The sequence below is a fragment of the Klebsiella sp. K5-45 genome (genome assembly GCF_030128605.1).
In the GTDB taxonomy this organism is placed as follows: Bacteria; Pseudomonadota; Gammaproteobacteria; order Enterobacterales; family Enterobacteriaceae; genus Klebsiella; species Klebsiella quasipneumoniae.
Map to the genome: position 1 here is coordinate 1 of NZ_JAKUZW010000012.1, position 56,466 is coordinate 56,466.

General features: G+C 57.0%; 58 protein-coding genes, 1 pseudogene and 1 other annotated feature (1 of these 60 only partly in view). Of the genes and pseudogenes, 26 read left to right on the plus strand and 33 right to left on the minus strand.

What is annotated here, in order from left to right; all coding sequences use genetic code 11:
* Positions 1-680, plus strand: a 680-nt coding sequence (locus MKS11_RS22335) for a carbohydrate porin (RefSeq protein WP_284109699.1), incomplete at its 5' end; no start/stop codon positions are given.
* A gap of 450 nt (positions 681-1,130) precedes the next feature.
* On the opposite strand, the gene phnV is transcribed toward MKS11_RS22335, so the two are convergent.
* The 5 genes from phnV to phnR form a co-directional block, all read right to left on the minus strand.
* Positions 1,131-1,928, minus strand: coding sequence for a 2-aminoethylphosphonate ABC transport system, membrane component PhnV (gene phnV, locus MKS11_RS22340; RefSeq protein WP_064178482.1), 798 nt, complete (start codon positions 1,926-1,928; stop codon positions 1,131-1,133).
* Positions 1,929-1,930: 2 nt separating this feature from the next.
* Positions 1,931-2,791, minus strand: a complete 861-nt coding sequence (gene phnU, locus MKS11_RS22345; RefSeq protein ID WP_114268039.1) for a 2-aminoethylphosphonate ABC transporter permease subunit — start codon at positions 2,789-2,791, stop codon at positions 1,931-1,933.
* A complete protein-coding gene (phnT, locus tag MKS11_RS22350) occupies positions 2,791-3,903 on the minus strand; it encodes a 2-aminoethylphosphonate ABC transport system ATP-binding subunit PhnT (RefSeq protein ID WP_101865679.1) in 1,113 nt (370 codons plus the stop codon). Before phnT ends, phnU begins: the two co-directional genes overlap by 1 nt.
* A gap of 5 nt (positions 3,904-3,908) precedes the next feature.
* The gene (gene phnS / locus MKS11_RS22355; protein WP_004202233.1) at positions 3,909-4,922 is read right to left on the minus strand and encodes a 2-aminoethylphosphonate ABC transporter substrate-binding protein; all 1,014 of its coding nucleotides are present in this window, start codon (positions 4,920-4,922) and stop codon (positions 3,909-3,911) included.
* Positions 4,923-5,100: 178 nt separating this feature from the next.
* Positions 5,101-5,820, minus strand: coding sequence for a phosphonate utilization transcriptional regulator PhnR (gene phnR, locus MKS11_RS22360; RefSeq protein WP_004202235.1), 720 nt, complete (start codon positions 5,818-5,820; stop codon positions 5,101-5,103).
* Between the two features lie 141 nt (positions 5,821-5,961).
* On the opposite strand from phnR, the gene phnW reads away from it, so the two are divergent.
* Complete coding sequence (gene phnW, locus MKS11_RS22365) at positions 5,962-7,065, plus strand: 2-aminoethylphosphonate--pyruvate transaminase (RefSeq protein WP_087771375.1); 1,104 nt, start codon at positions 5,962-5,964, stop codon at positions 7,063-7,065.
* A 9-nt stretch (positions 7,066-7,074) separates the two neighbouring features.
* Positions 7,075-7,884 (plus strand): phosphonoacetaldehyde hydrolase, encoded by an 810-nt coding sequence (phnX, locus tag MKS11_RS22370; protein ID WP_087771376.1) that lies wholly within the window; start codon positions 7,075-7,077, stop codon positions 7,882-7,884.
* Here the strand turns inward: phnX and nepI are convergent.
* Entirely contained in the window at positions 7,881-9,074 is a 1,194-nt protein-coding gene (gene nepI, locus MKS11_RS22375) for a purine ribonucleoside efflux pump NepI (protein WP_114260536.1), read from the minus strand. The two genes, phnX and nepI, sit on opposite strands and share 4 nt — an antisense overlap.
* Positions 9,075-9,285: 211 nt before the next feature.
* Here nepI and MKS11_RS22380 point away from each other — a divergent pair, with 211 nt between their 5' ends.
* Both MKS11_RS22380 and MKS11_RS22385 read left to right on the plus strand, forming a co-directional pair.
* Positions 9,286-9,645: a type II toxin-antitoxin system RelE/ParE family toxin gene (locus tag MKS11_RS22380; protein ID WP_004173863.1), complete on the plus strand. Its 360-nt coding sequence runs from the start codon at positions 9,286-9,288 to the stop codon at positions 9,643-9,645.
* Positions 9,629-9,952 carry a DNA-binding transcriptional regulator gene (locus tag MKS11_RS22385; protein WP_004173862.1) on the plus strand — a complete coding sequence of 108 codons (324 nt, stop codon included), beginning with the start codon at positions 9,629-9,631 and terminating at the stop codon, positions 9,950-9,952. The genes MKS11_RS22380 and MKS11_RS22385 overlap by 17 nt, the downstream gene beginning before the upstream one ends.
* A 128-nt stretch (positions 9,953-10,080) precedes the next feature.
* On the opposite strand, the gene MKS11_RS22390 is transcribed toward MKS11_RS22385, so the two are convergent.
* From MKS11_RS22390 to ivbL, 8 genes are all read right to left on the minus strand, one after another.
* Entirely contained in the window at positions 10,081-10,533 is a 453-nt protein-coding gene (locus tag MKS11_RS22390) for a DUF1198 domain-containing protein (protein WP_049116803.1), read from the minus strand.
* Between the two features lie 136 nt (positions 10,534-10,669).
* Positions 10,670-12,061, minus strand: a complete 1,392-nt coding sequence (gene uhpT, locus MKS11_RS22395) for a hexose-6-phosphate:phosphate antiporter (protein WP_087771378.1) — start codon at positions 12,059-12,061, stop codon at positions 10,670-10,672.
* A gap of 145 nt (positions 12,062-12,206) precedes the next feature.
* On the minus strand, positions 12,207-13,535 hold the full coding sequence (locus tag MKS11_RS22400; protein ID WP_017899678.1) for an MFS transporter: 1,329 nt from the start codon (positions 13,533-13,535) through the stop codon (positions 12,207-12,209).
* A gap of 11 nt (positions 13,536-13,546) precedes the next feature.
* Positions 13,547-15,028, minus strand: coding sequence for a signal transduction histidine-protein kinase/phosphatase UhpB (gene uhpB, locus MKS11_RS22405; RefSeq protein ID WP_025999189.1), 1,482 nt, complete (start codon positions 15,026-15,028; stop codon positions 13,547-13,549).
* A 17-nt stretch (positions 15,029-15,045) separates the two neighbouring features.
* On the minus strand, positions 15,046-15,639 hold the full coding sequence (gene uhpA, locus MKS11_RS22410) for a transcriptional regulator UhpA (RefSeq protein WP_023319382.1): 594 nt from the start codon (positions 15,637-15,639) through the stop codon (positions 15,046-15,048).
* A 121-nt stretch (positions 15,640-15,760) separates the two neighbouring features.
* The gene (ilvN, locus tag MKS11_RS22415) at positions 15,761-16,048 is read right to left on the minus strand and encodes an acetolactate synthase small subunit (RefSeq protein WP_023319383.1); all 288 of its coding nucleotides are present in this window, start codon (positions 16,046-16,048) and stop codon (positions 15,761-15,763) included.
* 3 nt (positions 16,049-16,051) lie between these two features.
* The gene (ilvB, locus tag MKS11_RS22420; protein WP_032425823.1) at positions 16,052-17,740 is read right to left on the minus strand and encodes an acetolactate synthase large subunit; all 1,689 of its coding nucleotides are present in this window, start codon (positions 17,738-17,740) and stop codon (positions 16,052-16,054) included.
* Between the two features lie 104 nt (positions 17,741-17,844).
* Positions 17,845-17,940, minus strand: a complete 96-nt coding sequence (gene ivbL, locus MKS11_RS22425; RefSeq protein ID WP_002923286.1) for an ilvB operon leader peptide IvbL — start codon at positions 17,938-17,940, stop codon at positions 17,845-17,847.
* 12 nt (positions 17,941-17,952) lie between these two features.
* Here ivbL and MKS11_RS22430 point away from each other — a divergent pair, with 12 nt between their 5' ends.
* The 5 genes from MKS11_RS22430 to emrD all read left to right on the plus strand — a co-directional run bounded on the left by MKS11_RS22430 (position 17,953) and on the right by emrD (position 21,488).
* On the plus strand, positions 17,953-18,120 hold the full coding sequence (locus MKS11_RS22430) for a hypothetical protein (protein ID WP_072096580.1): 168 nt from the start codon (positions 17,953-17,955) through the stop codon (positions 18,118-18,120).
* 450 nt (positions 18,121-18,570) lie between these two features.
* A complete protein-coding gene (tisB, locus tag MKS11_RS22435; RefSeq protein ID WP_004145059.1) occupies positions 18,571-18,690 on the plus strand; it encodes a type I toxin-antitoxin system toxin TisB in 120 nt (39 codons plus the stop codon).
* A gap of 90 nt (positions 18,691-18,780) precedes the next feature.
* Complete coding sequence (locus MKS11_RS22440; protein ID WP_004202251.1) at positions 18,781-19,227, plus strand: GNAT family N-acetyltransferase; 447 nt, start codon at positions 18,781-18,783, stop codon at positions 19,225-19,227.
* Positions 19,228-19,294: 67 nt separating this feature from the next.
* The gene (locus tag MKS11_RS22445; RefSeq protein WP_049092136.1) at positions 19,295-20,128 is read left to right on the plus strand and encodes a DMT family transporter; all 834 of its coding nucleotides are present in this window, start codon (positions 19,295-19,297) and stop codon (positions 20,126-20,128) included.
* Positions 20,129-20,303: 175 nt separating this feature from the next.
* On the plus strand, positions 20,304-21,488 hold the full coding sequence (emrD, locus tag MKS11_RS22450) for a multidrug efflux MFS transporter EmrD (protein ID WP_004202254.1): 1,185 nt from the start codon (positions 20,304-20,306) through the stop codon (positions 21,486-21,488).
* 69 nt (positions 21,489-21,557) lie between these two features.
* Here the strand turns inward: emrD and dsdC are convergent, their stop codons facing one another.
* Both dsdC and MKS11_RS22460 read right to left on the minus strand, forming a co-directional pair.
* The gene (gene dsdC, locus MKS11_RS22455; protein WP_087771380.1) at positions 21,558-22,481 is read right to left on the minus strand and encodes a DNA-binding transcriptional regulator DsdC; all 924 of its coding nucleotides are present in this window, start codon (positions 22,479-22,481) and stop codon (positions 21,558-21,560) included.
* Positions 22,481-22,606, minus strand: a complete 126-nt coding sequence (locus tag MKS11_RS22460; RefSeq protein ID WP_369710193.1) for a hypothetical protein — start codon at positions 22,604-22,606, stop codon at positions 22,481-22,483. The genes dsdC and MKS11_RS22460 overlap by 1 nt, the downstream gene beginning before the upstream one ends.
* A 101-nt stretch (positions 22,607-22,707) precedes the next feature.
* On the opposite strand from MKS11_RS22460, the gene dsdX reads away from it, so the two are divergent.
* The gene (dsdX, locus tag MKS11_RS22465; RefSeq protein ID WP_004202257.1) at positions 22,708-24,045 is read left to right on the plus strand and encodes a D-serine transporter DsdX; all 1,338 of its coding nucleotides are present in this window, start codon (positions 22,708-22,710) and stop codon (positions 24,043-24,045) included.
* 17 nt (positions 24,046-24,062) lie between these two features.
* On the plus strand, positions 24,063-25,391 hold the full coding sequence (gene dsdA / locus MKS11_RS22470; RefSeq protein WP_049092143.1) for a D-serine ammonia-lyase: 1,329 nt from the start codon (positions 24,063-24,065) through the stop codon (positions 25,389-25,391).
* Positions 25,392-25,394: 3 nt separating this feature from the next.
* On the opposite strand, the gene MKS11_RS22475 is transcribed toward dsdA, so the two are convergent.
* The 5 genes from MKS11_RS22475 to MKS11_RS22495 form a co-directional block, all read right to left on the minus strand.
* Positions 25,395-25,817, minus strand: coding sequence for a hypothetical protein (locus tag MKS11_RS22475; protein WP_060656544.1), 423 nt, complete (start codon positions 25,815-25,817; stop codon positions 25,395-25,397).
* 74 nt (positions 25,818-25,891) lie between these two features.
* Positions 25,892-26,254, minus strand: coding sequence for a DUF202 domain-containing protein (locus MKS11_RS22480; RefSeq protein WP_017899669.1), 363 nt, complete (start codon positions 26,252-26,254; stop codon positions 25,892-25,894).
* On the minus strand, positions 26,244-26,591 hold the full coding sequence (locus MKS11_RS22485) for a YidH family protein (RefSeq protein WP_284109701.1): 348 nt from the start codon (positions 26,589-26,591) through the stop codon (positions 26,244-26,246). The genes MKS11_RS22480 and MKS11_RS22485 overlap by 11 nt, the downstream gene beginning before the upstream one ends.
* A 100-nt stretch (positions 26,592-26,691) precedes the next feature.
* A complete protein-coding gene (locus tag MKS11_RS22490; protein WP_017899668.1) occupies positions 26,692-28,014 on the minus strand; it encodes a 6-phospho-alpha-glucosidase in 1,323 nt (440 codons plus the stop codon).
* Positions 28,011-29,633 carry an alpha-glucoside-specific PTS transporter subunit IIBC gene (locus tag MKS11_RS22495; RefSeq protein WP_087771381.1) on the minus strand — a complete coding sequence of 541 codons (1,623 nt, stop codon included), beginning with the start codon at positions 29,631-29,633 and terminating at the stop codon, positions 28,011-28,013. Before MKS11_RS22495 ends, MKS11_RS22490 begins: the two co-directional genes overlap by 4 nt.
* A 298-nt stretch (positions 29,634-29,931) precedes the next feature.
* Between MKS11_RS22495 and MKS11_RS22500 the strand changes: the two genes are divergently transcribed.
* On the plus strand, positions 29,932-30,678 hold the full coding sequence (locus MKS11_RS22500; protein ID WP_284109702.1) for a GntR family transcriptional regulator: 747 nt from the start codon (positions 29,932-29,934) through the stop codon (positions 30,676-30,678).
* Here the strand turns inward: MKS11_RS22500 and MKS11_RS22505 are convergent.
* The 3 genes from MKS11_RS22505 to ibpA form a co-directional block, all read right to left on the minus strand.
* Positions 30,646-32,307, minus strand: a complete 1,662-nt coding sequence (locus tag MKS11_RS22505; RefSeq protein WP_004202271.1) for a putative transporter — start codon at positions 32,305-32,307, stop codon at positions 30,646-30,648. The genes MKS11_RS22500 and MKS11_RS22505 overlap by 33 nt on opposite strands.
* 145 nt (positions 32,308-32,452) lie before the next feature.
* Entirely contained in the window at positions 32,453-32,881 is a 429-nt protein-coding gene (gene ibpB, locus MKS11_RS22510) for a small heat shock chaperone IbpB (protein ID WP_004145074.1), read from the minus strand.
* 116 nt (positions 32,882-32,997) lie between these two features.
* Positions 32,998-33,411, minus strand: a complete 414-nt coding sequence (ibpA, locus tag MKS11_RS22515) for a small heat shock chaperone IbpA (protein ID WP_004151523.1) — start codon at positions 33,409-33,411, stop codon at positions 32,998-33,000.
* Positions 33,405-33,480, minus strand: a sequence feature (ROSE (Repression Of Heat Shock gene Expression) occurs in the 5'-region of heat shock genes and acts as an RNA thermometer to modulate expression.). (Overlaps the previous gene by 7 nt.)
* A gap of 244 nt (positions 33,481-33,724) precedes the next feature.
* Between ibpA and MKS11_RS22520 the strand changes: the two genes are divergently transcribed.
* Positions 33,725-34,057, plus strand: a complete 333-nt coding sequence (locus tag MKS11_RS22520) for a YceK/YidQ family lipoprotein (protein ID WP_004202272.1) — start codon at positions 33,725-33,727, stop codon at positions 34,055-34,057.
* Position 34,058: 1 nt separating this feature from the next.
* On the opposite strand, the gene MKS11_RS22525 is transcribed toward MKS11_RS22520, so the two are convergent.
* From MKS11_RS22525 to dnaA, 8 genes are all read right to left on the minus strand, one after another.
* The gene (locus MKS11_RS22525) at positions 34,059-35,285 is read right to left on the minus strand and encodes a DUF3748 domain-containing protein (protein WP_064187994.1); all 1,227 of its coding nucleotides are present in this window, start codon (positions 35,283-35,285) and stop codon (positions 34,059-34,061) included.
* Between the two features lie 77 nt (positions 35,286-35,362).
* Entirely contained in the window at positions 35,363-36,478 is a 1,116-nt protein-coding gene (locus MKS11_RS22530; protein ID WP_162869295.1) for a BamA/TamA family outer membrane protein, read from the minus strand.
* A 20-nt stretch (positions 36,479-36,498) separates the two neighbouring features.
* Positions 36,499-37,581 (minus strand): hypothetical protein, encoded by a 1,083-nt coding sequence (locus MKS11_RS22535; RefSeq protein ID WP_074194613.1) that lies wholly within the window; start codon positions 37,579-37,581, stop codon positions 36,499-36,501.
* A gap of 150 nt (positions 37,582-37,731) precedes the next feature.
* Entirely contained in the window at positions 37,732-38,544 is an 813-nt protein-coding gene (yidA, locus tag MKS11_RS22540) for a sugar-phosphatase (protein ID WP_004202280.1), read from the minus strand.
* A gap of 186 nt (positions 38,545-38,730) precedes the next feature.
* Positions 38,731-41,145, minus strand: a complete 2,415-nt coding sequence (gene gyrB, locus MKS11_RS22545) for a DNA topoisomerase (ATP-hydrolyzing) subunit B (protein ID WP_060656538.1) — start codon at positions 41,143-41,145, stop codon at positions 38,731-38,733.
* A gap of 28 nt (positions 41,146-41,173) precedes the next feature.
* A complete protein-coding gene (recF, locus tag MKS11_RS22550; RefSeq protein ID WP_004202283.1) occupies positions 41,174-42,247 on the minus strand; it encodes a DNA replication/repair protein RecF in 1,074 nt (357 codons plus the stop codon).
* A 148-nt stretch (positions 42,248-42,395) separates the two neighbouring features.
* Entirely contained in the window at positions 42,396-43,496 is a 1,101-nt protein-coding gene (dnaN, locus tag MKS11_RS22555) for a DNA polymerase III subunit beta (RefSeq protein ID WP_004145090.1), read from the minus strand.
* Positions 43,497-43,500: 4 nt separating this feature from the next.
* Positions 43,501-44,904 (minus strand): chromosomal replication initiator protein DnaA, encoded by a 1,404-nt coding sequence (gene dnaA, locus MKS11_RS22560; RefSeq protein WP_004202285.1) that lies wholly within the window; start codon positions 44,902-44,904, stop codon positions 43,501-43,503.
* Positions 44,905-45,525: 621 nt separating this feature from the next.
* Here dnaA and rpmH point away from each other — a divergent pair.
* The 12 genes and pseudogenes from rpmH to MKS11_RS22620 all read left to right on the plus strand — a co-directional run bounded on the left by rpmH (position 45,526) and on the right by MKS11_RS22620 (position 55,835).
* Positions 45,526-45,666, plus strand: a complete 141-nt coding sequence (rpmH, locus tag MKS11_RS22565) for a 50S ribosomal protein L34 (RefSeq protein ID WP_000831330.1) — start codon at positions 45,526-45,528, stop codon at positions 45,664-45,666.
* A 15-nt stretch (positions 45,667-45,681) separates the two neighbouring features.
* Positions 45,682-46,041, plus strand: coding sequence for a ribonuclease P protein component (rnpA, locus tag MKS11_RS22570; protein ID WP_004151535.1), 360 nt, complete (start codon positions 45,682-45,684; stop codon positions 46,039-46,041).
* Positions 46,005-46,262 carry a membrane protein insertion efficiency factor YidD gene (yidD, locus tag MKS11_RS22575; protein ID WP_004151536.1) on the plus strand — a complete coding sequence of 86 codons (258 nt, stop codon included), beginning with the start codon at positions 46,005-46,007 and terminating at the stop codon, positions 46,260-46,262. The genes rnpA and yidD overlap by 37 nt, the downstream gene beginning before the upstream one ends.
* Positions 46,263-46,264: 2 nt before the next feature.
* Positions 46,265-47,911, plus strand: a complete 1,647-nt coding sequence (gene yidC / locus MKS11_RS22580; protein ID WP_087771382.1) for a membrane protein insertase YidC — start codon at positions 46,265-46,267, stop codon at positions 47,909-47,911.
* Positions 47,912-48,033: 122 nt separating this feature from the next.
* A complete protein-coding gene (gene mnmE, locus MKS11_RS22585; RefSeq protein WP_021313053.1) occupies positions 48,034-49,398 on the plus strand; it encodes a tRNA uridine-5-carboxymethylaminomethyl(34) synthesis GTPase MnmE in 1,365 nt (454 codons plus the stop codon).
* Between the two features lie 320 nt (positions 49,399-49,718).
* Positions 49,719-50,945, plus strand: coding sequence for an integrase arm-type DNA-binding domain-containing protein (locus tag MKS11_RS22590; protein ID WP_071557795.1), 1,227 nt, complete (start codon positions 49,719-49,721; stop codon positions 50,943-50,945).
* Positions 50,946-51,286: 341 nt separating this feature from the next.
* Positions 51,287-51,592: a hypothetical protein gene (locus tag MKS11_RS22595; RefSeq protein ID WP_032433711.1), complete on the plus strand. Its 306-nt coding sequence runs from the start codon at positions 51,287-51,289 to the stop codon at positions 51,590-51,592.
* 183 nt (positions 51,593-51,775) lie between these two features.
* The gene (locus MKS11_RS22600) at positions 51,776-52,687 is read left to right on the plus strand and encodes a hypothetical protein (protein WP_284109704.1); all 912 of its coding nucleotides are present in this window, start codon (positions 51,776-51,778) and stop codon (positions 52,685-52,687) included.
* Positions 52,684-53,316, plus strand: a complete 633-nt coding sequence (gene dcd / locus MKS11_RS22605; protein ID WP_077255460.1) for a dCTP deaminase — start codon at positions 52,684-52,686, stop codon at positions 53,314-53,316. The genes MKS11_RS22600 and dcd overlap by 4 nt, the downstream gene beginning before the upstream one ends.
* 896 nt (positions 53,317-54,212) lie before the next feature.
* A pseudogene (locus MKS11_RS22610) lies at positions 54,213-54,365 on the plus strand (phage integrase N-terminal domain-containing protein); the annotation flags it as partial.
* Between the two features lie 79 nt (positions 54,366-54,444).
* Positions 54,445-54,780, plus strand: coding sequence for a toprim domain-containing protein (locus tag MKS11_RS22615; RefSeq protein ID WP_227523480.1), 336 nt, complete (start codon positions 54,445-54,447; stop codon positions 54,778-54,780).
* 2 nt (positions 54,781-54,782) lie between these two features.
* Positions 54,783-55,835: a helicase RepA family protein gene (locus MKS11_RS22620; protein WP_101865671.1), complete on the plus strand. Its 1,053-nt coding sequence runs from the start codon at positions 54,783-54,785 to the stop codon at positions 55,833-55,835.
* Positions 55,836-55,967: 132 nt separating this feature from the next.
* Here MKS11_RS22620 and MKS11_RS22625 read toward each other — a convergent pair whose 3' ends face one another.
* A protein-coding gene (locus MKS11_RS22625; protein WP_284109705.1) for a contact-dependent growth inhibition system immunity protein crosses the window boundary here: on the minus strand, positions 55,968-56,466 show its 3' portion. The gene runs 287 nt beyond the window's last position; the window shows 499 of its 786 coding nt (coding positions 288-786); its start codon lies off the right edge, out of view; the stop codon is at positions 55,968-55,970.

The window sequence follows — 56,466 nt, forward strand, 5'->3', positions numbered from 1 at the left end:
CGCGCATCACCTGTACCGGCAGCTCCGACACCGGCGACAACGGCCACTACGCGCTGACCACTAAAACCCACAACATCAAGGCCGGGCCGATCGACGTCGAGGTGTACGCCAACTACGGCTTTGACTCAAAGGCGGTGGACAGCGACGCGCGCCTCGAAGCCTGGCAGGGCGGCCTGGTGCTGAGCCACACCAACGACAGCGGGGTGAACAAGGTGATCCTGCGCTACTCCGACAACTCGGATAACAGCGTCTACAACAAAACCGACGACCTGACCACGGTCTACGCCAGCTTCGAGGGCAGCCATAAGTTCACCCAGCAGGCGCAGGTGGAATATCTGCTGGCCTTCCACGACTACGACAACGGCAGGGACAACACCGACAACCGCAAGAACTACGGCGCCATCGTGCGGCCGATGTATTTCTGGAACGACGTGCACTCCACCTGGCTGGAAGCGGGCTACCAGCGCGTGGACTACGACCAGGGCGGGGATAACCACGGCTGGAAGCTGACGCTGTCGCAGAACATCGCCATCGGCATGGGGCCGGAGTTCCGTCCGATGCTGCGCTTCTACGTGACCGGCGGCCAGGTGGACAATGAGCATACCGCGAAGGTCAACGGCACCCAGGACCAGCAGCTGGATTCGCTGAACGTCGGCGGGATGTTTGAGGCGTGGTTCTGATGCGAGAGCGTTGTTGAAGGAGCGTTCCCGGCTGGCGCTACGCTTAGCCGGGCTACGACTGGTGCGCTCCATTTATGCCGGATGGCGGCATACATGCCTTATCCGGCCTGCGTTCCTTCCTGCGGGCTCCCCCCGTAGGCCCGGCAAGCGCAGCGCCGCCGGGCAGGACACTTCAAGCTCCATACCTGCGGTTGTGCCGGATGGCGGCATAAATGCCTTATCCGGCCTACGTTTCTGAGGAGGCGTGCGGGATACCCTCCCCAGGCCCGCGCAAGCGCAGCGCCGCCGGGCAGGACACTTCAAGCTCCATACCTGTGGTTGTGCCGGATGGCCGCATCAATGCCTTATCCGGCCTACGTTCCGGAGGAGGCCTGCGGGATCCCCCCAGGCCCGGCAGGCGCAGCGCCGCCGGGCGGTCTGGCGCCAGCCCCGCATGACGACATCCACTCTTTATCTCTGACACAAACGACGGGCGATGCGCTCCAGCTTCATCATCAACAGCAGCGTGACGCCCACCAGCACGATGGTCAGCGCCGAGCCATCGGCTATATTACCGCGATCGGTCAGGCTGAAAATGGTCACCGGCAGCGTCGTCCAGCCCGGCGGATAGATCATCACCGTCGCCCCTAACTCTCCCATCGACAACGACAGGCTCAGCGCCAGCGCCGAGATCATCCATGGCGTCATCAGCGGCAGCGTCACATGGCGCAGGCGGTACCACGGTGAAGCGCCCAGGCTGGAGGCGACGTTTTCAATATCAGCGGAAATCCGCGCCAGGCCGGTCGTGACGTTGCTGAAGGTAAAGGCCGAGATCAGCACGAAATGCGCCGCCAGGACGATAAAGAAGGTGCCGTTCATCTGCAGCGGCCCCTGGCTGAAGGCCACCAGAATGCCCAGTCCCACTGAAACCGAGGGGATGGCGCTGGGCAGATAAAACATCAGCCCAAGATATTTCTGCAGCTTCGCGCCAGTCTGGCGCAGCGCCAGCGCCGCCCACATCCCGCACAGCAGCGCCAGCAGGCTGGCGCAGAAGCCCACCACCAGGCTGGAAAACAGCGAATCCCACGCCGCCCCGCGAAACGCGTTAACAAAGTGGGCAAAGGTAAAGCCGGTGGGCAGCAGGCCGTTCCATTGTTTACTCAGGCTGGAGAGTAAAATCACCGCCAGCGGCAGCAGGAAAACGCCGGCAAAAAGCGTCACCGCCAGCGCGCCCGCCGCCGCGCGGCCTTTACGCGACCAAATCAACATCGTTAACTCCTTACGCCAGTGCGCACCGCCGCCAGCCGATAGAGCATAAACAGCCCCAGCGACAGCAAAATATTGATCAGCGCAATCATGCAGGCCACGCTGTAATCCGACTCCAGAATCGCCTTGCTGTAGACCATCATCGGTAGGGTATTGACCCCTTTGGCGCCAATAAACAGCACGATACCGAACTCGTTAGTGGTCAATAACAGGCACAGGCTGCCCCCCGCCATCAGCGCCGGCAGCGCCGCCGGGAAGATAACCTGGGTAATCACCCGTAACGGATGAGCGCCGAGAATACTCGCCGCTTCCAGCTGGCTCTTATCTATCTGCCGCAGTCCCGCCATCAGCGGGCGCATCACCAGCGGCGTAAACACGGTAATCTCCGCCAGAATCACGCCGTTAATCGAATAGAGGAAGTCTACCGGCGGCAGTTCAAAAGCAAACAGCGCCATCAGGGTGCCGTTGAGCAGCCCCGCCGAGCCGTAAATAAAGGTGAACGCGAGAGTGATAAGAAAGGTCGGCAGCGCAATAAAAGTATCAATGACCCGGCCCAACAGTTGGCTGCCGGGGAACGGAATAAACACCAGAATCAGCGCCAGGACGCTGCCGAGCACCAGGCAGCCAAGGGTGGCGAACACCGCAATCTGTAAGGTATTGAGCAGCGCGCCAATAAAGCGCTTAGAGTCGATCACCTGCCAGAAGGTCTCGAGGCTCAGGTTGCCGCTGGCGTCGCGTAACGCCTGTTCGGCGATCAGCAGCAGCGGATAGAAAAACAGCGTCGCCAGCACCAGCAGCGGCAACGCCAGCCACAGGTAAGGGCGCAGGTTTCGCGCCGGACGCGCAAGCGTGAGGGTTTGCGCCATCATTGCACCTCGATCAGAACCGCATCGCCAGGTTCGAAGTAGAGCGCCAGCTTGTCCCCCGCGCGCGGCAGTGGGTTGACCTGAGTCATGACGATCCGCACCGCTTCGCCCGCGACGTCGCACAGCAGATGCGTCAGATCGCCCTGCCAGTGCACCGACGTCAGGGTGGCGTTGAGGCGATTACTGGTTGCCGATCGCGGCGTCAGGCTCATGTGCTGCGGGCGAATGCATAACAGCTTATTGTTGCCATGCAGGCCGCCCCGGCTGAAGGCGTTAATCAGGCCGCCGCCGCAGCTTACGCTAACCAGCCCCGGCTCGGGGCTGTCTTTCAGCGCCGTCGCCTGCAGGATATTGGCGCGGCCGAGGAATTCGGCGCTAAAGCGGTTCGGCGGATAGTGGTACAGCTCGTGCGTTTCACCGTGGGCGATCAGCGACCCGTCTTTCATAATGCCGATTTTGTCCGCCAGAGTGAGCGCTTCGGTCTGATCGTGGGTAACGTAGAGGATGGTCAGCTCCGGTAGTTCGCGATGCAGGCGGGCAATCTCTTCCACCATGTTATGGCGAATTTGCGCGTCCAGCGCCGACAGTGGTTCATCAAGCAACAGCACCCGAGGACGCACGGCAATCGCGCGGGCTATCGCGACGCGCTGCTGCTGGCCGCCGGAAAGCTGATGCGGATAGCGGGTGGCGTAGTCCGCCATACCGACGATTTTTAAGGCTTCGGTCACCCGCTCGGCGATCAGCGCCCTGGGCTGCTTTTGCGCCCGCAGGCCGAAGGCGACGTTGTCTTCCACCTTCATATGGGGAAACAGCGCGTAGTTCTGCACCACCATCGCCAGCCCGCGCTGGTAAGGCGGCAGGTGGGTGACGTCCGTGTCGCCGATCAGGATCCGCCCGCCAGCCGGTTGCACAAAACCGGCAATCGCCCGCAGCACGGTGGTTTTCCCGGAACCGGAAGGGCCAATCAGCGCCAGCACTTCACCGGGCTCAATGGTCAATGACAGCGGTTTTAAGACCACGTTGCCGTGGTAGGAAACGCGCAGCGAGTCCAGGGTGATCCCGGAGGTCCCCGCCAGCGACGGGGAAGAGATGACGGTCGTTTTCATTAACATCAGGCTTACTCGCTATCGGTCACTTTATGCCAGCGGGCGATATCCGCCGAGAGAGAAACCGCGACGTCGTCCCAGTTGGGTTCCCAGCGCTTCACCCCGTCGAGCGCCGCCTGCGCTGCCTTAAAGTTAGCGTCATCCGGCGCCACGTCGTTGCGCACCGGTAAGCCCCAGGAGCGCGCGCTGACGCTGGATTGCGCCGGTTTATCCAGCAGGAAATTAATCAGCTTCTTGCCGTTTTCGCTGTTCGGTCCGTTCTGCACCAGCCCGATGGTGTAGGGCAGCGCCAGCGCGCTGCGCTCGCCTTTGTCGTCCGCCGGCCAGAAGATTTTGACGTTCGGATTACGCGCCATCTGCGACAGGTTCATCTGCAGATCGCCGTTGGCGACGTACAGCTCGCCTTTGTTGACCAGCGCCGTCAGCTTGCCGGTGGAGGCCGATGGGCCGACGTTATTGGCCTGCAGCTTGCCCAGATACTCGAAGCCGGCATCTTTGCCGCCAAGGCTGTGGAAGGCCTGCAGCATCACCGCGGTGCCGTCCCCCGCCTGGCCCGGCGTGGAGTACTGCAGCTTATTCTTAAAGCGGCTATCCAGCAGATCCTGCCAGCTGGCCGGCGCGGTTTTCAGCAACTGGCCGTTATAGATGAAGGTCAGATAGTTGTTCACCAGCGGCGAATAGCGGTCATTGGCGCCGGGGATCTGCGCGCTGCCCTGTGGGGTAAAGGTGGCCAGCAGCTGCTCTTTCGCGGCGCGCTGGATAAACGGCGGCACCGTGACCAGCACATCGGCCTGCGGATTGGTGCGCTCCTTCGCCAGACGCTCGACGATCGCGCCAGAGCCGCCTTCCACATACTGCACTTTGATGCCCGTCGCTTTGGTGAAGGCGTCGAACTGGCTCTGATACCAGCTGTTATCGCCGTCATGCAGGCCGTCGGCGGAGTAAACCGTGACGACGCCGTCCGCCCAAACCGGGGAGCTGGTCAGCGCGAACAGGGACAGCAGAGCAAGTCGGGAGAGTTTCATCGTGTTAGCCTCATCGCAGTTAGTTGTTCTGGTGTAGACCAGATTTGCGTTCACGCTACCGAGGGTTTATGACAAAACGATGAAAGAAGTGTGTCGAAAGAGTTAAAGCGAAGGGGATACGTCGCCCCCGGTTAACGCTGACGCCACCGGGGATACGGGAAGGGTTAATACAATAAAATCAATGGGTATCGACTTCGATCCGCAGGCTGTCATGCCGCCAGTATTCGATATCGTAATCAAGAATACGCCCGTGCTGATCGTAATTCAGCCTGCGCAGCAGCAGCGCCGGGCGCCCCTCCATCACCCCCAACGCCTCTGCGGCCTGCGGCGGCATGGAGGTGGGATAAAACGACAGATGCATACTGGTATAGATCAGGTCGTAGTGACTCTGATAAATCTCGGTCAGACTGCCATTGAGATCGTGGCGCAGCAGCTCCGGCACCCGGGCCGGCAGGCAGTGGTTTTCGCAATAGCACACCGGACGCCCGTCGGCATAGCGTAGGCGGGTCAGCAGGTAGACCTGATCGAAGGGCTGCAGCGCCAGCGGCGCCATCACATCCAGCGGCACGGCGGTTAAGCGGCCATCAAGCAGCACCGTTTTCGGCTCACGTCCCTGTTCGAGACACAGCTTGTGGAAGTTGGTGTTCTGCGTCGGATCCAGCCACAGACGCTCCGGCGTCACAAACCAGCCGCGGCGATCGGCGCGGTAGATCACGCCGCTGGCCTCCAGCTGCGCCAGGCTCTCGCGCACGGTGATACGGGTCGTGTTGAACAGCGCGCACAGCTCGCGCTCGGAAGGCAATTTATCGCCGCTTTTGAGGGCGCCGTTTTGAATACGCGCCTGCAGCTGCGCCTTAATCATCAGGTATTGCGGCATCTCGCCAGAGGGTGATTTCATGTTTACTCGCTGCCACGTTTGGTGCGCTCATTATACATAGCCAGATGAATTTTTTGTTGCAGCGCCACATTTCCTTTGACCCTGCCCCGGCTTTGTCTCCATGATAAATATAAATCTGGTATAGACCAAATGGTGAGACAAATGACTTCACGGAATTACCTGCTGCTGACTCCCGGCCCGCTAACCACCTCCCGCACGGTGAAAGAGGCGATGTTGTTCGATAGCTGCACCTGGGATGATGATTACAATCTCGGCGTGGTACAGACCATTCGCCAGCAGCTGGTGCAGCTGGCCACCCTGGCCGACGGTTATACGGCGGTGCTGCTGCAGGGCAGCGGCAGTTACGCGGTCGAAGCGGTGCTCGGCAGCGTCATCGGCGAACAGGGCAAAGTGCTGATCGTCAGCAATGGCGCCTATGGCGCGCGTATGATTGAGATGGCGCAGCTGATGGGCATCGCCTTTCATCCTTACGATTGCGGCGAAGTCGCCCGTCCGGACGCGGCGGCGATCGCGCGGATCCTGCAGGATGACCCGATGATCACCCATATCGCGATGGTGCATAGCGAAACCACCACCGGCATGCTCAACCCGATCGAAGAGGTAGCCGCGCTGGCGAAGGAGTATGGCAAACGCTATATCGTCGATGCGATGAGCAGCTTCGGCGGCATTCCGCTGGATATCGCCGCGCTGAATATTGACTATCTGATAAGCTCCGCCAACAAATGCATTCAGGGCGTGCCGGGCTTCGCTTTCGTCATCGCCCGCGAATCGGAGCTGGCCACCTGCAAAGGCCGCTCGCGCTCGCTGTCGCTGGATCTTTACGCCCAGTGGCGCTGTATGGAGGATAACCACGGCAAGTGGCGCTTCACCTCACCGACCCATACCGTGCTGGCCTTCGCTCAGGCGCTGAAAGAACTGGCCCAGGAGGGCGGCGTCAGCGCCCGCCATCAGCGCTACAGCCACAATCAGCGCCGACTGGTCGCCGGAATGCGCGCGCTCGGCTTCCGGACGCTACTTGATGACAGCCTGCACTCGCCGATCATTACCGCCTTTTATTCACCGGACGCGCCGCAGTATCGCTTTCACACCTTCTACCAGAAGCTGAAAGATCAGGGCTTCGTTATCTATCCGGGCAAAGTGTCGCAAAGCGATTGCTTCCGCATCGGCAACATCGGCGAAGTCTACGACGCCGACATCACCGCCCTGCTGGCGGCCATCGACAACGCCATGTACTGGAAACAATAAGGAACCGCCATGAACCGTATCACCGCACTCATCCTCGACTGGGCCGGCACCACCGTGGACTTCGGCTCCTTCGCGCCGACGCAAATTTTCATCGAGGCCTTCCGCCAGGCCTTCGATATTGAGCTCACCCTTGAAGAGGCCCGCGTGCCGATGGGGCTTGGCAAATGGCAGCACATTGAGGCGCTGGGCAAACTGCCGTCGGTCGATAGCCGCTGGCAGGCGAAATTTGGTCGGCCAATGACGGCTGCTGATATTGATGCGATCTACGCCGCGTTTATGCCGCTGCAAATCGCTAAGGTTGTCGATTTTTCCGCTCCGATCGCCGGCGTGGTCGACACCCTCGCCGCGCTGCGCGCCGACGGACTGAAGATCGGCTCCTGCTCGGGCTATCCGCGCCCGGTGATGGAAAAGCTGGTTCCAGCCGCCGCCGCCCAGGGCTATGCCCCGGACCATTGGGTCGCCACCGATGACCTTCCCGCCGGCGGGCGTCCCGGGCCGTGGATGGCGCTGCAGAACGTGATTACCCTTGGCATAGACGATGTGGCCCACTGCGTGAAGGTCGACGACGCCGCGCCGGGCATCAGCGAAGGGTTACATGCCGGGATGTGGAGCGTCGGCCTGGCGGTGTCCGGTAACGAATTCGGCGCTACCTGGGAGGCGTACCAGGCGATGTCGAAAGAGGAAATCGCCACCCGTCGCGAGCGGGCGGCAGGCAAGCTGTATGCCGCCGGGGCGCATTATGTGGTTGATACCCTGGCGGACCTGCCGGAAGTGATTGCCGACATCAACGCCCGGCTGGCAAAAGGCGAACGGCCTTAAGCGGGTGAATTCACCTTCACTTTGGCCGCCACCAACAGGCCGGTAAACAGCATTAATACCCCTGACAACACCAGCGGCGACAGCAGCCCTAAGTGGTCAAGCGCAATGCCGCCGACCGCGGCGCCGCAGGTGTTGGCCAGCTGGATCACCGCCACCTGAATCGACCCGGCTTTTTCCGCCTGATCGGAGAGTGAACGGGTGATCCACGTTGACCACCCCACCGGGATCAAGGCGAACGCGAAGCCCCAGATAATTGCCACCGTCGAGGCGACGATTTTGCTTTCTCCCCACAGCACCAGCGCCGCCGCGCAGGCGGTCAACACCAGCGGCGCAATCGCCAGCGCCGCTTTCACCGAGCGTTTGAGCAGCACCGAGGAGAGCGACGTGCCGATGAAGCTGGCGATACCAAAGCTCAGCAGCACCAGCGTCAGGCCATCGACATCAAACCCGGCGAGGGTCATGTAGACCGGGCGAATATAGGTAAAAAAGGCGAACTGTCCGGCAAAGGCCATGAAAATGGCGCACATGCCGGCCATCACCCCCGGCCGCTTCAGCAGGCCAAACATATTTTGCTGCTGAGCCGCCGATTCACCAGGCAGCGACGGCAGCGCTTTCAGCACCCAGAGCGTACACAGTACACCCATCACCGCCGCGCCGTTAAACACGTTGCGCCAGCCGATAAGCCCGCCAAGGAAACTGCCCAACGGGGCGGCGATCACCAGCGCGATGGATACCGCGCCGAAGATAATCGACAACGCTTTCGGCACCACGCGCATCGGCACCAGCCGCATGGTCAGCGAGGCTGACATCGCCCAGAAACCGCCGAGCGCCAGCCCCAGACAGGCGCGTCCCAGCAGCAGCAGGGTGAACCTATCGGCAAAGGACACCAACAGGCAGGAAAGGGTCAGCAGCAGCGAAAAGAGGATCACCACGTAGCGGCGATCGGTTTTGCCAATGACGGAAGTGATAAACAGGCTGGAAAACATCGCGACGAATGCCGTCGTCGTCACCGACTGCCCGGCCATCCCTTCGGAGATACCTAAATCCAGCGCCATCGGCGTCAGCAGGCTGACCGGTAGAAATTCGACGGTAATCAGGCAGGCGACGCAGAAAGCAACCGCGAAGACCGCCGACCAGTTTGGTCGCGCGAGTTCGCGTGCATGGGGTTTGGCTTCATTTGAATGACTCATGAGTGACCTGCGAAGAAAGTGGCGGAAAGCTGCGCAGTGTAACATTTTGTTTGTGACGCATTTAACGTTTTCGCAACTATTCTCGCTTTTCATAAGAGGATGCGTAGCTGCTCGCATGTTTAAAAAAACGATGCTTGCTATCGCTTTAACAAATCTCAGGAGAATTTAATATAGCACTATGTGCTATACTTTTAACGACAGGATGTCAGCAATGCGTATCTTCAAAACCAAATGGTTCGCCAGAGAGGCTAGCTCTCATGGCATTTCCGACGACGAGCTCTATCAGGCAATTCAATCTGCGCTTCAGGGCAAGGTGGTTGATTTAGGAGGAGGGGTTTATAAAAAGCGACTCAACAAGAATCGCGATCGCGCAATCATCCTTACCAAAAGCGCAGGGTATTGGTTTTATACCTTTCTATATGCCAAACAGGATATGGCCAATATCAACCATCGCGAGTTAATGGGTTTTCGTGAGTTAGCAAAACACTATGCCAATCTCTCTGAAGAGAAAACGACGGTCTTAGTTAAAAGTAAAGAACTGGTGGAGATTTGCGATGACAGCAAAAAATAAATACAAAAGCCCGGCTTTCGAAGCGATCCATAGCGCTGCGTCGGGGCTATTCAGCGTTGGCGCAATCCCACAGGAGACAATGCGCCACTTTGATGAATCATGTCTCGGTAGCGTAGCCGCACTTCAACCCATTGAAATTAAAGCGCTACGTGAACAACTCAATGTTAGCCAACCCGTGTTCGCTCGTTATCTGAATACCAGCGTGTCTACCGTGCAAAAATGGGAGACTGGCGCTAAGCGACCAAGCGGAATGTCATTAAAATTGCTTAGCGTCGTACAAAAACACGGCCTGAAAATCCTACTGTAGTTATCCTGCCGGATGGCGCTTACGCTTATCCGGCCTACAAGTGACGAGTGCGGTAACCGTAGGCCGGATAAGGCGCAGCCGCCATCCGGCACAAAAAGCGATGAACCCCAGGCCGAATAACTATGAGATCAGTGCAGCCAGTGCACGCCGTCTTCCGGGAGAAACAGGTCGTTATAGCGCTGCTGAAGGTTATGCAAATCGCTCATATCCGGATCCAGCTCGCGCAGAAACCCTTGCGCCAGGCGGACCTGCGCCTCGGTGATCGGCGCCGCTAAACGCGCTTTTTGCATCAGGCGATACCAGTAATGCAGGTTTTTTTCGCTAGCGTCGACAATTGCAACCTGCCAGATCAGCAGCACCTGGGCGGCGTTCTGCAGATGCGCTTCATTCGGCCGTTCAAGGTAACGCAAATACTCATTGCCGGCGGTTTTACCCAGCTGATCGATCATCGATTCCAGCGGGACGGGCGTGATGCCCAGGCGTTCGCTCAGGCGGCGGATCGCGCGGCGTGAATCAGAGGTAAGCACCCGAAATCCCACAACAAATACCACTACCAGGGTGGCCAGTCCTATCCAGATCATGCATCCTCTCATCCAATCGCAGCCTGACTATCATAATGGGAATTTGCCTGCTGTCGACTGTCGGACCTGGCATATTACGTAAGAAATAAAAAAGCCCGGCGCAATGGCCGGGCAAGGTTACCAAATACCTGGTGAATCAGGCAGTCTGCAAAATACGGTTCTTTTTCTCGCGGCGAATTTTACGCTCTTCGAAGATAGCCACGATGGCCATCAGGCAGATACAGCCGATGGCGGCGGCGTCCAGCGCCGCAAAGGTGCCGGCCCAGCCGGTGAGGCCAAAGACCGGGGTGCCGTCGGCGATCATCCCGAGGCCCAGTTTGGCGAAGCTATCGCCGATAAGATAGGCGAAAGTGCCCTTGATCCCATCGGCGGCGCCGATCGCTTTTTTCGGTACGAAGCCAACGGCGGCGACGCCAATCAGCAGCTGCGGGCCAAACACCAGGAAGCCCAGTGCAAACAGCGAGGCCAGATAGACGTACTGATTGCTGGCATGTTGATAAACGCCGAGAGTGGCGATAATCAGCGCCAGCGCGATGCAGGCCACCAGCGCGCGGCGGCCGTTGGCCAGGTCCGACAGCCAGCCCCACAGCAGCGTGCCAACCAGGGCGCCGACTTCAAACAGGGTAAAGCCCTGAATCGCCACCTCTTTCGACAGTTTCAGTTCCTGGAAGGCATACACGGTGGACCATTGATCGATACCGATACGCACCACGTAGAGGAAGATGTTGGAGAAGCACAGCAGCCAGATCACTTTGTTTTTCAGCACGTACTCAACAAAGATCTGCCACTTGGTCATCGCGTTTTCTTCGGTCTCTTTATCCTCTTCGCTAATCGCTTCGCCAAACAGCTCCTCCGCCGTGCCGAGGCCGTAGGATTCCGGCGAGTCGCTACCGTAGCGCAGGCCAATAAAGCCGACGATCAGCGCAATAATCGACGGGAAGATAAACATGCCGATCACGTGGCCGTCGAACAGATAGTTGGCGCCAAACAGCGCCACGCCCGCCGCGCCGGCGCCGCCGAGGTTGTGAGAGATATTCCAGAAGCCGAGGAAGGTGCCGCGTTTGCGTCGTGGCGTCCATTTGGTGATGGTGGAATAGCTGCACGAGCCGCCGGTGCTCTGGAAGAAGCCGCTTAGCGCATAGAAGGCGATCATCAGGAACAGGCTGGTGGAACCCGCACTCATACTGGCGCTAAAGCCCAGCATGCAGATGGCGGAGAGGATCAGCATAAACGGCAGGAACTGCTTGGTGTTTTTGCCATCGGCATAGTAGGAAACCAGGGTTTTCCCTACGCCGTAGGTAATGGAGAAGCCCAGGCCAATCATCCCCAGCTGGGTCATGCTCAACCCGTAGGTGGAGATCATGTCGTTCTGCGCAATATTAAAGTTCTTGCGGATCAGGTACATGGTCAGGTAGCCAATGAAGACCACCAGATAGGACTGCATGAAAGGTTTGAACCACATTTTGCGCCGCACGTCGAGCGGCAGATCCAGGGTCGGCTTACGAACCTGATTCAGAAAGGCCAGCATGGGTATCTCCTGAGCTGATTTTTTATGCCTGCGTCATAGCCACGCATTGTAAAAATCAGCGCGCCGTCTGGCCTGAGACGGCGTCCAGGTGAAACCGGGAAAATTTCTTAGTTTTGCCCCATTCGCGGCGAAAGAGTGAGATGCATCACGCTTCACTGGCGGCGCGCGGCGCCTGCGCGTTTAAGAACGGCAGCAGCAGCAGCGCGGAAATGCCGGCGGCAATCGCGATCGCCACGAAGAATCCGGTCCAGTGCCAGATATCCATTACCTGCGCCAGCGGCCAGCCGGAAAGCGACGCGCCAAGATATGCGAACAGGCCGACAAACCCGGTAGCCGCCCCGGCGGCCTCTTTATGCGAACACTCCGCCGCCGCCATGCCGATCAGCATCTGCGGGCCGAAGACAAAGAAACCGGTGGTGAAGAAGCAGGCCGCCTGCATCACGTAGCTGGCGAACGGCATCAGCCACAGGCCGCCAACCGACAGCAAAATGCCGGCGGCGAAGATCAGATTCATCGGTCCGCGATTGCCGTTAAACAGCTTATCCGAGCCCCACCCCGCCACCAGCGCGCCGATAAATCCGCCCAGCTCGAACATGGTCACCGCCGAGTTAGCGGTCACCAGATCGACGCCAAGCGTCTCCGACATATACAGATTGCCCCAGTCGTTAATCGCCGCCCGCACCACGTACACCAGCACATAGCACAGCGACAGCAGCCAGATATAGGGGTTTGCCAGCACGTATCGGGTGAGGATCTCTTTGCGCGTCAGCCCGGCGCCCTCCTGCTGCTGGGCAATCTCCAGCGCATCGTGACGCCAGTCGCCCACGGCGGGTAGCCCCACCGCCTGCGGACGATCGCGCAGCCGCCAGCACAGATATAATCCGGCGAGGATCGCCAGGCCGCCGGCGATGGTCATCCCCGCGCGCCAGCCGTAATGTAGCGCCGCCGCTCCCACCACCATCGGGATCAGCGCGCCGCCCACGTTATGCGCCGTATTCCACAGCGCCCACCAGCCGCCGCGTTCGGTGCGTGAATACCAGGCCGTCAGCAGCCGGGCGCAGACCGGCGAGCCCCACCCCTGAAAGAAGGCGTTCAGTGCCCACAGCAGGGCGAAGGCCCACAGTGAGGAAGAAAAACCGAACAGAATATTCACCACCCCGGTGGCGATAAGCCCCAACCCCATAAAATAGCGGGCATCGGAGCGGTCGCTGACGATACCGGAGAAAAATTTCGACAGTCCGTAGGTGATGTAAAACAGCGTGGCCAGCAGACCGATATCGCTGCGGGTCAGCACGTTGCTGGCGAGAATGTCAGGCACCGCGGCGTTAAAGCTTTTGCGGGTGAAATAGAACAGCGCGTAGCCCAGCCAGATGGTCAACAGGATATGGCGGCGCCAGTAGCGATAACGCGCATCAAGCTCGCGTTTATCGCTAATCGGCGCAGCGTCAGGCGGGGCTTTTAAAAAGGCGAACATCAGCGATCCTCTCAGGCGTAACGCAGCGGTAGATTGACGCACACCCGGGTACCGTGGGTGCAGGAGATCGTCAGCGTGCCCCCCAGGGCGGTCACGCGCTCACGCATGCCGGTCAGACCGAATCCCTGCGCGCTGGATCCCGGCGGCAGGCCGCAGCCGTCATCCTCCAGCACCAGCATCAGACGCTCCTCCTGCTGCCAGCCCTGCAGGGTCACGGCGCTGGCGCTGGCGTGCTTGACGATATTGTTCAGTCCCTCCTGGCAGACGCGGAACAGGGTCACGCGCTGGTTTTCGCTCAGCCCCGCCTCGTTAATCCGCCAGTCGAGATGGCTGACGATACCGCGGTCCTCCAGCTCCATCTCGCGCATCAGAGAACGTACCGCCTGCTCCAGCGGCAGGTCGTCAAGCTGGCGCGGACGCAGGCGGCCCAGCAGGCGACGCACCGAGTCGTAAACCCCCAGCGAGAGGTGTTCAATCAGCTGGCCGCTCTGGCGAACGCTGGCGTTGTCCGGCGCCAGCCGCTGGACGATCCCCGCCTGGGTGCGTATTGCGGTGATGGTCTGGCCGATATCATCATGGAGCTCGCGCGCGACGTCGCGGCGCACGCTCTCTTCGGTCTCCAGCAGGCGATCCGCCAGACGACGATTACGCGCCAGCTCGTTCTGTAGCGACTGGTTAAGCTCGCGCAATCGCTGGATCCCCGCCCCCAGCAGCAGTCCGGTGAGGCTCTGCGCCAGCAGCGAAAGCAGGAGATCGACGGGGTGATCGTGCCAGGTCTGGCTGGCAATCAGGGCGATAGCGTTCATCAATGTGGCGATCAGCGCGCCCTGCCAGCCGTAGTGCCAGGCGAGGGCGATAATCGGCAGCGCAAGGCAAAACGGGGTAAAGCGGGAGAGCTCAGCGGGCAGCCCAAGCTGCAGCCACAGGCTAATAGTGAATAACAACAGATACCAGATCAGATGCCGCCCGCGCCAGTTTACCGGCTGCGCCACCAGCGACGGCCCCAGGGGCCGCCAGACGGTGCTGGTGAGGTAGTGCCAGAACACCAGACAGGTCGGTGCCAGAGTCAGGCCGCCGGTGAGCGTCAACAGCAGGGCGTTAAGACCCTCGTCCCCCTCCGCCAGCCAGGGCAGCGATTGCAGCAGCGCGGCGGCCATTAACGCCCCGCCCTGACGCAGAAGCGTCAGCCAGTCGCGCTGCTGGCGATATCGCGAGATCAGCGCCACCGGCAGGAGGGTCAGCAGGCTTCCGGTCATCAATATTATCGGGTGCGCCAGCGCCACTTCCTGCGCCAGCCAGAAGATCAGCAGCCACTCGGTTCCCAGCAGCACCGGCCAGTAGCCGCGCGGGCACTGCAGCATCAGCCCCAAACGCAGGCCGAAGGGGAACAGCAGCACCGCCAGATCGGCGCGCTCCACCAGATGCAGGCTGATGCTCCACAGACAAAACCAGGCGGCGGCGAAGATAAAGGCGCAGCCGATCACCGACAGCAGGCGCGGGAGTATGGTCTTCATTGCCAGCTGTCAAACATACGGCGCGCCAGCTCGACGTCATTGTTGACGCCCAGCTTTTCCAGCAGGTTAGCGCGGTGAACGTGGACGGTTTTCGGCGACAGTCCGAGCTCAGCGGCGATCTCTTTCACCGCCATGCCCTGCGCCAGCTTTTCCGCCACCTGGCGTTCGCGTTTGGTGAGCGGATCCTGGCGCCCGGCGGCCAGCTTCATGGCGATATCCGGTGTGAGATAGCAGCCGCCCGCCGCCACCGTGCGCACCGCGGCGATAAGTTCGTCCGGGCTGCAGCGTTTCGACAGAAAGCCCCGCGCGCCGGCGTTAAGCGCCTGCTCGACCAGCGCCGGGCTGTCGTGCACCGACAGCATGATGGTCGCCATCCCCTTCGGCAGCTGGCTGAGCAGCGCCAGCCCGGAAATATCCGGCATTGAGATATCGCAGATACAGACCTGAACGCCGCGCCCCGGCAACCCCGCCAGCGCCTCGCGGCCGCTGCCAAATTCGGCGACAACCTGAAAATCAGTTTCCAGCCCCAGCAGCTGAGCAAAGCCGGAGCGGACAATCAAATGATCGTCAATAAGGGCGATGGTGGTCATGATAGGGTCCTGGTGCCTGAGGCGACAAAGCGCTGTGTCCGTAGGCCGGATAAGCGCAGCGCCATCCGGCAAAGGCGCTTACCTTAACCATAAGCACCTTACCGTTCAAGCCTTGCGCGATTTACTCAAAGAACACCGCAATTTTGTTAAACATGGTGGGATCGGACTGGTTACGCGCCACTTTGGTGACATCTTCCAGCTTTTCAATCTGGCTAATCATCTGCCCGAGACGCTGATCGTCGTTCACCAGCAGCCAGATGCGGCTGTGTTCGCTGCCCTGAATCGGTAGACAAAGAATACCTTCGACGTTAAAGGCACGGCGGGCAAAAAGCCCGCAGACGTGGGTCATGACGCCGGGGTGGTTGCGGACGGTGAGTTCCAGAATGACGTTTTCACAGTGTTTTTGCATGGCTTATTCCCCCACCATTTCAGTATTGGCCGCACCCGGCGGTACCATCGGATACACTTTCTGCTGCGCGTCGATGCGCACGTGGATCAGCGCCGGTCCCGGACGAGCGATGATCGCCTGCAGCGCCGCCTGCGGATCGGCTTCGTTATTTAAATCACAGGTTTGCAGGCCAAAACCGGCGGCAATCTGCATAAAGTTAATCATCCCTGGATAAGTGGCGGCAAAAACGCCCTGCTGATAAAACAGGCTCTGCTGCTGATGCACCAGCCCCAGCGCTTCGTTGTTCAGCAGAATAATTTTTACATCCAGCTGATTTTCAGCGGCGGTAGCCATCTCCTGAATATTCATCATCAGGCTGCCGTCGCCGGAGAAGCAGATAACCTTGCGCTGCGGATTCGCCAGCGCCGCGCCGATCGCCGCCGGCAGGCCGAAGCCCATGGTACCGAGGCCGCCGGAGGTCAGCCACTGGCGCGGACGGTTGAGCGGGTAGGCCTGCGCGGTCCACATCTGGTGCTGGCCAACGTCGGTAGTGATGATCGCTTCATCATCCACGCAGGCGGCCACGGCGTTAATCAGGCCGTAATGGGAAAGCGGGTCGCTTTCCTGCGGGATGGCGCAAGGGAATTCGCGCTGCAAGTCGGCCACCAGCTGGCGCCATTCCTCGCGCGGCTGCGCCTCAATCTGCGGGTTCAGCTGGGCTAAGACTTCCGCCACATCGCCCTGAATCGCCACGTGCGGTTGCTTGATTTTGCCCAGCTCGGCGCGGTCGATATCGACGTGGATAATCTTCGCGTTCGGGCAGAACTGCTCGGTCTTGCCAATCGCCCGGTCATCAAAACGCGCGCCTAAAACAATCAGTAAATCCGCTTCCTGCAGAATGAAGTTGGTGCTGCGCGCGCCGTGCATCCCCAGCATCCCCAGCGACAGCGGGTGCGCCTTCGGCAGCATGCCCAGCGCCATCAGGGTCATGGTGGTTGGCAGATTGGCTTTTTCCGCCAGCTCACGGATCTCCTGCGGCGCGTTAATCACCCCGCCGCCCAGATAGAGCACCGGACGCTTCGCCGCATTGATCATCGCCGCCGCTTCGCGCACGCTTTCGTGGGCGAATGCCGGCGGAGCGGCGCGCTCGCCCGGTTCCGGCAACGTTTCCAGCTCAATGGTCGCCGACTGTACGTCCTTAGGAATGTCTATCCACACCGGCCCGGGACGCCCGGACTGAGCAATACGGAAGGCGTCGCTGATCACCTGCGGCAGCTCGGCGATGTCGCGCACCAGATAGTTATGTTTGGTGATGGGGATAGAGATGCCGTAGGTGTCCACTTCCTGGAAGGCGTCGGTGCCAATCATCGATGCCGGCACCTGGCCGGTGATGCAGACCAGTGGAATCGAATCCAGGCGGGCATCGGCGATCGCCGTCACCAGGTTCGTCGCCCCCGGGCCGCTGCAGGCCATACAGACCGCTGGTTTGCCTTCGGTACGCGCCATCCCCTGGGCGATAAAGCCCGCGCCCTGCTCGTGGCGCGCCAGGATGTGGCGGATCTGCGTGCTCTGGCTTAAGGCATCGTAAATAGGCAGGATGGAGCCGCCCGGAATGCCGCTAACCATAGTGATACCCTGGCGTTCCAGTAAATGAACAACCAGCTGCGCGCCGGTAAAGCGCATTGTGTTTGATGTGGTGCCCGAACTTGCCATGCTCCAGTCCTTTTCTTCTGGGCCGACTTTACCGGGGGGCTCGCCAACAAAAAACCCCGCTCGGTTTGCGCCGGCGGGGTTTGGAATTCGTGTTGTTCCGGACCCTACGGCGCATTGCCGACGACGACCACCACAGACACGACGACCACCGCGGCTGGCGCGGTTTTTAGTAGGGTCGAAGCGATCAGGGTTGCGTTCATTAGGGACCTGTTGTGTCGAAAAATAAGCTGAATTTATACAAACACAGGTTTTACGTTTTCACAATGGATTTATTTTCATCCACGAAAATTTGCGCGAAAGATCACAGTTCGGCGCAAAAGGGCAGAAAACAAAAAACCCCGCCGGAGCGAGGTTTTTATCAGTATGGTTACAGGTGGTAGCCGCAAGCACACTGTATTACGTCAACGCCAAAAGTATACGCGATCGCTGCAGTTCGCGCAATTTAAGGTCGCTTTTTCTCTGTCATAGAGTATGGGCGAGAGCGGCGGATTTGTCCAAAAAATACTGTTCATCCATACAGTATTTATCTATACTGGGTGTGTTCATGGTGTGCCATTCGGGGGCCGCAAGTTTGACCGGCGCAACGAAGTCCTGGCTGAAACGGGTGGTGCCGTCAGTGCCTTAACCCCGAGAGAGCACACTGTGTTACGTCAACAACGTGCAGTCACTGGTCCGCGCGGCAACGCGTGGTTCAGCGCTGCGCACCCCTGTCGTTGCTGGCGGCGGGCCGGGAAGCCGTCCACGGAAGGAGCAATCATTGGCCAGGGCGACGCCGCCGGCGACAGGCAGGGATAAGCTGGCAACAGGCAGCGGAAAGGTACGTCAGCTTATTGTGCTCCTTAACCACAGGAGACGCGCGTATGGGCGGAATGGATATTATTATTTTAATCCTGAAACTCATGGTTGCTGTGTTGCAACTACTTGATGCAGTCCTGAAACAGTTCCGCTGATTCAGGTTCAAGTCGCACCTGAGGGGGGCGGGAAACCGCCCCCCTGCAGGCGCCCGCCGGGCGTCCCGGGATGACTTGATGGAGGAAGCTATGCCACCCCTGTTAATTGCCGCCACGACGCCGGATGCCCCGGGGTTCGCGGCGCTGCGCACCGAAAGCCTTGAACAGCATTTCAATATGCTGCGCCGCCTGGCGGAAAACTGGCAGAGCGGCAAAAACCGCTTTACCGCGCCGGGCGAAACGCTGCTGGGCGCCTTTGTGAACCACCAGCTGGTTGGGGTATGCGGCATCAATAGCGATCCCTTCAGCCCGCAGCCGCGGGCCGGGCGTATTCGCCATCTCTACATCAGCGAGCGCTACCGCCGCCGGGGGATCGGCCAGCAGCTGCTGGTCTCGGTTATCACCCACTCCAGCGCCTGGTTTGATTTTCTCAACACCCACGCCCCGGCGCAGGCCTGGCCCTTTTATGAAAGACTTGGCTTTCGCCCGGTGTACGATGAACCGCGGGTGACGCATCGCCTGTTTTGTTCGCTGTAGCCCCCGCTGGCTGGCAGCGCGGGCGCGTGTTACAGTCCGGTGACCTTCACTGTTGAACCTGTCTGCGATGACCATCACCGTATTCTGCATTTTGCTGTTCGCCGCCCTGCTGCACGCCAGCTGGAACGCTATTGTCAAAGCCAGCGGCGATAAAATGTACGCGGCGATCGGCGTCAGCGGCTCGGCCGCGCTGATCGCGTTGGTGATGCTGCCCTTTTCCCCGCAGCCCTCGCTGGCCAGCGCCCCCTATCTGCTGGCGTCGTGCGCGTTACAGGTGGTGTATACGGTGCTGGTGGCGAAGACCTATCAGGTGTCGGATATGAGCCAGACCTATCCGCTGATGCGGGGAACTGCCCCATTGCTGGTGGCGGCGATAAGTGTGCTGTTTCTCGGCGATCGTTTGTCGCCGCTGGCCTGGCTGGGCATCGGCGTCATCTGCCTGGCTATTCTGGCGATGGCCTTTAACGGCCGCGCCAGCTCGCGCAAAGGCATCGTGCTGGCGCTGATCAACGCCTGCTTCATCGCCGGCTATACGCTGGTGGACGGCACCGGCGTCCGGCTGGCGGGCTCGGCGCTGGGCTACACCCTGTGGACCTTTTTTATGAACGGCTTCTGCCTGCTAAGCTGGGCAATGATGACCCGCCGCGCTGAAGCCAGCCGCTATCTGCGCCTGCACTGGCGAAAAGGTATCCTCGGCGGTATCGGCACCATGGGCTCCTACGGCCTGGCGCTGTGGGCGATGACCCAGGCGCCGCTGGCGGTGGTCGCCGCGCTGCGTGAAACCTCCATTTTGTTCGGCGCGCTGATCGCTTTTATCGTCCTGAAAGAGCAACTGATGCCGCTGCGCATCTTCGCCGCCTGCGGGATTGCCGCCGGGGCGATCCTCCTGCGCCTTGCGTAGCCTGCAATGGCAACATTAGTTGCCGTTCCTGTTTACATAACCTGCCTGGAATTCCCTCAACAATCGGCACTTTGCAGTTGTTCTGTCATTTTTATATGGTAGATTCCTCCATCGATTACGGGATGTGCCAGTCACATATTCTTCATTTCTCTTTACTCACAAAGTATTCATCGACATGAAACGGCATAAAAACTTCAATTTGTTGTTGATGCTGGTACTGCTGGTGGCCGTTGGCCAGATGGCGCAGACCATATATATTCCGGCCATCGCCGACATGGCGGTCGCGCTGAACGTTCGCGAAGGGGCGGTTCAAAGCGTGATGGCGGCCTACCTGCTGACCTACGGTATTTCACAGCTGTTTTACGGCCCGCTCTCCGACCGCATCGGTCGCCGCCCGGTGATCCTCGTCGGGATGTCGATTTTTATGCTGGCGACGCTGGTCGCCATGACCACCCATAGCCTGCCGGTGCTGATCGCCGCCAGCGCCATGCAAGGGATGGGCACCGGCGTCGGCGGCGTGATGGCACGCACCCTGCCCCGCGATCTGTACGAAGGCGCCCAGCTGCGTCATGCCAATAGCCTGTTAAATATGGGTATTCTGGTCAGCCCGCTGATTGCCCCGTTGCTCGGCGGCATCCTCGACACCCTGTGGAGCTGGCGCGCCTGTTACGCTTTCCTGCTGGTGCTGTGCGCCGGGGTGACCTTCAGCATGGCGAAATGGATGCCGGAAACGCGCCCGGAGGGCGCGCCGCGCACCAAACTTTTGGCCAGCTACAAAACGCTGTTCGGCACTGGCGCGTTTAACTGCTATCTGCTGATGCTGATCGGCGGCCTGGCGGGGATTGCGGTATTCGAAGCCTGTTCCGGCGTACTGATGGGCGCGGTGCTCGGCCTGAGCAGCATGGCGGTGAGTATTCTGTTTATTCTGCCGATCCCGGCGGCCTTCTTCGGCGCCTGGTTTGCCGGCCGCCCCAACAAGCGTTTCCCGACCCTGATGTGGCAATCGGTTATCTGCTGCCTGCTGGCGGGTCTGATGATGTGGATCCCGGGGCTGCTGGGCGTCATGACCGTCTGGACCCTGCTGGTGCCGGCGGCGCTGTTCTTCTTCGGCGCCGGCATGCTGTTCCCGCTGGCCACCAGCGGCGCGATGGAGCCATTCCCGTTCCTCGCCGGTACCGCCGGGGCGCTGGTTGGCGGCTTGCAGAATATCGGCTCCGGCGTACTGGCCTGGCTGTCGGCGATGATGCCGCAAAACGGTCAGGGCAGTCTCGGTCTGCTGATGATGCTGATGGGTCTGTTGATTCTGCTGTGCTGGCTGCCGCTGGCCTCGCGCTTTACCCACCATCAGCAGCCGGTCTAAGCGCGGCGGCCGTGCCCCGGATAGCGGCTGACGCCTTATCCGGGCTACCTCCCGGTGGCTGCTTTTGTCTTATGTCAGGCTGTGCAGCCACTCGATAAAGGCGTCGATTTTCGGCCACTGGCGACCCGGCAGGGTGGTTACATAGTAGTGCTGGTGGCATTTCAGCGTCATATCGCCAAACGGGGCGATCAACTCCCCACTCTCCAGCCGCTTCTGCACCAGCCGCTTACGCCCCATCGCCACCCCGACGTGATTCATCGCCGCAATCGTCGCTAAATCGGAACGATCGAAGCCAATCCCCGACGATGGCGGCAGTTCCACCGCAAACTGCTGCGCCCAGCTATACCACTCGTCGGTGCCGGAATCGTTGCTCCATGCCTGGCGGTCGTGGAGCAACGTACAGTGGCGCAGATTGCCCGGATTCGACATTAACTGCCGCTGTTGCGCGTAATTCGGCGTACATACCGGCACGATCGCCTCAGCCATCAGAAAATGGTGACTCAGCTGCGACGACGGCGCATCATCAAAATAGATCGCCAGATCGATGCCCGTCCGCTGCAGGTTAACGTTCTCATTGCCGGTCAGCACGGTGAGGGAAATGGCCGGGTAACGGCGGGTAAAGTCACCCAGGGCCGGCACCAGCCAGCACTGGGCGATAGAGGGCCGCGAGTAGACCGTCAGACTGCCGGAGAGCTCCTGGTTTTTGATATCGAGGATCTCCTGATTGAGACCATCCAGCGACGACTTCAGCGCCCAGTAGACCCGCTTACCTTCACGCGTCAGCTCAACTTTGCGATGCGAGCGGACAAAGAGCAGGATCCCCAGCTCCTCTTCAAGTTGATTAATCCGGTGGCTGACGGCGCCAGGCGTGAGCGCCAGCTCGTCGGCGGCCAGGGCAAACGACTCGTGCCGCGCCGCCACCTCAAAGGTCGACAGCCTGGAGAGCTGCCAGCCGTTCAGCAACCGGGTACCTAAGGTTTTTAGCACATCCATCACGCGCTCCCGGCAAATACAGTGGCTGTTGATGATAAAAAAATCACGCCGGTTTTGCCGCAAAAGGGTGAGTTAATTTGACCCATAGCATATTTAATGGTCTGTTTTTGAGCTAAATCACCCATTTGATTCAATTCTCCTCACCCTAAAGCCCATTTTTATCGTTTGTCAGCCCATGACGATTCTCGCTTCAATAAGGCCAGATTATTCACAGGCGAGGTGGAATATGGGTTCGCAAGTCTGGGTTGTGAGCACGCTGCTGATCAGCATCGTGTTAATCGTCTTAACGATCGTCAAACTGAAGTTTCATCCATTTCTGGCGCTGCTGCTGGCGAGCTTTTTCGTCGGCGCGATGATGGGGATGGGCCCGCTGGAGATGGTCAACGCTATTGAGAGCGGCATTGGCGGTACGCTGGGCTTCCTTGCGGCGGTGATCGGTCTCGGCACCATTCTCGGCAAGATGATGGAGGTCTCCGGCGCGGCGGAGCGCATCGGCCTGACGCTGCAGCGCTGCCGCTGGCTGTCGGCGGACGTGATTATGGTGCTGGTCGGCCTGATCTGCGGCATCACGCTGTTTGTCGAAGTCGGCGTGGTCCTGCTGATCCCCCTGGCCTTCTCCATCGCCAAAAAAACCAATACCTCGCTACTGAAGCTGGCTATTCCGCTGTGTACCGCGCTGATGGCGGTGCACTGCGTGGTCCCCCCGCATCCGGCGGCTCTGTTTGTCGCTAACAAACTGGGCGCCGATATCGGCACAGTGATTGTTTATGGCCTGCTGGTCGGTCTGATCGCCTCGCTGGTTGGCGGTCCGCTGTTTCTCAGAGCGTTAGGCAACCGCCTGCCGTACAAACCGGTTCCGGCCGAATTTGCCAACCTTGAGGTCCGCGAGGCGTCGACGCTGCCGTCACTCGGCGCCACGCTGTTTACCGTACTGCTGCCGATTGGCCTGATGCTGGTGAAAACCGTCGCCGAACTGAACATGGAGAAAGGCGGCACGCTGTATACGGTGCTGGAATTTATCGGCAACCCCATCACCGCGATGTTTATCGCCGTCTTTGTCGCCTATTACATGCTCGGCATTCGTCGGCAGATGGGGATGGGCGTCCTGCTGACCCATACGGAAAACGGCTTTGGGTCTATCGCCAACATCCTGCTGATTATCGGCGCAGGCGGCGCATTCAACGCGATTTTAAAATCCAGCGGCCTGGCCGATAGCCTGGCGGTGATTCTGTCGAACCTCGACATGCATCCGATTTTGCTGGCCTGGCTGGTGGCGCTTATCCTGCACGCCGCCGTCGGCTCCGCCACCGTGGCGATGATGGGTGCCACCGCCATCGTCGCGCCGATGCTGCCGCTCTATCCCGGCGTCAGCCCGGAGATCATCGCTATTGCCATCGGTTCAGGCGCCATTGGCTGCACGATCGTCACCGATTCCCTGTTCTGGCTGGTAAAACAGTACTGCGGCGCCAGCCTCAGTGAAACGTTCAAGTACTACACGACGGCGACTTTTATCGCGTCGCTACTTGCACTGGCCGCCACCTTCCTGCTTTCTTTCATTATCTGAGCGCAAAGAGACGTATGATGAAACACGCTGACCTGACCACCTTAACCGCGACCTTCCCGCTTGTGCAGGATCTGATCGCCCTGAAAGAAACCACCTGGTTTAACCCCGCCACCACCACCCTGGCGGAGGGATTGCCTTACGTCGGCCTGACCGCCGACGACGTGCAGGACGCCCATGCCCGCCTGCAGCGCTTCGCGCCCTATCTGGCGGAAGCCTTCCCGGAAACGGCCGCCAGCGGCGGGATTATCGAATCGGAAGTAGTCGCCATTCCGGCAATGAAGCACCGCCTTGAGCAAAAATTCGGCCAGCCGATTGGCGGCGAACTGCTGCTGAAAAAAGACAGCCATCTGCCGATCTCCGGCTCGATCAAAGCGCGCGGCGGCATTTATGAAGTGCTGACCCATGCGGAAAAGCTGGCGCTGGAAGCCGGTCTGCTGACTACCGCAGACGATTATCGCAAATTGCTGACGCCGGAGTTTAAACAGTTCTTCAGCCAGTACAGCATCGCCGTCGGCTCCACCGGCAACCTCGGGATGTCGATCGGCATCATGAGCGCCCGCATCGGCTTTAAGGTTACCGTGCATATGTCCGCAGACGCCCGGGCGTGGAAAAAGGCCAAACTGCGCAGCCACGGCGTGACGGTGGTGGAGTATGAAGAGGACTACGGCGTGGCGGTCGAACAGGGGCGCAAGGCGGCGGAATCCGACCCGAACTGCTTTTTCATCGACGATGAAAATTCGCGCACGCTGTTCCTCGGCTATGCCGTGGCCGGCGAGCGCCTGAAGGCGCAATTCGCCAAAGCCGGACGGGTGGTCGATGCCGACCATCCGCTGTTCGTCTACCTGCCGTGCGGCGTCGGCGGCGGCCCTGGCGGTGTGGCGTTTGGCCTCAAGCTGGCCTTTGGCGACCACGTTCACTGCCTGTTCGCCGAACCGACCCACTCCCCCTGCATGCTGCTCGGCGTCTATACCGGGCTTCACGACCAGATAGCGGTGCAGGATTTAGGCATTGATAATCTGACCGCCGCCGACGGTCTGGCGGTCGGCCGGGCGTCCGGCTTCGTTGGCCGGGCAATGGAGCGCCTGCTCGACGGGTTCTATACCCTTGATGACCAGACGATGTATGACATGCTGGGCTGGCTGGCGACAGCGGAAAATATCCGCCTTGAACCCTCCGCGCTGGCCGGAATGGCCGGGCCGCAGCGCGTCTGCGCCAGCAAAGCGTACCATCAGCTGCAGGGGCTGAGTGAGCAACAGCTGCAGCAGGCGACCCACCTGGTGTGGGCCACCGGCGGCGGAATGGTGCCGGAAGAGGAGATGGCGCAGTATCTGGCGAAGGGGCGCTAATCTTCAGCGCAGCAGCGGCATCAACGCCTCTGGCGGCCGCTGCTGTCGGCGCAGGTCCCGCATCACCCGCATATAGGGCCCGCTGAGATCGTAAAACTGTCGGTAACCCGCACACAGCGGGTCTTCCTGTTCGCCGCAGCGGCACAGGCGTAGCCACGGACAGCCGTAGCAGGCGCTGTTGGCCGCCGGCGTCCCCGCCTGCGTTATCAACTCGCCGCACCAGGCGCTCAGCGTCTCGCTAAACAGCAAAATATTGATACGGCCAATATCTTCCCGCACCCAGCGGTGAAAGACTGCGCAGAGAAACTCACCCCACAGCGCGGCGTCGCCGGCCGCCAGCTGCGGAATAAAATGGATAGCCGTGAGTCCCTGTTGACGCAGCTGCGCATAGAACGCCTGCGGTTGATGGCAATGATGCGCCTCCACAACGACAGCCTGAAAGGGAGTGTCATGTTGCTGGCCGGGGGCATGAGTGAGAGGCAAATTCGCCGGACATCCTGTCATGACATATCCCTAATGAATAAAACGATCTGTTGAAGGTGAGTAACAGCAAACAGGAATGCCAGAGAAAGTACTGCGAGTGCGATCAAAAATTTGTCACGAACCGCCCGCGGCTGTAAAAAATCGCTGTCGTCGACGTCCATCAGATGACGACGGCGGGTATAACCCCAGAGGATCACCGCCACTATCGCCAGCACGCCGATCGACAGCCAGAAAGGCAGTCCGGCGCGGTGCCAGCTGTGCTTAATCGCCAGCGCCATCAGCGCGCCATAGCCCAACAGGGTGCGAAACCAGGCCAGCGAGGTACGCTCTGGCTGTAGCCCCGGGTCGCTTTCCCGCCGCGCCCGGCGTTTATCCGCCATACAGCACCAGCAGCATCACCGCGACCACCACCGCCAGCAGCAGGATGCTAATCACCAGCAGCGTCCGGGTATAGGGGAGATCCTGCTTCAGGCGCATCGCCTTCTCGTTATTCAGCCAGCGCAGATAGCCATAGATGGCCATGCCGCCGGCAAACAGGCACAGCAGCAGGGCGAGAATTTCACGGATCAGCGGCGTGGCAAAGTCTGGCGCCAGCTGGTCAAGACCGACGCCAGCGGCGAGAAACCCCAGCGCCGTGCGGATCCACGCCAGAAAGGAGCGTTCGTTAGCCAGCGAAAAGCGGTAATCCGGCGCTTCGCCGAGGCGGGAGATTTTCATGACGATTCCTTGTTCATCGCGCAGCAGGCTTCAGCATAGCGTAAATCAGGAACCGGGGAGAAGAACCGGCGCCCCGCAGGGCGCCGGTCAACGGCGGGGATTAATGCAGCTCCGGCCAGTAATCTTTGTTGGCCGCAATCAGGTCGTCGAGGATCGCTTTTGCCACCGAGGCACTCGGCACGGTTTTCGACAGGGTAATCGCCTGCCACAGCTTGTGGTAAGAGCGCTGTTCCCAGGCATCGACCACCAGTTTTTCCACCGCCACCTGCTGGCTCATCATCCCTTTCTGGAAGTGCGGGATGTCGCCGACCGTCAGCGGCTCCGGCCCGTTGTGACCCACCAGGCAAGGAATTTCCACCATCGCGTCAGCGTCAAAGTTATGGATTGCGCCGTTGTTCGGCACAATCAGCAGCATCCTTTCCTGGGTGTTAAAGGCGATGGCCGTCGCCAGATCGACGATATACGACGCGTGCTCGTCAATTTCCAAATCGCCAGCGGAGGATTTCCCGGCGGCAATAATCGCCCGGCAGGCGCTGAAGACGTTTTTCTCACGATGATCCATCACCTCATTGGCGCGGGTGCGTTCCGGGTTGGAGTGGGCCACCACGTAGTCCGGGAACAGATAATATTTCAGATAGGTATTCGGCATGGTCTGCGGATCCAGCGCCTGCACATCTTTCGCTTTGGCAAAAGTGTCGTTCCAGCTGGCCTCGGTGTGCGGGTCGTTAGAAGGCGGCACATAGCCGTATTTCGCCACATATTCGCGCAGTTTTGGCATCAAATCGTTGCCGTCGAGATCCTCAATCGAAGTCCACCAGCCGAAGTGGTTAAGGCCGTAGTAGCGCACGCGCATCTGTTTACGGTCTTTGAGGCCAACAATCTGCGCCATCCGCCCTTCGATACCGATTGGCATATCGCAGATGTTGAGGATTTTGGCGTTTGGCCGCAGACGGCGGGTGGCTTCCGCCACAATCGCCGCCGGGTTGGAGTAGTTGAGCATCCAGGCGTTCGGCGAATATTTTTCCATATAATCCACCAGCTCCAGCACGCCGCCGATAGATCGCATACCGTAGGCGATCCCGCCCGGTCCGCAGGTCTCCTGGCCCAGCACGCCGTGGCGCAGCGGGATTTTTTCATCCTGTTCACGCATCGGATATTTCCCGACGCGGATATGCGCCATGACGAAATCAACATCGGTAAACGCCGCCTGCGGATCGGTGGTATAGCTGAATTCAATCTCCGGCGCCTGCTCTTTGAGGATCACTTTGCACGCCTCGGCGATGGTCTCCTGGCGCGCACCGTCGTTGTCGTAAAATTTCAGCGACCGCAGCGGAAAACGATCCTGGTTTGCCAGCAGCATCAGGACAATGCCCGGAGTGAAGGTGCTGCCGCCGCCTGCGATAACAACTGAGAATTTTTTCATGATACTGCCTCCGTCATGGTGGTATGTTCGGTCGAAAGAGAATCTTTCATCAGGTTTTCCAGCTGGTCGCGCACCTGGGGAACGTGCAGGCCGACGATGACCTGAATCCCGTTGCCGCGGCGAACTACCCCGTGGGCGCCCAGCGCTTTAAAGACGTCGTCACTTTGCGTTTTCGTCATATCGACCAGCGCGATGCGCAGTCGGGTGGCGCAGTTGTTGATACTTTCAATGTTGCCGGCGCCGCCGAGGGCCTGCAGGAAGCCAGCGGCCTGGCCCAGCCGGGTCTCTGGCGCGGCCGCCGCCGTGGTTTTACCGCGTGCTGCCTGATAGTCGGCCTTGCTGTAGAGCTTGATTTCGCTCTCTTCCCGGCCAGGCGTCTTCAGGTTCAGACGCAGGATCAGGGTGCGGAAGACCACGAAGTAGAGGGCGGTGAAACAGAGGCCGATGCCTATCTGAATGAACATCATCGAAGCGTGGTGATGGAACATTGGGATCCAGTTTTGCGGCAAGAATTGATCGAGCAGGCCGCCGCCGAAATTGCCCACCACCCCGCAGATGTACATTACCGTCGCCATGGACGCCGCCAGCACTGCGTGGACGGCGAACAGCAGCGGCGAGATGAACAGGAAGGTGAACTCCAGCGGCTCGGTGATCCCGACCAGCATCGCGGTCAACGTGGCGGGGATCAGCAGGCCGGCAACCTTGACGCGATTTTCCGGCGCGGCGGTGAAGTAGAGCGCCAGCGCAATGCCCACCGAACCAAACACTTTCGAGTTACCGTGCAGGGCAAAGCCGCCCTCCGGGAACAGCGTCTTCAGCGGTTCCGTACTCTGACTGAACGCCTGCAGATGCTCTGCCCAGTAGACCTGTAGTCCCCCCTCCACCACCGCCGGGCCAAAGATGAACGGGCCATAGACGAAGTGGTGCAGGCCGGTGGGGATCAGAATGCGCTCAAGGAAGATGTAAACCCACACCCCAAGCGCGCCGGCAGAGCGCAGGAAGGCCTGTAGCGATTCAATACCCAGCTGGACTTTTGGCCAGCCGAGCAGCGTCAGCCAGGCGCAGGGGATCATCGCGAGGAAGGCGACAATGACCACAAACGATGAGCCCTGGAAGATGCCGAGGAACACCGGCAGGGGTTTATCGAAATAGCGATTATGCAGGGCCGTCACCAGGCCGGAGATGACGATCGCCCCGATAATGCTGGTGTCGAGGGTTTTAATCCCGGCAATCATCGTCAGGCCGCTGCCGGCCGTGGGTTCAACGGAAAAGTCGACGCCGAAGAAGTGGCCCCAGGTAATCCCCATGGCATTGATAAAGTAGTTCCAGGTGAGAAAGCTCACCAGTACCGCCAGACAGGCCCGGCCCTGGGCCTGTTTCGCCAGGCCAATCGGCAGGCCGACGGCGAAAATCAGCGGCATATTACGAAAGACGGTCCAACCGCCCTCTTCGATGATGTGAACGATCTGTGCAAACAGGCTGTCGGGTGCGGTCAGCGCTTCGCCGACGAACATCGGGTTGCGCAACATAATGGCGATACCGACCACGATCCCGGCGAAAGGAAACAATAAAACCGGGGTAAACATGGCGCCGCCAAAGCGTTGTATTTGACTGAGCATTGGGAAATCCTCATATAACAACTCGTAGGGTGAATGGCCTTCTTTTTCTTGGTTACCGGCCTCACTCGAGAATAGGAATTTGCCCGTCCGACAACATGCCTCGCCGTTGCGATTCGTGATCGCTTTCATGGTTTTAATTTGGTCAACGTTGTCTACTTTCATAACAAAAGTTAGACATCGATAAGCTATAGAATGAAATCGTTCTAATGAATGGATAATAACCGTCTGTCTTAAAAACTATTTTTTGCTAACAGGTGAAGAAAATAACCTCGACCTTTCCTGTACAAGAGGACTACTGGTGATCTACAAATCCATTGCTGACCGCCTGCGGCTACGGCTGAATTCTGCCGACTTCGCCATCGGCAGCCCGCTGCCGGGAGAGAAAAAACTGGCCGAGGAGTTCGGGGTGGCGCGCATGACCATCCGCAAAGCCATCGACCTGCTGGTGGACTGGGGGCTGGTGGTCCGTCGTCACGGCTCAGGGACCTACGTGGCGCGCAAAGACGTCCATCATGAAACCAGCAATCTCACCGGCCTGGCGGAAGTGCTGCGCAAACAGGGTAAAGAGGTGGTGAGTCAGGTGCTGGCCTTCGAGGTGATGCCCGCCCCGCCGGCCATCGCCAGTCTGCTGCGGATTAAAATTGATGAACGGATCTACTTCTCACGGCGGGTGCGCTTCGTCGACGGCAAGCCACTGATGCTGGAGGATAGCTATATGCCGGTGAAGCTGTTCCGCAACCTGTCGCTGAGTCATCTGGAAGGGTCGAAATTTGATTATATTGAGAAGGAGTGCGGGATCATCATCAGCGGGAACTATGAAACGCTGACGCCGGTGCTGGCGGACAAGCAGCTGGCGCGCTCAATGAACGTCCCGGAGCAGACGCCGCTGCTGCGTATTACCTCCCTTTCCTACAGCGACAGCGGCGAGTTTCTTAACTATTCGGTCATGTTCCGCAACGCCAGCGAGTATCAGGTGGACTACCATCTGCGCCGCGTCCAGACGCACAGCCAGCTAGCTCAGCCCCCAGAACAGCACGGCGAGTAGCTGCGGGGTGATAATCCGCAGAAACATCACCAGCGGATAGACGGTAGCGTAAGAGAGCGCCGCCGCGCCGCTGGTGGCGTGCAGATTGTTGGCGAAGGCCAGCGCCGGCGGGTCGGTCATCGAGCCGGCCAGCATGCCGCACAGCGTCAGATAGTTCATGTTCGCCAGCATGCGCGCGAGAATGCCTACCGTCAGCAGCGGGATGGCGGTGATGAAAATGCCGTAAGCGATCCAGCTCAGGCCATCGCCCTGGGTCAGGGTCGCCACAAAGTCGCCCCCCGATTTTAGCCCGACCACCGCCAGAAACAGCACGATCCCCAGCTCGCGCAGCGCCAGGTTGGCGCTCGGCGGCATAAACCAGTACAGCTTGCCGATGCTACCGATGCGCCCGAGAATCAGCGCCATAATCAGCGGCCCCCCGGCCAGCCCCAGCTTCAGGGCGGCGGGGAAGCCGGGAATAAACAACGGGATAGAACCCAGCAGTACCCCGAGGCCGATGCCGATAAATACCGGCAGCATCTGAACCTGCTGCAGCTTCTGCTGGGCGTTACCCAGCTCGGCGGCCACGGCGTCAATCGCCTCCGGACGGCCGACCAGGTTGAGGATATCGCCAAACTGCAGGCTGGCGCTGCTGCTGGCCACCAGTTCGACGCCTGCGCGATTAAGCCGGGAGATCACCACGTCATAGCGCTGTTTGACGTGCAGATCGCGTATTTTCTTCCCCAGCACTTTCTCGTTAGTCACCACCACCCGCTCCACCTTCAGGTCGGTGCCGCGCGTTGACAGCGAGGTGGCCACCTCCTGGCCGATCACCAGTTGCGCATTGTGCAGATCCTCCGGCCGCCCCACCAGGTGCAGCAGATCGCCGGCCTGGATAAGGGTTCCCGGCGCAGGCACCATCAGCAGCTCACCGCGCTTCAGCCGCGAACAGACGATATTGTCGCTGTTGAGCATCGGCACATCCTGAATCGCCATCTGGTGGAGGTTGGGGTTCTCCACCCGCACGTTGATGGTGTGCAAATGGGCATGGCCGTTGCCGCTGCTCTCCTCAAACTGCTGGGCCTCTTTCTCGACATTGATGCGAAAGAACAGGCGCACCAGCCACATGGTCAGCAGAATGCCGCAGATGCCGAACGGATACGCCATCGCGTAGCTCATCCCCATCTGATCGACCACCTCGAACGGCACCCCGAGATCGCGCAGGATTTGCTGCCCGGCCCCCAGCGCCGGCGTGTTGGTCACCGCGCCGGAGAAGATGCCAAGCACCACCGGGAGAGGAATATTGAACAGCTTATGCAGCACCGCGGTGACCAGGCCGCCGAGAATCACGATCAGGATAGCGAACAGATTGAGCCGCAGGCCTGAGACCCGCAGCGAGGCGAAAAAGCCCGGTCCCACCTGGATACCGATGGTGTAGACAAACAGGATCAAGCCGAATTCCTGAATAAAATGCAGCATCGGGCTGCTGAGGGCGACGCCCGCCTGATCGACAAAGTGACCGACGATAATGCCGCCAAATAACACGCCGCCAATACCAAAGCCAACGCCGCGGATTTTGACATTGCCGATCCACAACCCAACCACCGCCACCAGCGCCAGTACGCTGACCGTCAATGCTATCTCACTCATGGTACCGTCCCTGTGAATAACATTATTATTAACAGGGATTATGACCGCGACCAGGCGGGTTGTATGCTGCCTGGCGCACAATACCAGCAAACAGACAGGCACAAAAAAGCCCCGAAAATCGGGGCTTTATAAGTTTTTCGCTTAATTAACTATTTAACGCCGGTCGTTCGCTGATGGCGATACGCTGCGGGGCGATCTGCTCAGGCTCATTGCGGGTCAGATCGATATGCAGCAGACCGTTGGTGAAGGTCGCGCCAGAGACCTCCATGTTGTCAGCGAGGGTAAAGCTCAGGCTGAAGGCCTGGCTCACCAGCCCCTGGTGCAGCCAGGTGGTCTCTTTTTCCGGCTGCTGCGGCGTGCCTTTTACCACCAGACGGGTGCCTTCCAGTTGAATATCCAGATCTTCCTGACGGAAACCGGCCAGCGCAAGGGTGATGCGGTAGTGGTTATCGTCGCTTTTTTCGATGTTATAGGGCGGGAAGCTCTGGCTTTCACCGGCGGTTTGCAGGGCGCTGGCCAGTTTGTCAAAACCGATCCATTGACGCAGCAGGGGGGATAAATCGTAGTTACGCATACTGTTTTCTCCTTCTAAGAAGCGAGTGAATGTCTGCGAATTGCGTGAATTCGCATCTGCTCCCTGACGGCGAGCAGGTTGTTACATCAGGCCGCCTTGCGGCCTGAGAGAGACAATTAGTTGATTTCGATACGGCGCGGCTTGTTCGCTTCCGGGATCACCCGTTCCAGATCGATATAAAGCAGACCGTTTACCAGGTTGGCGCCGCGGACATGAATGTTTTCCGCTAGCTGGAATTTGCGCTCGAAGTTGCGCTCGGCGATCCCCTGATACAGGTAGGTCCGCTCTTTCTGCTCGGCAGCGTGGGCGCCTTTGACGATCAGCAGATTGTCCTGGGCGGTGATCTCCAGTTCGCTTTCAGCAAAGCCGGCCACCGCGATGGCGATGCGATAGTGGTTTTCGTCTACCAGCTCGACGTTATACGGAGGGTAGCCGCCATTGCTCTGGCTTTGATTGTTTTCCAGCAGGTTAAACAGGCGGTCGAAACCAATGGCTGAACGATAAAGCGGGGAGAGATCGAAGTTACGCATAATAAATAGCTCCTGAAAATCAGCGAGAATCAAATGACCTTCCATCGTGGACAGGCCGCGGTAATCCGGAATACCCCTCAGGCGTATTCTCAGCGGGTTACACCTATAAAATGGGTTTCTCCCCGTCCTTTTCAAGGGATTCGGGGCGTTTTTTTTTGCAGTTTGCCGATGATTGCTTAGACTGGGGGGAGGAGCACAAAAAGCAAAGTGCGATGCCCGCCACAGTGCGGCGCAATAACGCTATGCATTCACGGGATGGCCCGATATAACCCAACAAGGTTATCTCAACGCCCGAAACGACGATGGAAGAACAATGAAAAGCAGACGACTGTTAAAGCTGGTCCTGTTCAGCGGGATAATAAGCCTGAGCGGTTGCTCCAGCGTAATGTCACATACCGGTGGCAAAGAGGGAACCTATCCGGGCACGCGATCCAGTGCGCAAACGCTGGGGGACAGCAATACCAACTGGGGTGTGAAATCGCTGGTGGCGCTGGACATGCCGTTCACCGCCGTCATGGATACCCTGCTGCTGCCGTGGGATATGTTCCGCACCGACAGCTCAATCAAATCTCGGGTCGAAAAGAGCGAGAAGGCCACGCTGGCGACCAACTCGGTGATCCCGCCAGCGCCGATGCCTGCCCAGTAAGTTATCGCCCGGTCTGCGTAACCCACAGCTGACGATAACCGTCCACCTCCTCCATCCAGGCAATCTGTTTACCGTCTGGCGAAAAGACGATCGCGTCCGCCGAGGGCGCATGAGCATGCGCCTCGGTTAAAAAGGTGATATCGCCTGTGCCGGCATGACAGCAGGCAATCCGCCCCTCCAGTACAAAGCCCAGCCACTCTCCCGACGGATGCCAGTTAAACGCCGACTGGATACCCGACGCGTGATGCGTCAACTGCCGCGGCTCGCCCCCCCGCGGGGAAATAAGCCATAGCTGCACTACGCCGGCGTCGTCGCGCATCAGAAAGGCTATCGCCGTCGCCTGCGTATTGGCGCGCACCCAGTGGCGCGGAACGTTCACCAGCCCCGGGTAGCGGCGATGGTGGGTGAAGGTCAAACGACGCTGACTGATGCCCGCCGGCGGCGCCGGCATCGTGCTTGCGGTGCCCGCCAGCGGCGCCCCGCCGGGCTGCTTCCAGCCGGCTTCATCCTGCGGCAGCTCGACAATAAACAGCTCCGGGACTTTGTCGCCGTTTTCCGCCAGCGTATCGCCAATAAACGCCAGCGCATGGTTCCCGACCCAGCCCTCTTCATAGGCGCGATTAATCTCATCGCTGCCCGGCGCGGGAGTCGGCGTCGTGCGGCTCACCAGCACGCACCAGTGGCTGCCGCCGTATTCGCGCGGATGGTGGCCCGGCGGCGTCACGGGTCCATACGGCGCCGCCACGCCGACGTTACGCAGATCCAACGCCGGGTCGCGCTCGTGCAGCACATGATCGTTGTAGGTAAAACTGACCAGTTGGCCGTTGGGGCTATAGACATGGACGTGGCTGCCGCCGCGCAGCGCCCCGGGGGTGTAAGGGGCGGTAATGTCCATGGCGTCCAGATTCTCGACGGTATCCTGAAAGGCCACCACCCCGCGACGGTGATGAAAATCATACTGCCACTGTGCATCCGGCCGCTCGGGGCCATGAATAAACACATAGCGATCCTGGGTTGGATGCACGGTCACCACGCCGACGTGCGCGCCTTGCGTGGCACGATAAATGGTCTCCACCGCGCCGCTGTTTACGTTCACTCGCTCTATGGTCTCGCCGGTGAACGACGCGCCGGACGGGCGGACGTCGTACACCAGCCACTGGCTGTCGGGGGTCCAGGTGCGGGTGTTGGTGAGCTGGTGGTTGCGAGGAGCAAAGGTAACTTGTTTCATGGTGTGCTGACCGGGCCGATATGAGAGTAGCCTTAGCATACCGCAATCCGCACCGGGTTGAATGCCCGGCGACGAGCTTAAAACGCTTCGCCGACCTGGAAGTAAAAGCCGCTGCTGCCTTTGCCGATACCGTAGTCGAGGCGAACGTTAACGCGAGGTTTGAATTCAAAGCGGTAGCCAACGCCCGCCGAAGGCAGCCAGCGGCCATTATTCAGCGACGACAGTGAAGGCCCCATGGTTCCCGCCCCGGCCCAGGCGACAATCCCGTGCCGCCAGGTGAGCTGCCGGCGATATTCCAGCTGACCGCTGACGACGTTTTTATCCCGGTAGCGCCCCTGGTAGTAGCCGCGCATCCGTTCATCGCTGCCCAGCAGCGGCATCATGCTCCACGGTACCTCGCCCTGGGTGAAGGCGCCATCGGCCTCCCAGGCGAGGACGCTCTTCTCGCTGAGGGCATGATAATGGCTGTAGTGCAGCTGAAATTCTTCAAAGCGGGTATCGCTGCCTAAGCCGGGCGCATAGTGGGTGTAACGGAAGTTGGCATACTGACCCCGGCGCGGATTGGGGACGAAGTCGCGATCGTCCCAGTTGAGCGCGACGCTGGCACCCGAGCTGAATACCGACGGTCCCTGCGGGGTATTTTCAATTTTCGGCAGATCGTTATGGTCCATCTTATCGGCATTCTGCGCCGCCAGCGACCATCCAGCGCCGAGATAAACATTGTCGATGAGCTGCCGGTAGACCGTCGGGCGCAGGGTCAGCACCTGGGCGGTATATTTCTCTTTTTCGTTGTCTTTATCGCCGGCATGAAAGCCTTGTCCCCAGAAGTACGTCGGGGTGTTGGCCATTGAACCATCAACAAAAATTCGCCATCGGTCGTGGTCAAAAAAAGCGTAGTTTTTCACGCTAAGGCCAAAGGCGCCGGTGGAGCTGGCGTAGCCGCTGAGCGTCAGCGTGGAATTCTGGCTGGTGGTATCCTGCGGATCGGGACGGTAGAGACCGACGACGGCAGTGCCGATGCCCAGCCCCAGCTCCGGCGTATAAAACGGACCGGGCATCATGCCCCAGTCAATGCCTTTGCTGGCGTCGAACTTATCGCTGGCGCCGAGATGCTGCAGCCAGCCGTCGATTTGCTCGCGGCTGATGGCCTTGGCCTGGACCGGCGCGCATAGCGCGCATGTCAGAAGCAACAGAACAGGGTTAAGCGGTCGGCTCAAAAGCGATACTCACCGGAGATAAAGAAGCTGTTACGTTCGGCAAAACCAAACTCCGTGGTGATGTTAAAATTCTGCGTCAGCTCATACTGTGCGCCCACCAGCACGTTCCACGGCGACTGCAGATGCTGCTTCACATCGAAGCGACCGTTATTGTCCTGGTTGGCCAGGTTGACCATGTTTTGCAGCAGCGGCGACGGCATCGAGAGATCGTTAAGGCTGCCCTTAAACTCCTGCTGCACGTCCTGATACATGCTGCCGACCCACAGGTTCAGCTTACCGGCGGGGAGATGTAGCGCATCGACCGAAGGCGTAATGAAACGATAGCCTACGCGCGGCGAAAAGGTAAACGCATCAATGCTGCCGTCGAGGATATCAAAGCGGGTCTGGGTGTAGTTAGCGTCCAGCACCGTAAACCAGTTGCCGACGCCGCCCACCAGCGTGGTGCCCATCCCATAGGTGGTACCTTTAAAATCGAGGCGAAAGTCGAGGTCCTGCATCCCGGGCATGGGCACCACTTTGCCGTTCGGTCCCTTCAGGCCGACGGCAATCTGCGAAATGGAGTGTCCCTCGGTGTGCCCCACCAGGCCATAAACATTCATAAACGGCAGCAGCCAGGCATCCAGCTTGAGCGTCTCGGTTTTGCTGCTTTCCCGCGTATGACCGACGCCAATCTGGAAGGCGTTGTCCAGCGAGACCGGCCCATTAGCGAAAATGTTCTTCACGGCGTGTTTGCAAACAGGATCCTTACCGCAATCGATATTGCGGCCGTCCAGCGACAGGCCGGTGAAGCTAATGCTGTCGACATTAATATTCTGCCGCATATCCATATAGTTAATGCTGACGCCAAACGGCAGCGGCAGGACGTAGCCACGTTTTCTGGCCTCGTCGCCTAGAAAAGGCAATATCGGCGCCGATTCCGCTGTCTCAGCCTCGGTGTCGGCCGGCGCCGGCAGATCCGCAGGCTCGGCGCCGTGATAGGCGTACGCCGGCTCAAGCGGCGTCGTTGGTTCCGCGGCCGCGCAAATCTGAACAGAGGCGAATGGCAGCGTAACCAACATCAAATAATGGCGTTTATTCATGAAAAATCTGATGTTAGTTCTGAATTGCAAAAAAAGAGGGCGGGTAGCTTATAGAATCCCCTGTGCGGAATAAGGGATTTAAATGCGGATTAACATCTGTTCATGAAAAAAGAGAAGACAGGCCCGAAGAACGCCGGGCCTGAAGGAAGCTTAAGCTAAAACGTATTTTTCAATAGCGAAGGCGACGCCATCATCGAGGTTCGATTTGGTAATGAAGTTCGCCGCCTCTTTAACCGCCGGAATGGCGTTATCCATCGCCACGCCGACGCCGGCAAATTCTATCATCGCGATATCATTTTCCTGATCGCCAATCGCCATAATCTCTTCCGGTTTGATACCCAGCGCATCGGCCAGCGACTTCACGCCGGTGCCTTTATTGACGCGTTTATCCAGTATTTCGAGGAAGTAAGGCGCGCTTTTCAGCACGGTGTACTTCTCTTTCACTTCCGCCGGGATACGGGCGATGGCCTGGTCGAGGATCGCCGGCTCATCGATCATCATGACTTTCAGCAGCTGGATCTCAGGGTCCATCTTTTCCGCTTCGCAGAACACCAGCGGGATGGTCGCCACATAGGATTCATGCACGGTGTAGTAGCTGATATCGCGGTTTGCGGTATACAGCGTATTGCGATCAAGCGCGTGGAAGTGGGAGCCGACCTCGCGGGAAAGCTGTTCGAGGAAGCGATAGTCGTCATAGCTCAACGCGGTTTGCGCCACGGTGCTGCCGTCCCCGGCTTTTTGCACCAGCGCGCCATTGTAGGTAATGCAGTAATCACCCGGCTGCTCCATATGCAGCTCTTTCAGATAGCTGTGAACGCCGGCGTAAGGGCGGCCGGTGGTCAGCACCACGTTGACGCCGCGCTCACGCGCCGCGGCAATGGCGGCTTTCACCGCAGGAGAGATGGTATGGTCTGGCAGCAGCAGCGTGCCGTCCATATCGATTGCAATCAGTTTAATAGCCATAGGATCCCCGGGTAAGATGAGTCTTCCCTCATGCTAACGCGATTCCGCTCAAAAAACAGTAAAAGTGTCGGCCAGAAAGGGGGATGGAACCGCAGCAGAGGATTCCCCTTTTACTGGCAAAAAAAGCCCGGTCGCGCCATGCGACCGGGCTCAGACATTCCGTTACCCCGGGCAGGAACACACGGCTTAGATATCGATATTCGCCGCTTTCAGGGCGTTTTCTTCGATAAAGGCGCGACGTGGTTCAACCGCATCACCCATCAGGGTGGTGAACAGCTGATCGGCAGCAATGGCATCCTTGACGGTGACGCGCAGCATGCGGCGGCTGTCCGGATCCATGGTGGTCTCCCACAGCTGATCCGGGTTCATCTCGCCCAGACCTTTATAGCGCTGGATAGAGAGGCCGCGACGGGACTCTTTCACCAGCCAGTCCAGAGCCTGCTCGAAGCTGGCCACCGGCTGACGACGTTCGCCGCGCTCGATGTAAGCATCTTCTTCCATCAGGCCGCGCAGTTTCTCACCCAGGGTACAGATACGGCGATATTCCGGCCCCATAATGAACTCATTATCCAGCGGATAGTCGGTGTCCACGCCGTGGGTACGAACGCGAATAACCGGTTCAAAATGCTGCAGCTCTTTGTTCTCGTGGAGATCAAATTTCCACTGGCTGCCGTGCTGCTCTTTCTCATTCAGCTCGGATACCAGCGTGTTCACCCAGCGGGTCACCTTCTGTTCGTCAGCCAGATCGGTCTCGGTCAGGGTCGGCTGATAGATAAGCTCTTTCAGCAGCGCTTTCGGGAAGCGGCGCTCCATGCGGCCAATCATTTTCTGGGTGGCGTTAAACTCGGCAACCAGTTTTTCCAGCGGTTCGCCCGCCAGCGCCGGCGCATTGGCGTTAGTATGCAGGGTCGCACCGTCAAGAGCGATAGCGATCTGATACTGATCCATCGCTTCGTCGTCTTTAATGTACTGTTCCTGTTTGCCTTTCTTCACTTTGTACAGCGGCGGCTGGGCAATATAGACGTGGCCGCGCTCGACGATCTCCGGCATCTGACGATAGAAGAAGGTCAACAGCAGGGTACGAATGTGCGAGCCGTCGACGTCCGCATCGGTCATGATGATGATGCTGTGATAGCGCAGTTTGTCCGGGTTGTACTCATCGCGCCCGATGCCGCAGCCCAGAGCGGTGATCAGCGTGGCCACTTCCTGGGAAGAGAGCATTTTATCGAAGCGGGCTTTCTCAACGTTGAGGATTTTACCCTTCAGCGGCAGGATCGCCTGATTCTTGCGGTTACGCCCCTGCTTCGCAGAGCCGCCCGCGGAGTCCCCTTCCACCAGGTACAGTTCGGAGAGCGCCGGGTCGCGTTCCTGGCAGTCCGCCAGTTTGCCCGGCAGGCCAGCCAGATCCAGCGCGCCTTTACGGCGGGTCATCTCACGGGCACGACGTGCGGCTTCGCGCGCGCGCGCGGCGTCAATAATTTTGCCGACCACGATTTTCGCATCGGACGGGTTTTCCAGCAGGTATTCGCTCAGCAGTTCGTTCATCTGCTGCTCAACCGCCGATTTCACCTCGGAGGAGACCAGCTTGTCTTTGGTCTGCGAGGAGAATTTCGGATCCGGCACTTTCACCGATACCACGGCGATCAGGCCTTCACGGGCGTCGTCGCCGGTGGCGCTGACTTTCGCTTTTTTACTGTAGCCCTCTTTGTCCATGTAGGCGTTGAGGGTACGGGTCATCGCCGCGCGGAAGCCGGCAAGGTGAGTACCACCGTCACGCTGCGGAATGTTGTTGGTAAAGCAGTAAATGTTTTCCTGGAAGCCATCGTTCCACTGCAGGGCCACTTCCACACCGATACCGTCTTTTTCCGTAGAGAAATAGAAGATATTCGGATGGATCGGCGTTTTGTTCTTGTTGAGATACTCAACGAACGCCTTGATGCCGCCTTCGTAGTGGAAATGATCTTCTTTGCCGTCGCGCTTATCGCGCAGGCGGATAGAGACCCCGGAGTTCAGGAACGACAGTTCGCGCAGGCGTTTCGCCAGGATATCGTATTCAAACTCGGTGACGTTGGTGAAGGTTTCCAGGCTCGGCCAGAAACGCACCATGGTGCCGGTTTTATCGGTCTCGCCGGTCACGGCCAGCGGCGCCTGCGGCACACCGTGCTCATACATTTGTTTGTGCACTTTGTTATCGCGCTGGATAACCAGCTCCAGCTTCTGCGACAGGGCGTTAACCACCGAGACGCCCACGCCGTGCAGGCCGCCGGAGACTTTATAGGAGTTATCGTCAAATTTACCGCCAGCGTGCAGGACGGTCATGATAACTTCCGCTGCGGAGACGCCCTCTTCCGGGTGAATGCCGGTCGGGATGCCGCGGCCGTCATCCTGGACGGAGACGGAGTTATCGCTGTGGATGGTCACCACGATATCTTTGCAGTAACCCGCGAGCGCTTCGTCGATAGCGTTATCCACAACCTCGAATACCATGTGGTGCAGACCGGTGCCGTCATCCGTGTCGCCGATATACATACCCGGGCGCTTACGCACCGCATCCAGCCCTTTCAGGACTTTGATACTGGAGGAGTCATAAGAATTCGACATCAACGTTTCTCGCTCATTTAATCTTGGGTTAATCCGTTATTTTACCTTTTTCCACGCGGAACATCTTCGAATTTTTGTCCGACATGTCCATAACGTGCTCAGCGCTGATCGCGCTGACGAAAACCTGTGACTGCGTCGCTTTCAGTCGACTGGATAACAGACCGCGGCGGGCATCATCGAGTTCCGAGGCAAAATCATCTATCAGGTACAGGCAGCGCCGCCCGCTGACGCGGGTGAGGAACTCGCCCTGCGCCAGACGCAGGGCGCACATCAGCAGCTTAAGCTGCCCGCGCGACAAGGTATCTTCCACCGGCGCCCCGTCGGCACGAATACGGAAATCCGCTTTATGTGGGCCGTGGGCGGTATAGGTTAACATTCTGTCGCGCTCGAAATTCCGCTCCAGCACTTCAGCGTAGTCGGTCTCTTTTTCCCAGCCGCGCTGGAAGGAGAAAGAGAGCGAGAATTCCGGTAAAAATTGCTGACAGGTATCCGCCATGTCTTCGACGATAGCGGCGCTGTATTCGGCACGCCAGCGGCTGATCTGCTCCGCCAGCGGGATTAATTCCAGATCCCATGGCCGCAGTTGGGCATAGCGGCTGACCTGACGCAGCGCGGCGTTGCGCTGCTTGACCAGGCGCTTCAGGTTGCTCCAGGCGGTGAAGAATCCGGCTTCGTTATGAAAGCATCCCCAGTCAAGGAATGCTCTTCTGTATTTGGGGCCGCCGTTGAGTAAAGTAAACCCCTCCGGCGTAATCAGCTGCATCGGCATCAGGTGCGCCAGCTCCGCCACTTTGTGTCCGTCGGTGCCGTCGATACGCACCTTGCTGTCGCCCTGTTTGTCTTTGGTCAGGCCGATGGCGGTTTCCCGCTCTTCGCCCTGTAAACGCCCGTGCAGAACAAACGCATCCTGCTCGTGGCGGATCACCCGGCCAATTTGCAAACTGCGAAACGCCCGGCCGTGGCCAAGCGTGTAAATGGCTTCCAGCACGCTGGTTTTGCCGCTGCCGTTGGCGCCAACCAGGAAGTTAAAGCCGGGAGATAAAGCGAGATCCGCATGTTCAATATTGCGGAAGTCTTTGATCAGGAGTCGGGATAGCGACATATCAGCTCGTCATCATTCAAGGGGCGTGGGTGTCGCAGCCAGTTCGTCTACCGCCAGCGCGCAGAAAGCGGAGCGTACACGAAGTACGTGAGCATTTCGAGCACTGCCGGAAGGCGAAATGGCAAGTAAACCAGCCCCTTTGCAGATTCTACAATCGCATAGGCATGACAACGTAGGCGGCGGATTGCGAAGCCGCATCCTCAATCTGCACGCTCGACACCGAATCCGTCAGCAGAATCCGTACATTCTCGCACTTCAGCGCGTTCAGCACATCCAGCACGTAGCTAACGTTGAAGCCAATCTCCATCTCCGTTCCGGCGTAGGTCACGTCCAGAATCTCTTCCGCTTCTTCCTGCTCCGGGTTATTGGCGGTGATTTTCAGCTGATTTTCGCTCACGTACAGCCGCACGCCGCGGAATTTCTCATTGGAGAGAATCGCCGCGCGGGCAAAAGCCTGCTTCAGAATATCGCAGCCCGCTTCGAGGTGTTTATCCGGATTTTTCGGCAATACGCGGCGATAATCCGGGAAACGGCCATCAACCAGCTTCGAAGTGAAGATAAAATCGCCGACGTGGGCGCGGATGTTATTGCTGCCAATCTGCACGCGCAGCGGCGTATCACCGCCGTCGAGCATCCGCATCAGCTCAATCACTCCTTTACGCGGCACGATCACCGAATGGTTCGGCAGCGACGCTTCCAGCGGCATCGAACAGACCGCCAGACGGTGGCCGTCGGTAGCAACGGTGCGCAGTTCGCTGCCTTCGGTTTCGAACAGCATACCGTTTAAGTAGTAACGAACATCCTGGTGCGCCATCGAGAACTGGGTCGCTTCGATCAGACGCTTCATGGTCGCCTGCGGCAGGGTAAATTCCACCTCGCTCTGCCAGTCGTCAAGATTCGGGAAATCGGCAGCGGGCAGGGTCGACAGCGAGAAGCGGCTGCGGCCGGAACGCACCAGCATGCGATCGCCTTCCAGCTGCACCGCGATCTCCGCGCCTTCCGGCAGGCCGCGGCAGATATCAAAGAATTTACGCGCCGGAACGGTGGTGGCGCCCGCTTCGTGCGGCTGAACCAGCGCCACGCGCGCCACCATCTCCATTTCAAGATCGGTACCGGTCAGCGACAGCGCGCCGTCCGCGACCTGAAGCAGCAGGTTACCGAGAATGGGCAGCGTCGGACGACCACCTAACGGACCGCTCACCTGTTGCAGCGGTTTTAATAAATGTTCACGTTCTACGGTAAATTTCATAGCGTCACGAGGATAATGTTCTGATTAAATTGGAAAAATCTTCTTTAATGTCGTGGCTTTCTTCACGCAGCTGCTCAATCTTGCGGCAGGCGTGCAGCACGGTGGTATGGTCGCGGCCGCCAAACGCATCGCCGATTTCCGGCAGGCTGTGGTTGGTCAGCTCTTTGGCCAGCGCCATCGCCATCTGGCGAGGACGCGCCACCGAACGGGAGCGGCGTTTGGACAGCAGATCCGCTACCTTAATCTTGTAGTACTCCGCCACCGTCTTTTGAATATTGTCGATGGTGACCAGTTTTTCCTGCAGCGCCAGCAAATCGCGCAGCGCTTCGCGCACGAAATCGATGGTGATCGCCCGGCCGGTGAAGTTGGCGTTGGCGATAACGCGGTTCAGCGCCCCCTCCAGCTCACGCACGTTTGAGCGCAGACGCTTGGCAATAAAGAACGCTACTTCACCCGGCAGGCGGATATCGTTCTCATCGGCTTTTTTCATCAGGATCGCGACGCGGGTTTCCAGCTCCGGCGGCTCGATCGCCACCGTCAGCCCCCAGCCGAAGCGGGATTTCAGACGATCTTCAACGCCGTTGATCTCTTTGGGATAACGATCCGAGGTCAAAATGATCTGCTGATTACCCTCCAGCAGGGCATTGAAGGTATGGAAAAACTCTTCCTGGGATCGCTCTTTATTGGCGAAGAACTGAATGTCATCGATCAGCAGGGCGTCAACGGATCGGTAGTAGCGCTTAAACTCTTCGATGGCGTTGTTCTGCAGCGCTTTAACCATGTCCTGAACGAAACGCTCCGAGTGCATATAGACCACTTTGGCGTTCGGTTTACGCGCCACGATACCGTTCCCCACCGCGTGCAGCAGGTGGGTTTTGCCCAGACCCGTCCCGCCATAAAGGAACAGGGGGTTGTAGGCGCCGCCCGGGTTATCCGCCACCTGACGCGCCGCCGCGCGGGCCAGCTGGTTAGATTTACCTTCGACGAAGTTATCAAACGTGTGTTTCACGTTAACGTTAGAACGGTAGGTCGGCTCCGCTGGCGCCGGGACATTATCCCAGCCAGGGCGCACGATCGTCGGCGCCACGCGCGCGGTCTGCACCTGCGCCGCCGGGATAGTCGCTGCGGCCGGGCTTACCGCTCCTTTCTGCAGCGAGCTGGTGGGCTTAGCGCCCACCTCAAAACGCAGCTGCGGGGCGTCCGCACCGCAAAAATCATTGAGGAGTCCATTGATATTATTGAGGTATTTGTCCCTTACCCAGTCGAGCACAAAACGGTTTGGCGCATACAGTGCCAGCGTGTTATCGCTCAGTTCCGCCTGCAATGGGCGGATCCACATGCTGAATTCTGTGGCTGGTAACTCATCCTGCAATCGGGCAAGACACTGCTGCCAAAGCGAAAGTGACACGGCGGACTCCACTCGAACATAAAATCGATATCAAAGAAAAACTGAAACAATCGTGATTGTTGGCACACGTCGACAAGACCCTGCATTAGCCGAAAAGCCCCTGCACAAAAGGGGTGACGTGCGAACCGCTATCTGCGGTTATTTCCCGCTGCGGATCCGGGGATCGCGATCGGGACCGGGGATCATAGCCTAAACTGAGAAAGAGATCTTGTGTTTCTCAACAGATTCTTCCCGATTTATCCACAGGAAGGATCGAAACCGGGTAAGTGTAATCGATCCTGGAAGGAGTGAAGCACGATTTCCGCCGCATATTGGAAAAATTAATGAGCTATGCCGCTTTTGGGCGCAAACGATCTAACAAAGATCCTTCAGGATCCTTGCGCTTTACTGGCCAGGCCGTATAATCCCCCACCCGGCGCGTAATGCCCGTTTTCGTCACACGTCTCAGCTTATTTTTTGTGCGACGAGGTGCGAGAAATAAGGAAAGAGAATTGACTCCGGAGTGTACAATTATTACAATCCGGCCTCTTTAATCACCCACGCTGAGGCGTAAGTCGTTCGAAGTTCGTTCGGGTCTACGCAAAAGTCAGTGAATTTATTCAAGTTTAGGTAGAAATCGCCATGAAACGCACTTTTCAACCGTCTGTACTGAAGCGCAACCGTTCTCACGGCTTCCGTGCTCGTATGGCTACTAAAAATGGTCGTCAGGTTCTGGCACGTCGTCGTGCTAAAGGCCGCGCTCGTCTGACCGTTTCCAAGTAATAAAGCTAACCCTGCGTGGTTAAGCTCGCATTTCCCAGGGAGTTACGCTTGTTAACTCCCAGTCATTTCACTTTCGTCTTCCAGCAGCCACAACGGGCTGGCACGCCGCAAATCACCATCCTCGGCCGCCTGAATTCGCTGGGGCATCCCCGCATCGGTCTCACCGTCGCCAAGAAAAACGTGAAACGCGCACATGAACGCAATCGGATTAAACGTCTGACGCGTGAAAGTTTTCGTTTGCGTCAACATGAACTCCCACCTATGGATTTCGTGGTGGTGGCGAAAAGAGGGGTTGCCGACCTCGATAACCGTGCTCTCTCGGAAGCGTTGGAAAAATTATGGCGCCGCCATTGTCGCCTGGCTCGCGGGTCCTGATCGGCCTGATTCGAGTTTATCAGCGCCTGATTAGTCCGCTACTCGGGCCGCATTGTCGTTTCACCCCAACCTGTTCTCAATACGGAATTGAGGCCTTACGCAGGTTTGGAGTGATAAAAGGCAGTTGGTTGACGATGAAACGCGTATTAAAATGCCACCCTTTACACCCTGGTGGTGACGATCCCGTCCCGCCTGGACCATTTGATACCAGAGAACACTAACGATGGATTCGCAACGCAATCTTCTTATCATCGCTTTGTTGTTCGTGTCTTTCATGATCTGGCAAGCCTGGGAGCAGGACAAAAATCCGCAACCCCAGCAGCAGACCACGCAGACTACGACCACAGCAGCGGGTAGCGCCGCCGACCAGGGCGTACCGGCCAGTGGCCAGGGGAAACTGATTACGGTTAAAACTGATGTGCTTGATCTGACCATCAACACCCGCGGTGGTGATGTTGAGCAAGCGCTGCTTCCGGCTTACCCGAAAGCGCTGAAATCGACTGAACCGTTCCAGTTACTGGAAACCACGCCACAGTTTATCTACCAGGCGCAGAGCGGTTTAACCGGCCGTGATGGCCCGGATAACCCGGCTAACGGCCCGCGTCCGCTGTATAACGCTGATAAAGATGCGTTTGTGCTGGCTGATGGCCAGAACGAAATCGTTATTCCGCTGACCTATACCGACAAAGCCGGCAACGTCTTCACCAAGACCTTCACCCTGAAACGCGGTGATTATGCGGTGAACGTGGGTTATAGCGTGCAGAACGCCAGCGAGAAACCGCTGGAAGTCTCGACCTTCGGTCAGCTGAAGCAGACCGCTGCGCTGCCGTCCAGTCGCGATACGCAGGCCGGCGGCCTGTCCACGATGCACACTTTCCGTGGCGCAGCGTTCTCCACCGCGGATTCGAAATACGAAAAATACAAATTCGACACCATCCTGGACAATGAAAACCTGAACGTCAGCACCAAAAACGGTTGGGTTGCCATGCTGCAGCAGTACTTCACCACCGCGTGGGTGCCGCAGAATAACGGGACGAATAACTTCTACACCGCCAACCTCGGCAACGGCATTGTCGCTATCGGCTATAAATCTCAGCCGGTACTGGTGCAGCCTGGTCAAACCGACAAACTGCAGAGCACGCTGTGGGTCGGCCCGGCGATTCAGGACAAAATGGCTGCCGTCGCGCCGCACCTGGATCTGACCGTCGACTACGGCTGGCTGTGGTTCATCTCCCAACCGCTGTTCAAGCTGCTGAAATTCATCCACGGCTTCCTCGGCAACTGGGGCTTCTCGATCATCGTCATCACCTTTATCGTTCGTGGCATCATGTACCCGCTGACCAAAGCGCAGTACACCTCCATGGCGAAGATGCGTATGCTGCAGCCGAAGATTCAGGCCATGCGCGAGCGTCTGGGCGACGATAAACAACGTCAAAGCCAGGAGATGATGGCGCTGTATAAAGCGGAGAAAGTGAACCCGCTGGGCGGCTGCTTCCCGCTGATTATTCAGATGCCGATCTTCCTTGCGCTGTACTACATGCTGAGCGCCTCGGTTGAACTGCGTCATGCGCCGTTTATCCTGTGGATCCACGACCTGTCTGCTCAGGACCCGTACTACATCCTGCCGATCATCATGGGCGCGACGATGTTCTTCATCCAGAAGATGTCGCCGACCACCGTGACTGACCCGATGCAGCAGAAGATCATGACCTTTATGCCGGTCATCTTCACGGTGTTCTTCCTGTGGTTCCCGTCTGGCCTGGTGGTGTACTACATCGTCAGCAACCTGGTGACCATTATTCAGCAGCAGCTGATTTACCGTGGTCTGGAGAAGCGTGGCCTGCATAGCCGCGAGAAGAAGAAATCCTGATACTCTTCATTCTTCAAGGCAACGCATCTGCGACTTGAATAATTTAGAGTAGTTACGGTAACGTTAATGCCAGAGAAGGCGGTCAATGGACCGCCTTTTTTACATCTACATAGAGAGTCACCATGAGCCATAACGACACTATCGTCGCCCAGGCAACCCCACCGGGACGCGGGGGTGTGGGCATCCTGCGCATCTCCGGCCTCAAAGCGCGCGACGTCGCGCAGGCGGTACTCGGCAAGCTGCCGAAGCCGCGCTATGCCGACTACCTGCCGTTCAACGACGTTGACGGTACGCCGCTGGATCAGGGGATTGCGCTGTGGTTCCCCGGGCCGAACTCCTTTACCGGGGAAGATGTGCTTGAGCTGCAGGGCCACGGCGGCCCGGTCATTCTCGACCTGCTGCTTAAACGTATTCTGACCCTGCCGGGCCTGCGCATCGCCAGGCCCGGCGAATTCTCTGAGCGCGCGTTCCTTAACGACAAGCTCGACCTGGCGCAGGCAGAGGCCATCGCCGACCTTATCGACGCCAGCTCAGAACAGGCGGCGCGCTCGGCGCTGAACTCACTGCAGGGGGCCTTCTCCGCGCGGGTTAACCACCTTGTGGAAGCGCTCACTCACCTGCGCATCTATGTGGAAGCGGCGATTGATTTTCCGGATGAAGAAATTGATTTCCTCTCCGACGGCAAAATTGAAGCCCAGCTGAACGAGGTGATGGCCGACCTCGACGCCGTCCGCGCCGAAGCCCGTCAGGGCAGTCTGCTGCGCGAAGGGATGAAGGTGGTAATCGCCGGGCGGCCAAATGCCGGTAAATCGAGCCTGCTAAACGCCCTGGCGGGCCGCGAAGCAGCGATCGTCACCGACATCGCCGGCACCACCCGCGACGTGCTGCGCGAGCATATCCATATCGACGGCATGCCGCTGCATATCATTGATACCGCAGGCCTGCGCGACGCCAATGACGAAGTGGAACGTATCGGCATCGAGCGCGCCTGGCAGGAGATTGCCCAGGCCGATCGGGTGCTGTTTATGGTCGATGGCACCACCACCAGCGCCGTTGATCCGGCGGAGATCTGGCCAGATTTTATCGAGCGCCTGCCCGCTAAACTGCCGATTACCGTGGTGCGTAATAAAGCCGATGTCACCGGCGAAGCGCTGGGTATCAGCGAAGTAAATGGCCACTCACTGATCCGCCTGTCGGCACGCACCGGCGAAGGCGTCGAAGTGCTGCGTAACCACCTCAAGCAGAGCATGGGCTTCGATACCAATATGGAAGGCGGCTTCCTCGCCCGCCGTCGCCATCTGCAGGCGCTGGAAGAGGCGGCGAACCATCTGCAGCAGGGCAAAGCCCAGCTGCTGGGCGCCTGGGCCGGCGAGCTGCTGGCGGAAGAGCTGCGTCTCGCGCAGCAGGCGCTGAGCGAAATCACCGGGGAGTTCACCTCCGATGACCTGCTGGGCCGCATCTTCTCCAGCTTCTGTATCGGTAAGTAAATTTTAGTCCATCTTCGTCCGTGAACGTTCACTAACCCGCATTAACTGCCTGTTAATGCGGGTTTTTACTTTCCATACTCGTCCATAGTCGTGCGGGGTCATCCGCGATTTTTGTGTCCTGAATTGTGCCCATCTTTAAATCCCTCACGTGTCATTGTTTATTTTTTGAGCTAAAAATCACATCAAATGGACACAAAAAACGGTATAAAAAACGTTCAAATCTGCCTTCTCATGGACACAGTGAAAAAGAAGGCGTTAATAATCCAATATTAAACAATCTATTAGAAAGGATGCTCATGGACACACTGTAGAGGTGAGATATGGCACTTTCAGATACCAAACTACGCACACTTGCCCCCAGAAACCGCCCCTGGCAACTTGCCGATCATGACGGACTGGTGATTGAAGTTCTTCCCACCGGACGAAAAATCTGGCGTTTCCGCTACCGCTTTGACAACAAATCGCAAAAGATCACGCTGGGCGAATACCCTGCTTTCTCACTTGCAGAAGCGCGGCTTTGGCGTGAAAAGTGCCGCTCAATGGTGGCCCATGGCATCAATCCCGCGCAGAAAAAGCAGGAAGAAAAGCTTAAACAGAAAGACCCAACGACAGTCAAAACATTCGCCAAACGCTGGCTGACCGATATCGTTGAAAAAAGTAACCGCGATCCGCGCAACATCACTCGCGTTATCGAGAAGGACATCATTCCCATCCTCGGGAAGCTGGAACTCGAAGAACTCACAACTGCCCACATTCAGGTCGTGCTCGACCGCATCAAGCAACGAGGTTCCGATCACGTCGCGCTACTGACGCGAAACGTGCTTAAACGCATGCTGGCCTATGCGATTTCCAGGGGAATCATATTCAACAACCCGGCAGCCGCTATCGAGGCCCGTTATATCGCACAAGCAACAAGCCGCGATGTGGCGCTAACCGCAGAAGAGATCGGCATCCTGCTACGGGGGATCTACACCTCTAATATGAACCGACGCCACAAGCTGGCTTTGCACCTGCTGATCATCTGCATGGTGCGTAAATCGGAGATGATTGAAGCGACATGGAGTGAAGTTAACTTCAATGCGCTGGAATGGCATATACCCGGCGAAAGAATGAAGATGGATAACCCGCATATTGTTCCGCTGTCAAAGCAGGCGCTGGCGATGTTCGAAGAGCTAAAATTTCTGGCCGGAGATTCCCCTTACGTCTTCCCCAGCCGAAACGACCACCGACGCCCGATCTCCAAAACAACGCTTAACTGCGCGGTGCGTACGTTGGATCTGAACGTCAGGGATTTTGTTATTCATGACTTCCGGCGTACTGCCAGCACATTGCTCCATGAGCAAGGCTACAACTCAGACTGGGTGGAGAAATGCCTGGCGCATAAGATCGGCGGCGTTCGCGGTGTCTACAATCGTGCGGAATACCTGAATCAGCGCCGGGAGATGCTTCAGTCCTGGGCGGACTTTGTTGATGCGCAGATTGAGGAGGGGCGGAAGGTGGTTATCGGGAAGTTTGGGAAGGCTTATGAAACTAAAACAGTTTTTTGATTAATTCCAAAACGGAATAAAGTTTAAATGCAATCCCAAACAAGTGACTACTATTGTTAGGACTTTACATGATCTCTATCCTGTATCCCTCAATAAAGCACCGCAGCAACTTGATTATGGATTAAGCTTGACATACACTCCGTATAGAAAAAGGTCAAGTTAAAGACACAAAAGCTCTGTTAAAACAGAGCTTTTGTGTCTTTAACTCATAACGAAAACACCATATATAGTGTCATAAAACAACTTTAGATACTATATATATTAAAACAAACTAAAACCCGCCTACGCAGTAACATCGTTACAACTAGAGAAGGCGGTTACAGATAAGGAAAGGGGGAGTTATGCTCTATGCGGTTCCTCAGCAAACTTCTGATTCTTTGAAGCTCATAAAAACGGTGCTTCAACTTATAGCTTCTCAGCAAGAAGTTTCACAGCAGCTAAAATCAAGGGTTTATGAAGTAATTAGAGAAGCTTCAACTTTGACTGTAGATAGAGGTGATCAGCTACAGATTCCTAATCATAGAGAATCCATCTCGCTAGCAGTTGAAATACAACATACTCAGGCTCTCGCCCAGGTGCTAACCAGAGTAACTAGCGAAGATATGTTAGAACCAACAATGGCCCGAAATGTATTAGAGCACATTTAATGCTAGCATTCACACAGCTTATATTAGTTCGGAATAAACTAAGGGAGATATCAGAATCTCCCTACTTTTCTAAAGATATGCATAAGTATCTTTCTGTTCTTCAAGAAGCAGTAGATAAGTTATATGAAAAACATGGGACAATTGCTGATGAAATAATTACAGAATGTACTTTTTTCATCACTAATGCAGTTAACTTTTTCACTGGTAGCACCACAAAAAAAAATACCCTATGAGATTGTTTATTGCTTAAATGACGCCTGTAAAAAGTGGATAAGTGAAGAAACACTTATTACTACAGCCCTATCGCCAGATATGCATGGATTTTATTTCAGATCTGTAAGCAAACAATCATATGATTTACTTGAACAGACTTTAGGTATTAGTTTCGAAGCCGAATTAATTCAGATTTCATTACCTGAAATGTACAGAAGACGACCGCTATGCTCTACACCTTTATATCACGAACTAGGTCATTTTGTTGATTTTAGTAAAGGTATTTCTGAACTGGCTATTCTCAACTATCGTTCAGTTAATCAAGGTACACTCCCGATCCCGAAGGGACCCCAGGGAATTGTTGAATGGGCTACATTACCTGATATTATTTGGCTGAATCATTGTAAAGAATTCTTTGCAGATCTTTTCAGTGCACAATTCGTTGGAAAAAGTGGGGTGGAGTTCTTATACAAATTAGCAGGTTCTCATCCTGCAAGTGACACTCATCCATCAACAGAAAACCGAATTAAAATTGTAAACGATTTTTTAAACAATGTTAAAAACCCAGTTGTTGATATGTTTAATGCGGTAATTTCAGCCTTACATAAACAAGGGAAGATTATTTCCCCCAGCTTAACATTACCTTTAAATTTACTTGATGTAAAAACTACTTTTGATAATGTACGTCCCTTTGTAATTAATAACCACAATGAAATGCATGCATTTATTAATAGTAGCTGGCAGTATTTATGTACCGAATGGGAAAATCCGACAGGCATATGGAAGGGATTATCAAAAGAATCCATAGAAAAAACCATAAATGATTTGGTTGAAAAATCAATTCGAAACGTAATGATACTTAAGAAATGGAGTGCGCAGTGAATCTCCTAAGCAAAGCTGAATTGATGCAATATTATGAATCAGCAGAACCTGAATCATTGTTCATTGAACCTCTTCTAAATATAAACCAAATTGGTAACTTCACTATAGATCTTAGACTTGGCTACGATTTTTTAGTATCCATCATGACCAGGAAACCTTCAATAGAATTATTTCCTTCTAAAAACCATGAAATTCATCAACCAATCAGAACATTTTTTCAAGAAACAAGACGAGATCTTGGAGATAGGTTCATTGTTTATCCACACCAAGTAGTTTTAGCAACAACATTAGAATATGTTAGCTTACCCCCAAATTGCTATGCTGATGTATTATCACGAAGTAGTTATACAAGGCTTGGCCTTTCATTAAATACCATGATACAACCAGGATATAGAGGCTGTATATCTTTAGAGTTATTTAATCATGGCAATACCCCTGTTGAACTTATTGTCGGTTCTCGCATATGCCAGATTCGTATATTCCAAAACGAAACTGGTGGTGAATATATAAGCAATGAATCTCAAAGAAAATATTTCGGTAATGTTAGACCGACTGTCTCAGCAGCAGAAAGTGATAATGAATTAACTATACTTGAACAAATTCGAGAAAATGAAATCGCTAAAAAATAAAAACATCAACAGATAACCTCTTTTTATATCAAAAAAACCATCACACTGTGGCTTTTAAGTAGTGATGGTTAATAAATATTATCCAAAAATATAATAAAGTCGCGTATTTTACATAAAACCCCAACTTTGAATTTTTTCGTATATAGTTTTCTTACTATAAAGATTCTTCTTATTTACCACCAAATCTCATTTTTTGTCTATCAATACAGCGTAAGAACAAATTATTCAAATCCTACAAACAATTTCCCCCAGCTTTCTCCCTCCCCACGCTCTACCCTATCCCCAACTCATAGCAGTACCCCTAAAAGCTTCCTGTTCTAAGACGAACTGCGACCTGTAAGAAGCGCCTTTGGCGGTCAGCCCCCCGGTCAACCAGGGAACGAAGCGTGGTCTGAAACTGACCTCCTGTCTCGATACAGGTGACCACACCGTTTATCGCTACCCTGTTGCAAGCGTAGCGACAGACAGAACGCTGTAGAGAAGTCGGACGGCATTGCCGAAGGCTTTGCGTCCGTACTTCCTGCTGAATGTGCAAAACGCGGCGTCACTTTTAAGAGCGTAAGCGAGTGAAAGTGACGCCAGCGCGCAGATCAGCTTCAACCCAGCTACTGCCTGCAATTCCACTGCAACAAACAGGCTGACACTCAAACAGATGTCAGAAATTCACTTACCAGGAGGAGAAACCAGCACTACCGAACCGATACCGGAGGACAGGTTATTTTACCTGTGGGGATATACCTGCCTGAGCAGGCGGCTGCATTCGTGCATCACCGTACCCCGTCATACCTCATCCGCGCATTCTCCGGCGCACCGGTATCGTTCAGCACAGCACGCTGTGCCCAACCGCGCGTCGGAGAATTGAGTGGAGAGCAGCTATGTCGAAACTTACAAAACGCATGGAAAAACTCGCCCTGCTGGCTGGCGGCAGTTTTAAAACAGTCCATGATCGCCTCCGTATCGCCGGGCGTTTAAGCCAGCATCTGCACAAGCTGAATATCCAGATTCAGGATCTCCAGCATCTGAAATCGTCACATATTGAAAGCTACGTGATGGCACGACGGGAAGCAGGAATTACGCCACGCACGCTACAAAACGAGATGGCTGCCCTGGGCACCGGACAGCATCATCATTACCGAAGGATATGCAACCGCGCTTGCGGTTTTATGCCTTCATTATTTTCTAGTCGTTGCTGCCCTGTCGGCGCACAACCTGAAAAATGTGGCCATCACTTTCCGGGCGCAGTGGCCTGAATGCCACCTTATCCTGGCTGGCGATAATGATTGCAGTCAGGAGAAAAATACCGGGTTGCTGAATGCAACCGCCGCTGCCGAGGTAGTGAAGGGCTGTGTGGTTCTCCCTGCAGACACCACATTGAGCGACTGGGATGAATTTTACCGTCACTACGGTGAATCCATTTCCCGGATTGTGTTCAACCAGCAACTTCCTGCAAATCTCAGGTCGTAGTCATGAAAGCATCAGACCGTACTCTTACCACCTCCCTTCCGCTGCGCCGGGGCTCGGAAGGGTTTAACACCAGTCAGGATTATCTGGTTAAAGGACTCATTCCCGCCGGGGCGCTGTGCAGTATTTACGGCCCCGGCGGCTCTTTTAAATCCTTTCTGGCAGTATCGCTGGCGTGCCATATTGCCAGCGGTACGTCATGGGGCGGAATACGAGTCAATCAGGGTGCCGTGTTGTTTATCGCCGGAGAAGGAGGAACCGGTGTATCGCGGCGGATCCGCGCCTGGGAACTCAGCGTTCATGACGAGATGGCCCTCGATAACCTGTTTCGCGTCGACTGCCCGATCTTTCCAGCCGCACCAGGAAGCATCGAACAGGTAATCCTGGCGGCGAAGGACATTCAGAACATGACCGGAATGCCGGTACGGCTGATCATCCTCGATACGCTTGCCCGCTGCTTTGGTAACTCAGATGAAAACACCGCGCGGGATATGGGCGCATTTATCCAGGGTTGCGACGCCATTCGGTATCATACGCACGCAGCGATGATGATCGTTCATCACTCGGGTAAGGATCAGGAACGGGGCGCACGCGGTTCAAGTGCTTTTCAGGCCGCGCTGGATGCCGAGTTTAACGTCAGGCGCGAGGGACGTCACAACGCTATCACCCTGAGTTGTACAAAGATGAAAGATGCGGAGATGCCGGAGGTCACCGCCTACGATCTTGAGGAAGTTGTTATCTATACCGATAGTGATGGCGAACCAGTGACTTCACTGGTGCTGAATGACGAGCCCCGGCAACCTGACGATGACTTACTGAGTAGTGGCATACCACCCGGCGTACCTCATATCACCCGCAACCATACGGCGTTATGGCGCTGTGTTAACCAACGCATCAGCCAGAATAAGCCTTGTACCCGCGCGCTCTTGCGCGACGATCTACGCGCAAAGGGAATTAACGTCGAGAAGAAATTTTCGCGCTGGCTGGAGAAGTTGCTGCGCGAGCAACTGATTGTGCTCGATGGAGAACAGATCAAACTTTCCAATCAGAATTCTTAACTTTCAATCATATACTCTCAGTACACCTCGACTCTTCAAACAAATAAAATATATATTAAAAACCTAACCTACTAGAATTTTATGACAGAAACTCATAACTCCAACCAATAATAAAAAACCTTACAGATAAATTTAAGTTCTAAAAACTGTCAAATCAGTTGCTAAGAGAGTTTCTCTCAACTTTTTAAAAAGCTTTTTATTTTCGGCTTCAATTTTTGTAGTTGTTTTTATTGGTGTGTATCTTTGCACACCACCTCGACCTTTTCTCTTAAACTTTGAATTTAGATTTGACCTTCCCTTAACATTAAAGACACCAAAATGATTATCAGAACTTTTAGACTTAACCTCAACTTTCGCTTCTATAAGCCTCCCTGAAATGTTATCCTGAACTTCACCATAAACAAAGCCATGTTCTTTTATAGTAATACTTTCTATCCAACGCCCCTTTGCTTGTTGCATGCGAGTAACTCTACTCCTTGGCGTATATCTTGTTTTAACTGAGTCACCATATGCAGCTATACTTGGTAAAAAAGAAAAAGCACGCTTTTTTCTTCTTGATACAAGTGAGAGAGGGCTTTTTTGACGTATTTTGAAGACATTATTAGTATGTTTCGCAATATCTAGTGATAAA

Bases quoted from the DNA above. Each gene is read 5' to 3' on its own strand.
- MKS11_RS22505 (WP_004202271.1), bottom strand. From the start codon at position 32,307: ATGAGTGAGATAGCATTGACGGTCAGCGTACTGGCGCTGGTGGCGGTG.
- phnR (WP_004202235.1), bottom strand. From the start codon at position 5,820: ATGAAATCACCCTCTGGCGAGATGCCGCAATACCTGATGATTAAGGCG.
- ibpB (WP_004145074.1), bottom strand. From the start codon at position 32,881: ATGCGTAACTACGATTTATCCCCCCTGCTGCGTCAATGGATCGGTTTT.
- recF (WP_004202283.1), bottom strand. From the start codon at position 42,247: ATGTCGCTATCCCGACTCCTGATCAAAGACTTCCGCAATATTGAACAT.
- phnT (WP_101865679.1), bottom strand. From the start codon at position 3,903: ATGTTAATGAAAACGACCGTCATCTCTTCCCCGTCGCTGGCGGGGACC.
- ilvN (WP_023319383.1), bottom strand. From the start codon at position 16,048: ATGCAAAAACACTGTGAAAACGTCATTCTGGAACTCACCGTCCGCAAC.
- phnS (WP_004202233.1), bottom strand. From the start codon at position 4,922: ATGAAACTCTCCCGACTTGCTCTGCTGTCCCTGTTCGCGCTGACCAGC.
- yidA (WP_004202280.1), bottom strand. From the start codon at position 38,544: ATGGCTATTAAACTGATTGCAATCGATATGGACGGCACGCTGCTGCTG.
- MKS11_RS22480 (WP_017899669.1), bottom strand. From the start codon at position 26,254: ATGGCGGATAAACGCCGGGCGCGGCGGGAAAGCGACCCGGGGCTACAG.
- dsdA (WP_049092143.1), top strand. From the start codon at position 24,063: ATGAAACACGCTGACCTGACCACCTTAACCGCGACCTTCCCGCTTGTG.
- nepI (WP_114260536.1), bottom strand. From the start codon at position 9,074: ATGAGTCATTCAAATGAAGCCAAACCCCATGCACGCGAACTCGCGCGA.
- mnmE (WP_021313053.1), top strand. From the start codon at position 48,034: ATGAGCCATAACGACACTATCGTCGCCCAGGCAACCCCACCGGGACGC.
- MKS11_RS22390 (WP_049116803.1), bottom strand. From the start codon at position 10,533: ATGATCTGGATAGGACTGGCCACCCTGGTAGTGGTATTTGTTGTGGGA.
- MKS11_RS22380 (WP_004173863.1), top strand. From the start codon at position 9,286: ATGCGTATCTTCAAAACCAAATGGTTCGCCAGAGAGGCTAGCTCTCAT.
- phnV (WP_064178482.1), bottom strand. From the start codon at position 1,928: ATGTTGATTTGGTCGCGTAAAGGCCGCGCGGCGGCGGGCGCGCTGGCG.
- ibpA (WP_004151523.1), bottom strand. From the start codon at position 33,411: ATGCGTAACTTCGATCTCTCCCCGCTTTATCGTTCAGCCATTGGTTTC.
- dsdC (WP_087771380.1), bottom strand. From the start codon at position 22,481: ATGGATGTGCTAAAAACCTTAGGTACCCGGTTGCTGAACGGCTGGCAG.
- phnW (WP_087771375.1), top strand. From the start codon at position 5,962: ATGACTTCACGGAATTACCTGCTGCTGACTCCCGGCCCGCTAACCACC.
- MKS11_RS22400 (WP_017899678.1), bottom strand. From the start codon at position 13,535: ATGTTCGCCTTTTTAAAAGCCCCGCCTGACGCTGCGCCGATTAGCGAT.
- ilvB (WP_032425823.1), bottom strand. From the start codon at position 17,740: ATGGCAAGTTCGGGCACCACATCAAACACAATGCGCTTTACCGGCGCG.
- yidD (WP_004151536.1), top strand. From the start codon at position 46,005: ATGGCGCCGCCATTGTCGCCTGGCTCGCGGGTCCTGATCGGCCTGATT.
- emrD (WP_004202254.1), top strand. From the start codon at position 20,304: ATGAAACGGCATAAAAACTTCAATTTGTTGTTGATGCTGGTACTGCTG.
- MKS11_RS22460 (WP_369710193.1), bottom strand. From the start codon at position 22,606: ATGGGTGATTTAGCTCAAAAACAGACCATTAAATATGCTATGGGTCAA.
- dnaN (WP_004145090.1), bottom strand. From the start codon at position 43,496: ATGAAATTTACCGTAGAACGTGAACATTTATTAAAACCGCTGCAACAG.
- rpmH (WP_000831330.1), top strand. From the start codon at position 45,526: ATGAAACGCACTTTTCAACCGTCTGTACTGAAGCGCAACCGTTCTCAC.
- MKS11_RS22485 (WP_284109701.1), bottom strand. From the start codon at position 26,591: ATGAAAATCTCCCGCCTCGGCGAAGCGCCGGATTACCGCTTTTCGCTG.
- MKS11_RS22595 (WP_032433711.1), top strand. From the start codon at position 51,287: ATGCTCTATGCGGTTCCTCAGCAAACTTCTGATTCTTTGAAGCTCATA.
- uhpA (WP_023319382.1), bottom strand. From the start codon at position 15,639: ATGACCACCATCGCCCTTATTGACGATCATTTGATTGTCCGCTCCGGC.
- MKS11_RS22490 (WP_017899668.1), bottom strand. From the start codon at position 28,014: ATGAAAAAATTCTCAGTTGTTATCGCAGGCGGCGGCAGCACCTTCACT.
- MKS11_RS22385 (WP_004173862.1), top strand. From the start codon at position 9,629: ATGACAGCAAAAAATAAATACAAAAGCCCGGCTTTCGAAGCGATCCAT.
- dsdX (WP_004202257.1), top strand. From the start codon at position 22,708: ATGGGTTCGCAAGTCTGGGTTGTGAGCACGCTGCTGATCAGCATCGTG.
- gyrB (WP_060656538.1), bottom strand. From the start codon at position 41,145: ATGTCGAATTCTTATGACTCCTCCAGTATCAAAGTCCTGAAAGGGCTG.
- MKS11_RS22600 (WP_284109704.1), top strand. From the start codon at position 51,776: ATGCAGTTAACTTTTTCACTGGTAGCACCACAAAAAAAAATACCCTAT.
- MKS11_RS22520 (WP_004202272.1), top strand. From the start codon at position 33,725: ATGAAAAGCAGACGACTGTTAAAGCTGGTCCTGTTCAGCGGGATAATA.
- phnU (WP_114268039.1), bottom strand. From the start codon at position 2,791: ATGGCGCAAACCCTCACGCTTGCGCGTCCGGCGCGAAACCTGCGCCCT.
- MKS11_RS22590 (WP_071557795.1), top strand. From the start codon at position 49,719: ATGGCACTTTCAGATACCAAACTACGCACACTTGCCCCCAGAAACCGC.
- yidC (WP_087771382.1), top strand. From the start codon at position 46,265: ATGGATTCGCAACGCAATCTTCTTATCATCGCTTTGTTGTTCGTGTCT.
- MKS11_RS22445 (WP_049092136.1), top strand. From the start codon at position 19,295: ATGACCATCACCGTATTCTGCATTTTGCTGTTCGCCGCCCTGCTGCAC.
- MKS11_RS22535 (WP_074194613.1), bottom strand. From the start codon at position 37,581: ATGAATAAACGCCATTATTTGATGTTGGTTACGCTGCCATTCGCCTCT.
- uhpT (WP_087771378.1), bottom strand. From the start codon at position 12,061: ATGCTGGCCTTTCTGAATCAGGTTCGTAAGCCGACCCTGGATCTGCCG.
- MKS11_RS22525 (WP_064187994.1), bottom strand. From the start codon at position 35,285: ATGAAACAAGTTACCTTTGCTCCTCGCAACCACCAGCTCACCAACACC.
- MKS11_RS22440 (WP_004202251.1), top strand. From the start codon at position 18,781: ATGCCACCCCTGTTAATTGCCGCCACGACGCCGGATGCCCCGGGGTTC.
- MKS11_RS22620 (WP_101865671.1), top strand. From the start codon at position 54,783: ATGAAAGCATCAGACCGTACTCTTACCACCTCCCTTCCGCTGCGCCGG.
- ivbL (WP_002923286.1), bottom strand. From the start codon at position 17,940: ATGAACGCAACCCTGATCGCTTCGACCCTACTAAAAACCGCGCCAGCC.
- phnX (WP_087771376.1), top strand. From the start codon at position 7,075: ATGAACCGTATCACCGCACTCATCCTCGACTGGGCCGGCACCACCGTG.
- MKS11_RS22495 (WP_087771381.1), bottom strand. From the start codon at position 29,633: ATGCTCAGTCAAATACAACGCTTTGGCGGCGCCATGTTTACCCCGGTT.